This is a genomic window from Curtobacterium sp. MCLR17_059, from assembly GCF_003234665.1.
Taxonomy (GTDB): Bacteria; Actinomycetota; Actinomycetes; order Actinomycetales; family Microbacteriaceae; genus Curtobacterium; species Curtobacterium flaccumfaciens.
Genome location: NZ_QKSU01000002.1, coordinates 288,358 through 346,028 on the forward strand (window position 1 = coordinate 288,358; position 57,671 = coordinate 346,028).

Consider the following 57,671-nt stretch of genomic DNA (forward strand, 5'->3'; position numbering starts at 1 on the left):
CGGCAGCCCCGCTGCGGCCGTCCCCACCCTCCGCCGTCTGGCGGCGTCCGACCACCAGATCGTCGCGGTGCTCACGCGGCCGGCCACCCCGCAGGGCCGGAAGCGTGTCCTCACCCCGACCCCGGTGGCCGTCGTCGCCGCGGAGCTCGGACTGCCGGTCATCGAGGCCTCGCGTGTCGACGACGCCGTCACCGCCCGGATCGCGGACCTCGACGTCGACCTCGGCGTGATCGTCGCCTACGGCGCACTGCTCCGCCGCCCAGCCCTCGACGCCCCGCGGCACGGGTGGATCAACCTGCACTTCTCCGACCTGCCGGCGTACCGCGGTGCGGCTCCCGTGCAGCGTGCGGTGATGGCTGGCGACACCCGGACCGCCGCCACGGTCTTCCAGCTGGTCGAGTCGCTCGATGCCGGCCCGGTCTACGCCGCCCTGCCCTTCGAGATCGACCCCGAAGCGACCTCGGGTGAGGTCCTCGCGGCGATGGCCGAGGTCGGCGCCGACGTGGTGGCGGACGTCGTGGACGCCATCGCCGCCGGCACCGCCGTCGCGACCGAGCAGTCCGGCGAGCCCACGCTCGCCCCGAAGCTCACGATCGACGACGGCCGCACCGACTTCGCCGCGCCCGCCGCCTCCGTGCACGCGCGGCTGCGCGGGGTCACGCCCGAGCCCGGCGCGTACGCCCACCTGGGCGAGACCCGCGTGAAGCTGCTCCGCAGCACGATCGAGCCTGGAGGCACGCAGGACCCCGCCCCGTCGCTCGCGCCCGGTGCGCTCGCACTCCACGGCGGTCGGCTGCTGGTCGGGACCGCCGACACCCCGCTGGTGCTGCTCGAGGTGCAGCCGGCGGGCAAGAAGGCGATGGACGCCGCCGCCTGGGCCCGTGGCCTCGGCGAACTGGACGGGAAGGTCCTCGCATGAGCCCCCAGACGAAGCCCCAGGGTGCCCGCCGCGGCCCGCGTCCGGCGAGTGCCCGCCGCGTGGCGTTCGACGTGCTCCGCGCCGTGCAGGTCGACGACGCCTACGCGAACCTGCTGCTGCCGACGCGCATCCGCCGCGCCGGGCTCACCGCCCGCGACGCCGGGTTCGCGACCGAGCTCACCTACGGGTCGATCCGGATGCTCGGCCGCTACGACGTGATCATCGCGCTGGCATCCGGTCGCCGGGCCGAGAACATCGAGGCGGACGTCCTCGACGTGATGCGCCTCGGTGCGCACCAGCTGCTCGCCATGCGCACGCCGACGCACGCCGCCGTCGACGCCACGGTCGAGCTCGCCCGCGAGGTCGGTGCCCGCCGCGCGACCGGGTTCGTGAACGCCGTGATGCGCAAGATCGCCGCCCGCACCGACCAGGAGTGGGACGCCCTGATCACCGAGGGCCGTGCCGGGGACGCCCTGCTCGCCACCCGCTGGTCGCACCCCGTCTGGGTCGTCTCGGCGCTCCGCGACGCCCTGGCCGCCGAACGCTCGCGCGACGAGCTCGCCGCCCTGCTCGCCGCCGACAACGCCGCACCCCGGGTGCAGCTCGCGGCCCTGCCCGGACTCGCCACCGACGAGGACATCGCCACCGCGACCGCCCGCACCGCCCCGGACGACGACACCGATGCCGCGTTCGCCGACGCGACCGGTGCGGACGACGTGCCTGCGGCCCTGGTGCCCGCCGACGACGAACCGGAGGCCGACGGCGCGACCGGCACCGTGCCTCCCGTCCGGGCCGACGAGCCCGTCGTGCAGGCGGACGCCGCGCCGGTGTCGCCCGTCGGCATCCGCGGCATCAGCGGCGACCCGGCGCGCGTGCCGGGCGTCGCCGCCGGACGCCTGCGCGTGCAGGACGAGGGTTCGCAGCTCGCCGCGCTGGCGCTGAGCCGCTCGTCGGACGTGCGTGCGGGCGAGCGGTGGCTCGACATGTGCGCCGGGCCCGGCGGCAAGGCCGCGCTGCTCGCCGCCGAGGCGCAGCAGGGCGGGGCGACCCTGGTCGCCAACGAACTCGTGCCCGCCCGCGCCGGACTCGTGCGGAACGCCCTCGGCGTGTTCGGTGACCACGTGCGGGTCGTCGAGGGTGACGCCCGTCGGTACGGACGCGACGGCACCGGGATGACCTTCGACCGCATCCTGCTCGACGCCCCGTGCACCGGGCTCGGCGCGCTGCGTCGCCGACCGGAGGCTCGCTGGCGGAAGCTCCCCGAGGACGTCGAGGAGCTCGCGGCCCTGCAGACCGAACTGCTCGACGCCGCCGTCCGGGTGCTCGCACCGGGCGGGACCCTGGCGTACGTGACCTGCTCGCCGCACCTGGCCGAGACCCGCGGGCAGGTCGACGCGCTGATGGGGCGGCACGGGGACCGGCTCGAGCAGCTCGACACCGCCACGATCGTCCGGGGTGTCGCCGCACGCGACCCCGAGATCGCGGACGGTGCCACGGCGCAGCTGTGGCCGCACCGCATCGGGACGGACGCGATGTTCATCGCGCTGTTCCGTCGCGTCGACTGAGGCGGTTGCTCCGCTGGAACGCTTCTGATATGTTGGTTCCACAAGACCGGTTCCGCCTGCGAAAGCAGGTCCAGGGCCGGTCCTCTTCGTGTGGGGGTGCGTTGAGCGAGGTCAAGGCGTTCCGGTCGACAAGCCAACAGGTCGCGTTGCTCGAGGCCCGCGGGATGGACGTCGGGGACCACGACGCCGCGGTCGAGCTGCTGCGGCGGGTCAGCTACTACCGACTCAGTGGGTACTGGTACTCGTTCCGTCGACTGCGGTCCGGGCACCGGAGCGACGACTTCGCGGCGGGCACTCGTCTCGCTGACGTGGTCTCCCTCTCCGACTTCGACGCCCGCCTCCGGACCACGGTCTTCGACGCGATCGCGCCGATCGAACTCGCCGTCCGCGCCGCACTCGGCCATGAACTGGGGCGGCTCGATCCGTGCGCCCACCTGGAGCCGGCGCTGCTCGGCGTGCTCGCCCGGTCGGGTGACCAGTACGCCGACTGGCGCCGTCGCCACGACCGTGAGGTCGGGCGGTCCCGAGAGGACTTCGTGGAGCACCACCGGCTCGCCTACGGCGGGACCCTGCCCGTGTGGGCCGCCGTCGAGCTCATGGACTGGGGGAGCCTGAGCCGGCTCTTCGGGTTCGCACCGCCGCTGGTGCAGACCGAGGTCGCCGGAGCGTTCGGGCTGAGACCGCCGCAGTTCTCCTCGTGGCTCCGTGCGCTGAACGTCGTCCGCAACGCCTGTGCCCACCACGGCCGGTTGTTCAACAGGGTGTACCCGAAACGCCCCCGCCTGCCGCGCGGAGGGACGCACGACGGACTCGACCTCGCCGCCCACGCGATGAACCGGACCTACGGCCAGCTGACGCTGGTGCAGTACCTCCGCCAAGCCAGCGGCATCGGGCCGTCCCGGCTGCTCGCCGGAGCGATGGCTGCCTACCCGCCGATCGCACTGGTCCCCTTCGAGCAGACGGGGGCGCCAGTGGACTGGAACGCGACGTCGCTGTGGCGATGACCGCGGGCCTCCAGCGGCACGCCGGTAGGCTTGCCCGGTGACGATCCGCATCTCGCCGAGCATCCTGTCCGCCGACTTCGCGAACCTCGAGCGCGAACTCCAGCGCATCGAGACCGCCGACCTGGTGCACGTCGACGTGATGGACAACCACTTCGTGCCGAACCTGACGCTCGGGCTGCCGATCGTGCAGCGCCTGCAGCAGGTGTCGCCGGTGCCGCTCGACGTCCACCTGATGGTGACCGACGCCGACCGCAACGCGCCGAAGTACGCCGAGACGGGTGCGTCGAGCGTCACGTTCCACTTCGAGGCAGCCGACGACCCGGTGGCGACCGCCGCGGCGATCCGGTCGAACGGTGCCCGCGCCGCCGTCGCCGTGAAGCCCGGCACCCCGATCACGCAGGTGCTGCACCACCTCGACGCCTACGACATGATCCTGCTCATGACCGTCGAGCCCGGGTTCGGCGGCCAGTCCTTCATGCCGTCCGTGATGCCGAAGCTCGCCGACGCCCGCGCCGCCGTCGATGCCTCCGGGCTCGACGTGTGGCTCGAGGTGGACGGCGGGATCGCCGTCGACACCGTGCCCGAGGCCGTCCGGAGCGGTGCCGACACGCTGGTCGCGGGCTCCGCGGTGTACGGCGGCGAACCCGCCGCGCGCATCGCCGACCTGCGCGAGGCCGCCGCTCGGGCGCGCTCGTGACCGGGGGAGCGCCGGCCGGTACCGGTGTCACCGGGGCGACCACTGCCTCCCGTCCGGACGGTGCGTCGGCAGCGTCAGCGGAGACCGGTAGCCTGGACCTCGTGAAGACGTTCGACGACCTGTTCCAGGAGCTCACCGAGAAGGCGCGCACGCGCCCCGAGGGCTCCGGCACCGTCGCCGAACTGGACGCCGGCGTGCACCAGATCGGCAAGAAGATCGTGGAAGAAGCCGCCGAGGTCTGGATGGCGGCCGAGTACGAGGGCGACGAGCGCACCTCGGAGGAGATCTCGCAGCTGATCTACCACCTCCAGGTCCTCATGGTCGCCAAGGGGCTCACCCCGGCGGACGTCTGGCGACATCTGTAGGAAGCGCCGCCCGGCGCACCGACGACCGCCGACGACCCCACAGAAAGCAGACCCACTGATGCTCCGCATCGCCGTGCCCAACAAGGGCTCCCTGTCCGAGACCGCGTCCGACATGCTGCGGGAGGCCGGGTACGCCGGCCGCCGCGACCCGAAGGCGCTGCACCTGCTCGACGAGCGCAACGGCGTCGAGTTCTTCTTCCTCCGCCCGCGGGACATCGCCACGTACGTGGGGTCCGGCGCACTCGACGTCGGCATCACCGGCCGCGACCTGCTGCTCGACTCCGGGTCCGAGGCACACGAGGTCGACGCGCTCGGCTTCGCCGACTCCACCTTCCGGTTCGCCGGCACGCCCGGTCGGTTCGGCTCGCTGCAGGACCTCGACGGCGTCCGGGTCGCCACGAGCTACCCCGGCCTGGTCGGGGCGTTCCTCGCCGAGCACGGGGTCAGCTCCACGCTCGTGAAGCTCGACGGTGCGGTCGAGAGCGCCGTGCGCCTCGGGGTCGCCGATGCCGTGGCCGACGTCGTGTCGACGGGCAGCACGCTCCGGCAGGCGGGCCTCGAGATCTTCGGCCCGGTGATCCTCGAGTCGACCGCGGTGCTCGTCTCCACCGACGAGACCATCCCGGGTATCGACGTCCTGCGCCGACGCCTGCAGGGCGTCCTCGTCGCCCGTGGCTACGTGATGCTCGACTACGACGTCCCCACGGCCCTGCTCGAGCAGGCGACGGCGGTGGCGTCCGGCATCGAGTCGCCCACCGTGTCGCCGCTGCACGACCGTGACTGGGCCGCGGTCCGCGTGATGATCCCGCGCGACGACGCGAACCTCATCATGGACGCGCTCTACGACCTCGGCGCCCGGGCGATCCTCGTCAGCCCGATCCACGCCGCACGCCTGTGACCCCCGGTGGCGTGTCGGTCCGGGTCATCCCGTGCCTCGACGTCAAGGGCGGCCGCGTCGTCAAGGGCGTCAACTTCCTGGACCTGCAGGACGCCGGTGACCCCGTCGAGCTCGCGGCTCGGTACTACGACCAGGGTGCCGACGAGCTGACCTTCCTGGACGTCGGCGCCACGGTCGAGAACCGGGCGACGATGTACGACACCGTGACCCGGACGGCCGAGCAGGTCTTCATCCCGCTCACCGTCGGCGGCGGGGTGCGCAGTGTGGACGACGTCTCGCGGCTGCAGCAGTGCGGCGCGGACAAGATCGGCGTGAACAGCGCAGCGATCGCCCGGCACGAGCTCATCGGCGAGATCGCCGACCGGTTCGGTGCCCAGGCCGTCGTGCTGTCGCTCGACGTCAAGCGCTCCGACCGGATGCCCTCGGGCTTCGTGGTCACCACCCACGGCGGGCGGACCGAGTCCGACCTCGACGCCATCGCGTGGGCACGCGAGGCCGTCGAGCGCGGCGCGGGGGAGCTGCTCGTCAACTCCATCGACGCCGACGGCACGAAGAACGGGTTCGACCTCGAACTCGTGGCCGCGGTGCGCGCCGTCTCGTCCGTCCCGGTGATCGCCTCGGGAGGCGCGGGTCGCGTCGAGCACTTCGCCCCGGCCGTCGACGCGGGTGCGGATGCAGTCCTCGCCGCCAGCGTCTTCCACCGTGGCGAGATGACCGTGGGGGACGTCAAGGCCGCGCTCCGCGCGACCGGCCACGCCGTCCGCTGATCCGCCGCCGTAGGCTAGGAGCCTCATGACCGACAGCACCAGCACCGACACCGAGGCGGTCCTCGACCGCGCACACTTCGGTGCGGACGGCCTGCTCCCCGCCATCGTGCAGGAGGAATCGTCGAAGGACGTCCTCATGCTCGGCTACATGGACCGGGAAGCCCTCCGCCGCACCCTCACCGAAGGCCGTGTGACCTTCTGGTCGCGGTCGCGGAACGAGTACTGGCGGAAGGGCGACACGTCGGGACACGCCCAGTACGTCCGCGGTGCCGCGCTGGACTGCGACGACGACACGCTCCTCGTCACGGTGCAGCAGGTCGGGGCGGCGTGCCACACCGGTGCGCACCGGTGCTTCGACGTCGACCCGCTCGCGCCCGTGACCATGTCCGCCCCGGCGGACACGGCCGTGGAGCCGACCAGATGACCACCGCGACGATCTCCGAGACCCCGCACACGACCTCCCGACCGGAGTTCGACGGCCTGCTCGGCGACCACCGTGTCCTGCCGGTCGTCCGTGCGCTGTACGGCGACAGCGAGACGCCGGTCGGCGTCTACCGCAAGCTCGCCGACGGCCGCCCCGGGTCCTTCCTGCTCGAGTCCGCCGGCCAGGGCGGCCTGTGGTCGCGCTGGTCGTTCGTCGGCGTGCGGAGCTTCGGCGTCCTGACCCAGGAGGGCGACCGCGCGGCCTGGATCGACACCGGCATCGACGCCGAGCGTGCCGTCGGATCGCTCGACGGCGCCCCGCTCGAGGTCCTGGCGCGGTTGCACGAGCGCTGGGCGACGCCCCGCGTGCCCGGCTCGCCGCCGCTCGTCGGCGGCACCGTCGGCTTCATCGGGTGGGAGGCCGTGCGCCAGCTCGAGCACCTGCCGAACGTGCCGCCGGCCGACTTCGACGTGCCCGGACAGGCGCTGTCCTTCGTCTCCGAACTCGCCGCGCTCGACCACCGCACCGGTCTCGTGCTGCTGGTCGCGAGCGTGCTGAACGACGGCACCGACGATGCGGACACCCTCTGGGCGGACGCGCAGCAGCGACTCGACCGCATGCAGGGCGACCTGGTGCAGCCGAGCGTCGCGACCGTGGCCGAGGCCTTCGAGATCGCCGAGCCGACCCCCACCCACCGCACGAGCCCGGCCGACTACATGGCGGCCGTCGAGCGCTCGAAGGGCTTCATCCGCGACGGTGACGTGTTCCAGGTCGTCATCTCGCAGCGGTTCGACCACGAGGTCACGGCGGACCCGCTCGACGTCTACCGGGTGCTCCGGACGCTGAACCCGAGTCCGTACATGTACTTCCTCGCCCTCGCGGACACCGCCGACGAGCGGTTCTGGATCGTCGGCGCATCGCCGGAGGCGCTGGTCAAGGTGCAGGGCGACCGCGCCATCACGCACCCGATCGCCGGGTCCCGCCCGCGCGGTGCGACCCCGGAAGCGGACGTCCACCTCGGCGAGGACCTGCTCGGCGACCCGAAGGAGCGCGCCGAGCACCTGATGCTCGTCGACCTCGCGCGCAACGACCTGCAGAAGGTGTGCGAGCCGGGCACCGTCAGCGTCACCGAGTTCATGACCGTCGAGCGGTTCAGTCACATCATGCACCTGGTGTCGAGCGTCGAGGGGCGGGTGCGTCCCGACGCCTCGGCGATCGACGTGTTCCGCGCGACGTTCCCGGCAGGCACGCTCTCGGGCGCGCCGAAGCCGCGTGCGCTCGAGATCATCGACGAGCTCGAGCCGGCGAAGCGCGGTGCGTACGCCGGTGTCGTCGGGTACTTCGACTTCGCCGGTGACGCCGACCTGGCGATCGCGATCCGCACCGCCCTGATCAAGGACGGCGTCGCCCGCGTGCAGGCCGGTGCCGGACTCGTCGCGGACTCCGACCCGGAGACCGAGCACGTCGAGGCGGTCAACAAGGCCGCCGCCCCGCTGCGTGCCGTCGCCACGGCCAACCGGATGCGCGAGGTCCGCTCGTGAAGCGCTCGCGTCCGATCGTCGTCGTCGCCGGGCTGCTGGTCGCCGGCGTCATCATGCTCGCCTGGACCCAGACCTGGTTCACCGTCCGTCTGCACGCGGGTGCCGCCGTCACCTCGACGGTCTCGGCCGACGGGGCGGCGGTCGTGCCGCAGTACACCGCGCTGGCGATCGCGAGCCTCGCGCTCTTCCTGGCGATGACCATCGCGGGACGGGTGCTGCGCATCGTGCTCGCCGCCGTCGAGATCCTGCTCGGCCTCGGCGTGGTCGTCAGCGGCATCACCGCCCTCGGCGACCCCATCGCCGCCGCACGCGGTGCCGTCGGCGAGGTCGCCGGGGTCAGTGACCTCGGTGCCGTCCGCGGTGTCGTGTCGAGCGTCTCCGTGAGCCCGTGGCCCGCCGTCGGGATCGCGGGTGGCGTGCTCGCCGTGCTGCTCGGCGTGGTCGTCATCGTCGTCCAGCGCGCCTGGCCCGGCCCGAGCCGGAAGTACGGTGCCGCCACCGCCGGAGCCGCCGCAGCAGCACGTGCAGCAGCACCCGTCCAGCGCGACGCGGTCGTCGACTGGGACGACCTGAGCGCGGGCGTTGACCCGACCACCGCCGACGGCGCGGGCGCGGGGGCGCCGAGTGACGACACGGTAGGATCGACAGGGCGTCGCTCGACCGACGACGCCGGAGCAGAACGAGGAGCACCGTGAGCAACACTGAGCCCGCAGAACTCGGCGAAGGCCACTCGCCGGCCGCCTGGACCGCCGTCGTGATCATGCTGATCGGATTCGCGGCAGGCACGCTGTTCTTCTGGTTCGACCAGCCGTGGGGCGTCTGGGCCTCCGCTGGCGTCGTCCTCATCGGCCTCATCGTCGGTGGCGTGATGAAGAAGGCCGGCTACGGCGTCGACGGTCCGAAGTTCGTCCCCAAGCACCACGGCGAGTAGGGGTCTCCCGATGCCGAACGTGCTCGAGACCCTCATCGCGGGCGCGCTCGAGGACGCCGCCGCCCGTCGTGTCGACCGTCCGTACTCGGACGTCGAACGCGACCTCGACCGGGTGGCGTCGCCGCTCGACGCCCTCGCGTTCCTCAGCCCGGGCGACCGGGTGAAGATCATCGCCGAGGTCAAGCGCGCCAGCCCGTCCCGCGGGTCGATGGCCGCGATCGCCGACCCGGCCGCCCTCGCCGCCGACTACGAGCGTGGCGGGGCCTCGACGATCAGCGTCCTGACCGAGGGCCGCAAGTTCCTCGGCAGCCTCGCCGACCTCGAAGCCGTGAAAGCCCGCGTCGGGGTGCCCGTGCTCCGCAAGGACTTCATCGCCGACCCGTACCAGGTGATCGAGGCCCGGGCGTCCGGAGCCGACGTCGTGCTGCTCATCGTGGCGGCGCTCGAGCAGGCCCGTCTTGTCGAGCTGCACACCCTGGCCGAAGAACTCGGCATGCGCGTGCTGGTCGAGGCGCACTCCGGTGACGAGGTCACGCGTGGCCTCGACGCCGGTGCCCGCATCCTCGGCGTCAACGCGCGGGACCTCACCGACTTCTCGCTCGACCGCGACCTGTTCGGGTCGCTCGCCGACCGCATCCCCGACGGGGTCGTGCGTGTCGCCGAGTCCGCGGTCTCCGGTCCGGCCGACGTCGCGCACTACCGTGCGGCGGGCGCCGACGTCGTGCTGGTCGGCGAAGCGCTCGTGACGGGTGACGACCCCGCCGCGACCCTGGCGTCGTTCGTCGACGCCGCCGACCGGGCCTGACCGGCTCCGCCCACGTATCGAGGCCGCCGACCGCGGCCGCACGTTCCACCCGTCCGACGCGGCCGACCGGCCGCGTCGGACTCGTCCCGGGAGACACATCGTGACCTCACTCCGCGACCTGCACGGCCCCTACTTCGGTGACTTCGGCGGACGCTTCGTCCCCGAGTCCCTCGTCCTCGCGCTCGACGAGCTCGAGGCCGCCTTCCGCCAGGCCTGGGCGGACCCGGCGTTCCGTGCGGAGCTCGACGAGCTGCAGCGCGACTACACCGGTCGCCCCTCGATCATCACCGAGGTGCCGCGCTTCGCGAAGCACGCCGGTGGCGCCCGGGTCATCCTGAAGCGCGAGGACCTGAACCACACCGGGTCCCACAAGATCAACAACGTCCTCGGCCAGGCACTCGTCGCCCGTCGGCTCGGCAAGACCCGCCTGATCGCGGAGACCGGTGCCGGCCAGCACGGCGTCGCCACCGCGACCGCCGCAGCCCTGTTCGGCATGGAGTGCGTCGTCTACATGGGCGCCGTGGACACCGAGCGACAGGCCCTCAACGTGGCCCGGATGCGCCTGCTCGGTGCCGAGGTGATCCCGGTCGAGACCGGTTCGCGCACCCTGAAGGACGCCATCAACGACGCCCTGCGCGACTGGGTCGCCAACGTCGAGTCGACGCACTACCTGCTCGGCACGGTCGCCGGTCCGCACCCGTTCCCCGAGATGGTGCGCGAGTTCCACAAGGTCATCGGCGAGGAAGCGCGCCAGCAGGTCCTCGACCGCGTCGGTCGTCTGCCGGACGCCGTCGCAGCGTGCGTCGGCGGCGGCTCGAACGCGATGGGCATCTTCGAGGCATTCCTCGACGACGAGTCCGTCGCACTGCACGGCTTCGAGGCCGGGGGCGACGGCGTCGAGACCGGTCGGCACGCGGCGAGCATCACGCTCGGTCGCGAGGGCGTCCTGCAGGGCGCGAAGTCGTACCTGATGCAGGACGAGGACGGCCAGACGATCGAGAGCCACAGCATCTCCGCCGGACTCGACTACCCGAGCGTCGGACCGGAGCACGCGTACCTGGCGTCGATCGGCCGCGCGAAGTACCAGCCGATCACCGACACCGAGGCCATGGAGGCGTTCCGCCTGCTGAGCCAGACCGAGGGCATCATCCCGGCGATCGAGTCGTCCCACGCCCTCGCCGGTGCGATGAAGCTCGGCAAGGAGCTCGGCCCCGAGGGCGTCGTGCTCGTGAACCTGTCCGGCCGCGGTGACAAGGACGTCGCGTCCGCCAGTCGCTACTTCGGCATCCTCGACGAGAACGCGGTGCAGCTGTGACCACGAACAAGACCGTCGCCCAGACGATCGACGCCGCCAACGCCGAGCGCGCCGGAGCCGTCGTCGGCTACCTGCCCGCCGGGTACCCGAACCTGCAGACCAGCGTCGACGCCGCCGTCGCCCTCGCCGAGAACGGCGTGGACGTCATCGAGTTCGGTCTGCCGTACTCCGACCCCGTGATGGACGGCCCCGTGATCCAGCGGGCAGCCGAGGAGAGCCTGGCGAACGGCTTCCGGGTCGCACAGGTCTTCGACGCCGTGCAGCAGATCACCGAACGGGCCGACGTGCCGGTCCTCGTCATGACCTACTGGAACCCGGTGCTGCGCTACGGCGTGGACCGCTTCGCCGACGACCTCGTCGCCGCCGGTGCCGCCGGCCTCATCACGCCCGACCTCATCCCCGACGAGGCCTCCGCGTGGACCGAGGCCTCGGAGCGGACCGGGCTCGACCGGGTCTTCCTCGCCGCGCCGTCCTCGTCGGACGAGCGCATGCGCCAGGCGGTCGAGGCCAGCCGTGGGTTCGTGTACGCCGTCTCGACGATGGGTGTGACCGGTGCCCGGGTCGGCGTCGACGTCGCCGCACGCACGGTGGTGTCGCGTCTGCGCGACGCCGGGGTCGAGCGCACCTGCGTCGGTCTCGGGATCTCGACGGCCGAGCAGGTCGGTGAGGTCCTCGAGTACGCCGACGGTGCCATCGTCGGGTCCGCGTTCGTCCGTGCGCTGGCCGACCTCGGTGTGCAGGGTGTGGCCGACCGTGCCGCCGACCTCGCCACCGGCGCCCGCCGCCGCTAGTCCAGTTCCTGTCCGGCCCGCGAGCCGCGCTACAGTGAGCGAGGCCGACGCCACGTCGACCGCGCCCCGTCAGTTCCGAAAGGCGACAGCACCTCCATGCCCCTCCTGAGCATCCCGAGCCCGAGCACCGCCTGGCAGTACTTCGACCTGACCGCCTGGCTGCGCGACGCGTTCGGCTGGTCGCTGCCCCTCGACTTCCGCATCCACGCGTACGCGATCTGCATCCTGATCGGGATCGTCGCCGCGGTCGTCCTGGCGAACCGACGACTCAACGCCCGTGGTGTCGAGCGCTGGATCATCATCGACATCGCGATCTGGGCCGTGCCCGCCGGCATCATCGGCGGTCGTCTCTTCCACGTGTTCACCCACGTGTCCGACTACTTCGGCCCCGGCATCGACCCGCTGTCCTTTCTGTACATCTGGGAGGGCGGGCTCGCCATCTTCGGGGCGCTCATCCTCGGGTCGGTCGGTGCGTGGATCGGCTGCCGTCAGGTGGGCCTGCGGTTCACGTCGTTCATCGACGCGGTCGTGCCGGGCGTCCTGCTCGCACAGGCCTTCGGTCGCCTGGGCAACTACTTCAACCAGGAGCTCTTCGGCATGCCGACGAGCCTGCCCTGGGGCCTCGAGATCGACTCGAGCAACGCCGCGTTCCCGAAGGGCCTGCCCGAGGGCACGCTGTTCCACCCGACCTTCCTGTACGAGATCATCTGGAACGTCCTCGGTGTGGTCGTCATCCTCTTCCTGGCGCGCAAGTTCACGCTGCAGTGGGGCAAGGTCCTCGGCCTGTACCTGATCTGGTACGGCGCCGGGCGCTCGGTGCTCGAGTCCATCCGCGTCGACACGAGCGAGACCTTCTTCGGCGTCCGCACCAACGTGTGGGTGGCCCTCGCCGCGGTCGTGATCGGCATCCTGATCTTCGTGGTGCAGAGCCGTCGCCACACCGGCAAGGAGCCGAGCCCGTACCTGCCGGGTCGCGGGCCCCGTCCGACCTCCGTTGTAGACTCCGAGGACACCTTCTCGGAGCACGATGACGACGCAGCAGACGGCGTCACGAGCGACGAACCGGTCACGACCACTCGCTGATCCCGTGGTGGGAGCACCCGCTCCCGACGACCACCGGTCACGTGCAGCACACCAGCAGCAGCAGCAGCACCAGACGGTCCCCGCCACAAGCGGGGCCCAGCAACCTCGCCGGCCGGCAGGGCAACTCACTGACGGCGGGCACGGGCACCAGTCCCGCCCGCTCGGGCGGAACGCACCACCGGGCCACCGCTGTCCCTGTTCCACTTCCTCGTGAGGACGGTTCCCCATGGCGCTCCAGCCAACCCAGCCCTCGGCACCGACGAGCCTCGTGCCGCCGCACCGCCGCTTCTCCGCGGTCCCGGACGCGACGGGCATGTACGACCCGGCGAACGAGAAGGACGCCTGCGGTCTCGCGATGGTCGCGACCCTGCGCGGCACGCCCGGGCACGACATCGTTGACGCGGCCCTCGGTGCGCTCCGGAACCTCGAGCACCGCGGTGCCGTGGGGTCCGACGCGGGCACCGGTGACGGCGCGGGCATCCTGTGCCAGGTGCCCGACGAGTTCCTGCGCGCCGTCGTGCCGTTCGAGCTGCCGGCAGCGGGGGAGTACGCCGTCGGCACCGCCTACCTGCCCCTGGACGACGACGCCCGCCACGCGGTGAAGGGCGCCGTCGAGCGACTCGCCCGCGAAGAGGGCCTGAAGGTCCTCGGGTGGCGCGAGGTCCCGGTGCGTCCGGAGGTCCTCGGCACGCTCGCCCGTGCCGCGATGCCGGCGTTCGAGCAGCTCTTCGTCGCCTCCATCCGGCACGACGTGCACGGTGCCTCGTGGAGCGGCATCGCGCTGGACCGTCAGGCCTTCCGCCTCCGCAAGCGCGCCGAGCACGACAACGACCTGTACTTCATGTCGCTGTCGAGCCGCACCATGGTCTACAAGGGCATGGTCACGACGCTCCAGCTCGAGCCGTTCTACCCGGACCTCAGCGACGAGCGCTTCGCGTCGAAGCTCGCGATCGTGCACTCGCGCTACTCCACCAACACGTTCCCGTCGTGGCCGCTCGCGCAGCCGTTCCGGACGATCGCCCACAACGGTGAGATCAACACCGTGCGCGGCAACCGGAACTGGATGCGCGCCCGCCAGTCGCAGCTCGAGAGCGAACTGCTCGGCGACATGGCCCCGCTGCTGCCCATCGTGAGCCCGGGGGCGAGCGACTCGGCCTCGTTCGACGAGGTCCTCGAGCTGCTGACCCTGACCGGCCGGACCCTGCCGCACGCCGTGTCGATGATGGTTCCAGAGGCGTGGGAGAACCAGGTCGGGATGGACCCGGACCTCCGCGCGTTCTACGAGTACCACTCGATGCTCATGGAGCCGTGGGACGGCCCCGCCGCGATCACCTTCACCGACGGCTCGCTCGTCGGCGCCACCCTCGACCGCAACGGCCTGCGCCCCGGACGCTTCCTGGTCACCGACGACGGCCTCATCGTGATGGGCTCCGAGACCGGGGTCATCGACGTGCCGGCCGCCAAGGTCGTGCGCAAGGGCCGCCTGCGTCCGGGCCGGATGTTCCTGGTGGACACCGAGGCCGGCCGCATCATCGAGGACGACGAGGTCAAGCGCGAGCTCGCCGCCTCCGGTCCGTGGGGCGACTGGCTCGAAGCCGGACGCATCAACCTCAACGACCTGCCGGAGCGCGAGCACATCGTGCACACCCCGGCGTCGGTGACCCGTCGTCAGCGTGCGTTCGGGTACACCGAGGAAGAAGTCCGCATCCTGCTGCGCCCGATGGCGGCAGCGGGTGCCGAACCCCTCGGGGCGATGGGATCGGACACCCCGATCGCCGTGCTGTCGGAGCGTCCGCGACTGCTCTTCGACTACTTCACGCAGCAGTTCGCGCAGGTGACCAACCCGCCGCTCGACTCGATCCGCGAGCAGGTCATCACCTCGATGGGGATGGGACTCGGTCCGGAGCGCAACCTGCTCTCCGCCGGTCCCGAGCACGCGAAGCAGATCACGCTCGACTTCCCGGTGATCGACAACGACCAGCTCGCCAAGGTCCAGCACTTCGAGACCGAGTCGGGTCGCCACCTGACCGTCACGATCAAGGGCCTGTACCGCGTCGACGCCGGCAAGAAGGCGATGCAGAAGCGCATCGCCGCCGTGTGCGACGAGGTCGACGCCGCGATCGAGTCCGGCAAGCAGTTCATCGTGCTGTCCGACCGCGACGGCAACTCCGAGCAGGCACCGGTGCCGAGCCTCCTGCTCCTCGCCGCGGTCCACCACCACTTGATCCGCACCGAGCAGCGCATGAAGGTCGGGCTGATCGTCGAGGCCGGCGACGTGCGCGAGGTCCACCACGTGGCGACCCTCATCGGGTACGGCGCCTCGGCGATCAACCCGTACCTGGCGATGGAGACCTGCGAGAACCTGGTCCGCGCCGGCATGATCCCCGGGATCACCCCGGAGCAGGCCGTCAAGAACGTCATCAAGGCGCTCGGCAAGGGCGTGCTGAAGATCATGTCGAAGATGGGCATCTCCACGGTGTCCAGCTACGCCGGTGCGCAGGCGTTCGAGGCCGTCGGGCTCAGCCAGGAGTTCGTCGACAAGTACTTCACGGGCACCTCGTCGATCCTGGGCGGCGTCGACATCGACGTCATCGCCAAGGAGAACGCCGAGCGGCACGCCCAGGCGTACCCGCAGGACGGCGCGGTGCTCTCGCACGAGCGACTGCAGATCGGTGGCGAGTACCAGTGGCGCCGTCAGGGCCCGCCGCACCTGTTCAACCCGGACACGGTGTTCCGCCTGCAGCACGCCACCCGTGCCCGCCGCTACGACATCTTCCGCGAGTACTCGAGCGCCGTGGACGACCAGTCCGAACAGCTCATGACGCTCCGCGGGCTGTTCCGGTTCAAGCAGGGCGCTCGGAAGCCCATCGCGCTCGACGAGGTCGAGTCGATCGAGTCGATCGTCAAGCGGTTCAACACCGGTGCGATGTCCTACGGGTCCATCTCGAAGGAGGCCCACGAGACGCTCGCCATCGCGATGAACCGACTCGGTGGCCGGTCGAACACGGGTGAGGGCGGCGAGGACGTCGACCGCCTGCTCGACCCCGAGCGCCGCAGCGCGATCAAGCAGGTCGCCTCCGGCCGGTTCGGCGTGACGAGCATGTACCTCACGCACGCCACCGACATCCAGCTCAAGATGGCGCAGGGCGCGAAGCCCGGCGAGGGCGGTCAGCTGCCCCCGGCCAAGGTCTACCCGTGGGTGGCCCGCACCCGGCACGCCACCGCGGGCGTCGGCCTCATCTCGCCGCCGCCGCACCACGACATCTACTCCATCGAGGACCTCAAGCAGCTGATCTTCGACGTCAAGCGCGCCAACCCGGCCGCCCGCGTCCACGTGAAGCTCGTGAGCCAGTCCGGCATCGGTGCGGTCGCGGCCGGCGTGACGAAGGCCCTGGCCGACGTCGTGCTCGTGTCCGGCCACGACGGCGGCACCGGCGCGAGCCCGCTCAACTCGCTCAAGCACGCCGGCACCCCGTGGGAGATCGGCCTGGCCGAGACCCAGCAGACGCTCATGCTGAACGGCATGCGCGACCGCGTCGTCGTGCAGGTGGACGGGCAGATGAAGACCGGACGCGACGTGGTCGTGGCCGCGTTGCTCGGGGCCGAGGAGTACGGCTTCGCGACCGCCCCGCTCGTGGTCGAGGGCTGCATCCTGATGCGCGTCTGCCACCTGGACACCTGCCCGGTCGGCGTCGCCACGCAGAACCCCGAGCTCCGCAAGCGGTTCTCCGGCAAGCCCGAGTTCGTCGTGAACTTCTTCGAGTTCATCGCACAAGAGGTCCGCGAGCTCCTCGCCGAGCTCGGGTTCCGCAGCCTCGACGAGGCCATCGGGCAGACCGACTCGCTCGACGTCGACCGTGCCGTCGAGCACTGGAAGGCGTCGGGCCTCGACCTCGCGCCGGTGCTCAAGGGACCGCACTTCGACGACGCCGAACCGCGCCGCCACCACCGCGAGCAGGACCACGAGCTGGACCAGCACTTCGACGTGCAGCTCATCCAGCAGACCGCGGACGTGCTCGACCACGGCGGTTCGATCGCGCTCGACCTGCCCATCCGCAACACCGAGCGCGCCGTCGGCACCATGCTCGGCCACCAGGTGACCCTGCGGCACGGCGAGCACGGCCTGCCGAACGGCTCGATCGACGTGACGCTGCGCGGTTCCGCCGGGCAGTCGCTCGGCGCGTTCCTGCCGGCGGGCATCACGCTGCGGCTCATCGGCGACAGCAACGACTACGTCGGCAAGGGGCTCTCCGGCGGCCAGATCGTCGTCCGGCCCGACGCCGGCTCGGGCTTCGACCCGGCCGAGAACGTCATCGCCGGCAACGTCATCGGGTACGGCGCCACCCAGGGCAGCATGTTCATCCGCGGCATCGTGGGCGAGCGCTTCCTGGTGCGGAACTCCGGTGCCACGGCCGTCGTCGAGGGCGTGGGCGACCACGCGCTCGAGTACATGACGGGCGGGCTCGCGCTCATCCTCGGCGAGACCGGCCGGAACCTCGGCGCCGGCATGTCCGGTGGGACGGCGTACGTCCGAGGCCTGCGCCAGGAACACGTGAACACCGACGCCCTGGCGTCCGGCGAGCTCCGGCTCGAGGCGCTCGACAGCGCCGACGTAGAGATCGTCACCGACCTGCTCACCCGGCACGCCGACGAGACGGGTTCGACGCTCGCGTCCGACCTGCTGGCGTCCGGAGACCTGAGCGACTTCGTCAAGGTGCTGCCGCGCGACTACGCGGCGGTGCTCGAGACGCGCAGACAGGCCGTCGACGAGGGGCTCGACCCCGACGGTGACATCGTTTGGAACAGGATCATGGAGGTGACCGGTGGCTGACCCCAAGGGATTCCTGAAGGTCCAGGAACGCGAACTCCCGCCCCGGCGACCCGTGCCCGTGCGGCTCATGGACTGGAAAGAGGTCTACGAGCAGCAGGAGTCCGGTGTCCTGAAGCGCCAGGCCGGCCGCTGCATGGACTGCGGCGTGCCGTTCTGCCACCAGGGCTGCCCGCTCGGCAACCTGATCCCGGAGTGGAACGACCTGACCTGGCGCGGTGAGGGCCGCCAGGCGATCGAGCGCCTGCACGAGACGAACAACTTCCCGGAGTTCACGGGTCGGCTCTGCCCGGCACCGTGCGAGTCGTCGTGCGTGCTCGGCATCAACCAGCCCCCGGTGACGATCAAGCAGGTCGAGGTCTCGATCATCGACCAGGCGTTCCAGAACGGCTGGGTCACCCCGCACCCGCCGGAGCGCCTGACGGGCAAGACCGTCGCCGTCGTGGGCTCCGGTCCCGCCGGGCTCGCCGCCGCGCAGCAGCTCACGCGTGCCGGCCACACGGTCGCCGTCTACGAGCGGGACGACCGCATCGGCGGCCTGCTCCGCTACGGCATCCCGGACTTCAAGATGGAGAAGCGCCAGATCGACGCGCGCCTCGCCCAGATGCAGGCCGAGGGCACCCGGTTCCGTGCCGGGGTCGAGATCGGCAAGGACATCACCTGGGACGACCTGAAGTCGCGCTACGACGCGGTCGTCGTCGCCACCGGTGCCACGGTGCCGCGCGACCTGCCGATCCCGGGGCGCGACCTCGAGGGCGTGCACTTCGCCATGGACTACCTGGTCCAGCAGAACAAGGCGAACGCGGGCACGACAGTCGACAACCAGATCACGGCAGAGGGAAAGCACGTCGTCGTCATCGGCGGCGGCGACACGGGCGCGGACTGCATCGGCACCGCTCACCGCCAGGGCGCGTTGAGCGTGACGAACCTGGCCATCGGCAAGCAGCCGCCGCTCGAGCGTCCGTCCGACCAGCCGTGGCCGATGTTCCCGACCGTGTTCGAGATCACGAGCGCCCACGAAGAGGGCGGCGAGCGGCACTTCCTCGCTTCGACCGTCGAGTTCCTGTCGAACGACGCCGGCGAGGTCCGCGCACTGCGGGTCGCCGAGACCGAGTACCTCGATGGCCGGCGGGTCCCGAAGGCGGGCAGCGAGCGGGAGATCCCGGCCGACCTCGTCCTCATCGCGATGGGCTTCACCGGTCCCGAGTCGGACACGATCGAGCCGCAGCTCGGTCTGCCGACCACGGTCTCCGGGGCGCTCGACCGCCGTGCCGACTACGCGACCAACGAGGCCGGCGTGTTCGTCGCCGGCGACGCGGGTCGCGGGCAGTCGCTCATCGTGTGGGCGATCGCCGAGGGCCGTGCCGCGGCCGCGCAGGTCGACGAGTACCTCGAGGGCTCCACGATCCTGCCGGCACCGGTCAAGGCGACCGACCGGGCGATCTCCGTCTGATGTCGGACGATCACGGAATGTCGGACGGCCACCAGATGTCGGACCGCCGCCAGACGGCGGACCGTCTCCACCAGATGCTCACGCTCCCGTGAGCGTGAGGCCACCAGCACTCGGTAGGGTGCTGGTGGCCTCGCTTCGTTCCGCGCGGCCCCACAGCGCGGAAACCCAAGCTCCATCCACCACCACGAAGGAATCCATTGAGACGCGCAAAGATCGTTTCGACGCTCGGACCGGCAACGTCGGACTACGAGACCGTCAAGGAGATCATCGAAGCGGGCGTCGACGTCGCCCGCCTCAACCTCAGCCACGGTGACTACAGCGTCCACGAGGCCAACTACGTCAACGTCCGTCGTGCCGCCGAAGAACTCGGCAAGCCCGTCGCGATCCTCGTCGACCTGCAGGGTCCGAAGATCCGTCTGGCTCGGTTCGCCGACGGCCCGCACGACCTGGCGGTCGGTGACATCTTCACCATCACGACCGAGGACGTCCCCGGCTCGAAGGAGATCTGCGGCACGACGTTCAAGGGCCTGCCGCAGGACGTCAAGCCCGGCGACCCGCTGCTCATCGACGACGGCCGTGTCCGCCTCCGTGTCCTCGACACCGACGGCGTGCGGGTCCGCACCGAGGTCGTCGTCCCCGGCACGGTGTCCAACAACAAGGGCATCAACCTGCCCGGTGTCGCCGTCAACGTCCCCGCGCTGAGCGAGAAGGACGAGGCCGACCTGCGCTGGGCGATCCGCCAGGGCGCCGACCTCATCGCGCTGTCGTTCGTGCGCAACGCGAGCGACGTCGTGCGTGCCCACGAGATCATGGACGAAGAGGGCAAGCGCCTGCCGGTCATCGCCAAGGTCGAGAAGCCCCAGGCCGTCGACGCGCTCGAGGAGATCATCGACGCCTTCGACAGCATCATGGTCGCCCGCGGTGACCTCGGCGTCGAGCTCCCGCTCGAGGCCGTCCCGATCGTGCAGAAGCGCGCCGTCGAGCTGTCCCGCCGCATGGCCAAGCCGGTCATCGTCGCGACGCAGATGCTCGAGTCGATGATCTCGTCGCCGATCCCCACCCGCGCCGAGACGTCCGACGTCGCGAACGCCGTCCTCGACGGTGCCGACGCGGTCATGCTGTCCGGTGAGACGAGCGTCGGTGAGTACCCGGTGCAGACCGTCCGCACCATGGCCCGCATCGTCGAGTCCACCGAGGACCACGGTCTCGAGCGCATCGCGCCGCTCGGCACCAAGCCGCGCACCCTCGGTGGGGCGATCACCCTCGCCGCCGTCGAGATCGCCGAGTTCACCGAGGCGTCGTACCTCTGCGTCTTCACCGAGTCCGGTGACTCGGCCCGCCGCATGTCGCGCCTGCGCCACGGTCTGCCGATCATCGCCTTCACCCCGAACGAGGCCACGCGTCGCCGGATGGCCCTCACCTGGGGTGTCCGTTCGTTCCTGGTGGAGCGGAAGACCCACACCGACGAGCTCTTCTCGCAGGTGGACGACGTCCTCCTCGAGAACGGCCTGGCCGCCCCCGGCGACCGCGTCATCGTGACGGCCGGGTCCCCTCCCGGCATCGAGGGATCGACGAACGACCTGCGCGTGCACCGGGTGGGCGACGCCCACGCCGAGGCCGCCCCGGCCTACGTCCGGGACTGATCCGAGGGATCCGTCGCCACCAGGGCGCGGACTGGAGGCCCGGCGCGAGCAGCGCCGACCGCTTCCGGTCCGCGCCCTGCCGCGTCTCCACGGCCCTGGTGGTGACCGGACGTCGGCCGCAGGCGGCAGGATGGTCGCTGTGAGCCTCCGATCCGACACCCCGGCGCCGCGCGCCGACGTCCGCCGCTGGCGTCGCTACCTGGCCGACGAACGTGCCGAGGCGGCCGTGTACCGCAACCTCGCTGCCCGCCGTTCCGGCGAGGAGCGCGAGATCCTCGCCGCGCTGGCCGAGGCCGAGGGACGGCACGCCGACCACTGGCTCGACCTGCTCGGCGACGACGTCGGACGGCCCCAGCGGGGGAGCCTGCGCACCCGGGTGCTCGCCGTGCTGGCCAAGCGGTTCGGGTCGGTCTTCGTCCTCGCGCTCATGCAGCGCGCCGAGGACCGCTCGCCGTACGCCGACGACTCGGACGCGACCGCGCGGATGGCCGCCGACGAGCGGATCCACGGCGAGGTCGTGCGCGGGCTCGCGAACCGGGGCCGGATGCGGCTGTCCGGCACGTTCCGGGCGGCGGTGTTCGGCGCGAACGACGGCTTGGTGTCCAACCTGGCGCTCATCATCGGCATCAGTGCCTCGGGGGCCGACCGGCACTTCGTGCTGCTGAGCGGCATCGCCGGCCTGCTCGCCGGCGCGTTGTCGATGGGGGCGGGGGAGTACGTCTCCGTCCGGTCGCAACGCGAACTGCTCGAGGCGTCCGCGCCGCACCCCGAGGCCGGCAAGGCGGTGTCGGACCTCGACGTCGACGCGAACGAGCTCGCCCTGGTCTACCGCGCGCGCGGGATGCCCGAGGCCGAGGCGACCGAGCACGCCGCGCAGGTGCTGTCCGGCATCGGCGAGCGGCGGCCGGCGACCGGTTCGACCGCGGTCGCGGACGACCACGAGGCGGTCGGTACCGGGCTGAGCGCCGCGGTGTCGAGCTTCTGCTTCTTCGCCTCGGGCGCGATCATCCCGGTGCTCCCGTTCCTGTTCGGGATGCAGGGGTGGCCGGCGATCGCGGTGGCCGGCGGTCTGGTGGGCATCGCCCTGCTCGGCACCGGTGCCGTCGTCGGCGTGCTGAGCGGAGCGTCTCCCGGCAAGCGGGCCTTCCGGCAGCTCGCCATCGGGTTCGGTGCGGCGATCGTGACCTACGCACTCGGGCTGCTCTTCGGCACCGGGTCGGCCTAGCGGCGGACGGCGGCGCGCGGCCGGCGAGCGGCGGCTACCGACGGACGGCGGCGCGCGGCGGCAGGAGCAGCAGGGCAGCGGCCCCGACGACGATGAGCGCGATGCCGGCGAAGACCATGAAGACGGTCAGTGCGAGTCCGGGTGCGACGAGCACGACGATTCCCCCGATGATCGACAGCACGCCGCTGACGACCGTCGGGACGCGTGACGATCCCGGGTGTCCGACGAACCCGCCGACGATCGCGGCGACCCCCTCGATCAGGAACCCGACCCCGGCGAGCACGGCGTAGACGACGAGCGGGATCGCCGGGTCGAGCAGGGTCACGAGCCCCGCGACCGCGACCAGGCCGCCGACGATGCCGGACGTCCACCGCCACACCGGCCGGGTGCCGTGCCCCCGCACCGCGGCGAAGACGCGGAGCGCCCCGGCCACGACGAGGTACACGCCGAACAGCAGCGCCACGAGCACGAGCGACGGGCGGGGCCAGACGATGGCCACGATGCCCAGTGCGATGGCGACGACGGCGGTGACGACGACGAACACCCGGAACGTCCTGACGGCACGAGAATCCACGAGCGCTCCTCCCTGATCGCCAGCGCTGGTGTCCAGCACGCTACCCGTCGGAGCCCCGGACCGTGCAACGACCTGCAACCCCCGCGGTCGTACCGTGCGGAGCAGGCGCGCGACCCGTGCGCCCCGACAGCGTCGTCGAAAGGGCACCACCATGACCATCGCACCCTCGCCCACCAGCTACGCCGCACCCGGCGAGCCCGGCTCCCTGGTCGAGTACCGATCCCGGTACGACCACTTCATCGGCGGCGAGTACGTGCCGTCCGCCAGCGGGCAGTACTTCGAGAACCCCACCCCCGTCACGGGCAAGGTGTTCACCGAGGTGGCCCGCGGTGACTCCTCGGACGTCGACCGGGCCGTCGCCGCCGGATGGAAGGCGTTCCCGGCCTGGGGACGGACGAGCGCGGCTGAACGTGCCGTCATCCTCAACAAGATCGCGGACCGCATGGAGGAGCACCTCGAGATGCTCGCCGTCGCCGAGACGTGGGAGAACGGCAAACCCATCCGTGAGACCCTCGGCGCCGACATCCCGCTCGCGATCGACCACTTCCGGTACTTCGCCGCGGCGATCCGCGCACAGGAGGGCTCCGCCGGCGAGATCGACCACGACACCGTGGCCTACCACTTCCACGAGCCGCTCGGCGTGGTCGGGCAGATCATCCCCTGGAACTTCCCGATCCTGATGGCGGTGTGGAAGCTCGCACCGGCCCTCGCCGCCGGCAACTGCGTCGTGCTGAAGCCCGCCGAGCAGACCCCGGCGTCCATCCACGTGCTCGTCGAGCTCATCCGCGACCTGCTGCCCGCCGGGGTGCTCAACGTCGTCAACGGCTTCGGCATCGAGGTCGGCGCACCGCTCGCGCAGCACCCGGACATCCGGAAGATCGCCTTCACGGGGGAGACCACCACCGGGCGGCTGATCATGCAGTACGCCTCGCAGAGCCTCATCCCGGTGACGCTCGAGCTCGGCGGCAAGAGCCCGAACGTGTTCTTCCCCGACGTGGCGGCCGAGAAGGACTCCTTCTACGACAAGGCGCTCGAGGGCTTCACGTTCTTCAACCTGAACCAGGGCGAGGTCTGCACGTGTCCGTCCCGGGCACTCGTGGCGGAGGAGATCTACGACGGGTTCGTCGCCGACGGCCTGGAGCGCGTCCGTGCCGTCAAGCAGGGACACCCGCTCGACCTGTCGACGATGATCGGTGCCCAGGCGTCCAACGACCAGCTCGAGAAGATCCTGAGCTACATCGACATCGGCAAGCAGGAGGGTGCGAAGCTCCTGACCGGTGGCGAGCGCGCCGACCTGGGCGGCGAACTCTCCGGCGGCTACTACGTCACGCCGACGGTGTTCGAGGGCGACAACTCGATGCGGATCTTCCAGGAGGAGATCTTCGGGCCCGTGCTCGCGCTGACGTCCTTCAGCGGCTACGACGACGCGATCGCCACGGCCAACGACACCCTGTACGGGCTCGGCGCCGGGGTGTGGAGCCGTGACGTCACGACCCTGTACCGCGCCGGACGGGACATCCAGGCCGGGCGGGTCTGGTCGAACACGTACCACCAGTACCCGGCGGGTGCGGCCTTCGGCGGCTACAAGCAGTCCGGCATCGGGCGCGAGAACCACAAGATGATGCTCGACCACTACCAGCAGACGAAGAACCTGCTCGTCTCCTACGCCGACGGACCGATGGGCTTCTTCTGATGCCCGACACCGCACGCGTCGCGGTGACGCCGGCGGCGGGGGAGCTCCTGCACACCCTCACCGCCCGGCACGGCCCGCTGATGTTCCACCAGTCCGGCGGCTGCTGCGACGGCTCGAGTCCGATGTGCTACCCCGTCGGCATGTTCCGGACCGGTCCGGGGGACGTCCTGCTCGGCGCGTTGCAGGTGGACGGCCTCGAGCCGGTCGAGGTCTACATGTCGGTGTCGCAGTTCGAGTACTGGAAGTACACGCACCTGACGATCGACGTCGTCGACGGTCGGGGCGGCGGGTTCTCGGTCGAGGTCCCCGAGGGCAAACGGTTCCTCACCCGGTCGCGGATGTTCGACGACGCCGAGCTCGCCGATCTCGGCCTGGTCCCGCGGGTGGCCCGGACGTAGGCTGACCGCACGCGTCGCGACGGAGCGGCGGGTGGGGTCGATCGGAGGACGCATGCGCGCACCCGGTCGGCTCCGCCCGCTCGTCGCCGCATCGTGGCAGCGGTCCGCCCGGGTCGACCCCGACGCCGCGCCGGTCCTCGCCATCGGCGACGACGAACTCGATGCCGTCCGGCACGACGGCCCCCTCGCCACCCTGCTGCCGGTGGTCCGCCGGCTGCTGCTCGACGACTCCCGCTCGGCCGGGTGCGTCGTCGCCGTCGCGGACGCCGCGGGCCGTCTCGTCTGGGTCGACGGCGCCCGCTCCACGCGTCGCGCGGCCGAGGACATGGGCTTCGTCCCCGGGGCCGACTGGTCGGAGGACCGCGTGGGCACCAGCGCGCCCGGCACGGCACTGCGCCTCGACCGTCCGGTGCAGATCCGCTCCGACGAGCACTACGCGAACGCCGTCAAGCCGTTCTCGTGCACGGCCGTCCCGGTGCACGACGCGAGCGGTGCGACCGTCGGCGTGCTCGACCTGACGGGCGACGACCGCGCCGTCGAGCGGCACACGCTGTCGCTGCTCGCCGCCACGGTCGCCGCAGCCGAGGCCCAGCTCGCCCTGGCCGCGGTCCGACCACGGGCGCGGACCCCCCGCGTACCGTCGGCCGAGCTGACCGTGCTCGGGACCGACACCGCCGTGCTCCGGATCGCCGACCGCCGGGTCGAGCTGTCCGCCCGGCACTCCGAACTGCTCGTCGTGCTCGCCGCGCACCCCGCCGGCCTCGCAGCGACCGACCTCGCAGCCGCCGTCTACGGTGACCCGGGCGCGGTCGTCACCCTGCGCGCCGAGGTCGTCCGGCTGCGCCGGGTCCTCGCGCAGCACGCGCCGGACGTGACCGTGACGTCGCGGCCGTACCGGGTGACCGGGGTCCGGACCGACGTCGACGGCGTGCTGTCCGCGCTCCAACGCGGGGCGCGCCTCCAGGCCGTCGACCGGTACGCCGGACCGGTCCTGCCGGGCTCCGCCGCACCCGGCGTCGACGCGGTCCGTGACCTGGTGCGGCTGCGGTTCCGCGAGTCGGTCGTCGCCGACGGCGGCGTCGACGCCCTGCTCGCGTGGGCGCGCACCCCGGACGGTGCGACCGACGCGCTCGTGCTCCGCGCGCTGCTCGCGGTGCTGCCGCGGCGGTCGCCGCGACGGGCCGGTCTCGTGGCGGCGATCGAGGCGCTCGAGGGCTCCTGAGACGGTAGACGACGGGCCGGGAGGCGCGGGTCGGGCTGGTAGTGTTGGCCTCCTCGCGAGTGTGGTGGAATCGGCAGACACGGGGCACTCAAAATGCTCTGCCTCACGGCGTGCGGGTTCAAGTCCCGCCACTCGTACCAAGCATCGATCTGCGACTGATCGATCTGCGTGGTCTGGGATACGGCACTTCCGTCGTCTAGTAGGCTTTCGTCCGTGAGTGACACAGAAGCAACAGCACCAGCACCCCGTCGCGTCGTCGTCGCCGAGGACGAGTCGCTCATCCGCCTCGACATCGTGGAGATCCTCCGCGACAACGGGTTCGACGTGGTCGGTGAAGCCGGTGACGGTGAGACCGCCGTCCAGCTCGCGACCGACCTCCGCCCCGACCTCGTCGTGATGGACGTCAAGATGCCCCAGCTCGACGGCATCTCCGCAGCCGAGAAGCTGTCCAAGAACCACATCGCGCCCGTCGTCCTGCTGACCGCGTTCAGCCAGAAGGACCTCGTCGAGCGTGCCACCGAGGCCGGTGCGCTGGCCTACGTGGTCAAGCCCTTCACCCCGAACGACCTGCTCCCCGCGATCGAGATCGCCCTCTCGCGGTACCAGCAGATCATCACGCTCGAAGCCGAGGTCGCCGACCTCGTCGAGCGCTTCGAGACCCGCAAGCTCGTCGACCGCGCCAAGGGCCTGCTGAACGAGAAGATGGGCCTCACCGAGCCCGAGGCGTTCCGCTGGATCCAGAAGGCCTCGATGGACCGCCGCCTGACCATGCACGACGTCGCGAAGGCGATCATCGAGCAGCTCAGCGCCAAGAAGTAGTCAGCGCACCACCGTCGCTCACGGAACGCCGTCGAACCCCCTGGGGTCGGCGGCGTTCCTGCGTCCGGGGGCGGGGCGTGTGCCGCGACCACCTGGCAGGCTGGAGCCATGGACGACGTGGTGATCCGGGCCTCCCGGCCTGACGACATGCCGGCGGTGGCGGACCTGCGGTGGCGGTGGAGCGTCGACGAGGGCGGCGCGCAGCCGGCGGCGAGTGTGCAGTCGTACCGCGTTGCCATGACGGCGTTCGCCGCCGACCACACGGAGTCGCACCGGTGCGTGGTCGCCGAGCGGGACGGTGTGGTGCTCGGCATGGCGTGGCTCGGGCTCGTCGCGCGACCGCCACTGCCGGACCGGCCGGGCCGCCGACTGACCGCTGACGTGCAGACGGTCTACGTGCACCCGGAGTTGCGTGGTTCCGGCGTCGCCGGGCGGCTCGTCACGGCCCTGCTCGAGCTCGCCGACGAGCTCGGCGTGGAGCGGACGTCGGTGCACTCGAGCGTGGACGGCGAGCGGCTCTACCGGAGGCTCGGGTTCGGCGACGCCCGCCTGCTGCTGCAGCGGCCGCCGGAGGACTGAGTCGTCGGTCCGTCGCTCCGTCGGTCAGCGACGCTCGCGGATCATGTTCGTGATCCGCACGGTGGAGCAGCGACGACCCTGGTCGTCGGTCAGGACGATTTCGTGGGTGGTGAGCGTGCCGCCCAGGTGGATGGCGGTGCACGTGCCCGTGACGATGCCGCTCGTGGCGCTGCGGGAGTGCGAGGCGCTGAGCTCGATGCCGACGGCGTAGCGGCCGGGCCCGGCGTGCACGTTCGCGGCCATCGACCCGAGGCTCTCCGCGAGGACGACGTAGGCACCGCCGTGCAGCAGGCCGACCGGCTGGCGGTTGCCCTCGACGGGGATCGAACCGACCGCGCGCTCGGCCGAGAGCTCGGTGATGACCATGCCCATCTTCTCGGCCAGCTCGCCCATGCCGCGTTCGTCGATGCGGGGATCGATCGTGGTCGATGTGGTGTCGTCGGTCACGGTCTGCGTCGACCTTCCGTGTCAGCGGGCGTCGGTAGGCTGTCCGGGTGTCGGACTCCGCAAAGCCTACCCTCATGGTCATCGACGGCCACTCGCTCGCCTTCCGGGCCTTCTACGCGCTGCCGGTCGACAGCTTCGTGAACCGCGAGGGGCAGCACACCAACGCGATCCACGGCTTCATCTCGATGCTGCTGATGCTCCTGCAGCGCGAGAAGCCCACCCACCTGGCGGTGGCGTTCGACATCTCCCGGTTCTCGTTCCGAACGCGTGAGTACGCCGAGTACAAGGGCACCCGCTCCGAGACCCCGGCCGAGTTCAAGGGCCAGATCCCGCTCCTGCAACAGGCGCTCGAGGCGATGGGCATCACCACCGTCACGAAAGAGGACTACGAGGCCGACGACATCCTCGCGACCCTCTCCAAGCAGGGTGCCGACCAGGGCTTCAAGGTCTACGTGGTCTCCGGTGACCGCGACTCGATCCAGCTCGTCAACGACGACGTCACGCTGCTCTACCCGTCCGTCCGCGGTGTCTCCGAACTCACCCGCTACGACCGCGACAAGGTCTACGAGCGCTACGGCATCGAGCCCCACCAGTACCCGGACATCGCCGCACTCGTCGGCGAGACCAGCGACAACCTGATCGGCATCGACAAGGTCGGCGAGAAGACCGCGGTCAAGTGGGTGACCCAGTACGGGTCGCTCGACGGCGTCCTCGAGCACGCCGACGAGATCAAGGGCGTCGTCGGCAACAACCTGCGCGAGCAGCAGGACCGGGCGATCCGGAACCGCCGGCTCAACCGCCTGGTCACCGACGTCGAGCTGCCCGTCGGTCCCGCCGACGTCGCGCTCCGCCCGGTCGACGAGACCGCGGTGCGCGAGCTCTTCGCCAAGCTGCAGTTCCGCACGCTGCTCGACCGCGTCTTCAAGGTGGCCGGGTCGGGCGACCCCGCCGAGCCCGCGGCCGAGGGTGCCGTCGCCGACGGCGCGCCGACCCCGCCGCCCGTCAAGACGCTGATCGACGAAGAGCTCGGCTACTGGCTCGAGCGCCGCAACGCGACCGAGGCGGCGAACGGCTACGGCGTCGCGGTCGAGGTCATCGACGGACGCCTCAGCGCCATCGGCATCGCGACCCACGACGACGCCGTGCTGGTGCCGGGCGGCAGCGGCGCGAAGGACTACGAGCAGCTCTCGGCCTGGTTCGCCTCCGACGCCCCGAAGCACTTCCACGACGCCAAGGCCGCGATCAAGGCGCTCGGCACCGCCGGCTTCGTCGTGAACGGCACCGCCGGCGACGCACGGATCATGGGGTGGCTCGCGCAGCCCGGCAAGCAGGGACAGCCGCTGTCCGACCTCGTCTACCAGGAGCTCGGCGAAGAACTGCCGACGGCCGACCCGAACCAGCTGGTCCCCGAGACCGACCCGGTCAACGTCGGGGTGCACGCGTGGTTCGTGCTCCGCGTCACCACGGCCCTGCGCGCCCGGATCGACGCGTCCTCGCTGCAGGTCCTCGACGACATCGAGCTGCCGCTCGTGTCGGTGCTGGCCGGCATGGAGACCATCGGCGTCGGCATCGACCGCCCGGTGCTCACCGGCCTGTCGAAGGAACTCGGGGAGCGCGCCGCCGAACTCGCGCAGCAGGCCTTCGCCGAGATCGGGCACGAGGTCAACCTCGGATCGCCGAAGCAGCTGCAGGAAGTCCTGTTCACCGAGCTCGCGATGCCGAAGACCCGCAAGACCAAGACCGGGTTCTCGACCGACGCGGCGAGCCTGGCCGACCTGCAGGAACAGCACCCGCATCCGTTCCTCGGGCTCCTGCTGCAGCACCGCGACGCCACGAAGCTCCGGCAGATCGTCGACACGCTCGACGCCGCCGTGGTCGACGGGCGCATCCACACCCGCTACGAGCAGACCGGTACGAGCACCGGCCGGGTCTCGTCGACCGACCCGAACCTGCAGAACATCCCCGTCAAGACGGCCGTCGGTCGCCGGATCCGGTCGGCGTTCGCGGTGGCCGAGCCGTACACGACGCTCGTCACCGCCGACTACTCGCAGATCGAGATGCGGATCATGGCGCACCTCTCCGGCGACCCGGGGCTCATCCAGGCCTTCAACGAGGGCGAGGACCTGCACCGCTTCGTCGGCGCGCGGGTGTTCGGCGTCGACCCGTCCGAGGTCTCCAACGAGATGCGCACCAAGGTCAAGGCGATGTCCTACGGCCTGGCCTACGGGTTGAGCGCCTTCGGTCTGTCGAAGCAGCTGCGCATCGAGCAGTCCGAGGCCCGCACCCTGATGACCGAGTACTTCGCCCGCTTCGGTGCGGTGCGCGACTACCTGCGCAACGTCGTCGAGCAGGCGCGCGAGGACGGCTACACCGAGACGATCTTCGGTCGCCGTCGCCCGTTCCCCGACCTGAAGAGCCCGAACCGGGTCCTGCGTGAGAACGCCGAACGCGCCGCGCTGAACGCCCCGATCCAGGGTTCGGCCGCCGACATCATCAAGATCGCGATGCTCGGGGTCGCCGACGACCTGCGCGACGGCGAGCTGCAGTCGCACCTGCTGCTCCAGGTGCACGACGAGCTCATCCTCGAGGTCGCGCCCGGTGAGCAGGAGCGTGTCGAGGAGATCCTCCGCACCCGGATGGGCAGCGCCGCCGAGCTGAGCGTCCCGCTCGACGTCTCGGTCGGCGTGGGGCCGAACTGGGAGAGCGCCGCCCACTGACCCGGGCGGCTCGGGATTCCTGCCGACCCGCGGGTCGGTAGGGTCGGGGCATGAGCGAAGAGCGTCCTGTCCGCCAGCCGTCCGACGTCGACCGCGTCGCCGAGGACTGGGTCACCACCCTCGTCGACCTCGACCCGACGACCGCCACGTACATCGGCGTCCCGGGGCGCACGGGGGAGTACGGCGACACCTCGCCCGCCGGCGCCGCCGCGATGGCCGAGGCCGCGCGCGGTGCGAAGCGTGCGCTCGACGCCGCTCCCGCCGTCGACTCGGTGGACCAGGTGACGAAGGCCGACCTCGGCGCCGAGCTGGACCTGGTGCAGGAGTCGTACGAGCGCAAGCTGCACCTCCGCGACCTCAACGTCATCGCGAGCCCGGCGCAGTCGGTCCGGGAGATCATCGACCTGATGCCGACCGCGACCGGGGGCGACTGGCAGGACATCGCGAGTCGGCTGCAGGCGCTGCCGGATGCGCTCGAGGGCATCCTCGAGACCCTGCTCGAGGGCACGCGTGAAGGCGTCACCCCGGCGAAGCGCCAGGTCGCGCTCATCGCCGAGCAGGCGGCGCGCACCGGCGCCGACGGCGGGATGTTCCGTCAGCTGGCCGACTCCGCCGCGTTCGAGGGCGACGTTCCCGTGCCGGAGGCGCTCCGAGCCGACCTGCACCGCGGTGCCGAGGTCGCCGCGGCGGCCTACCGCTCGTTCGGACAGTTCCTGGAGCACGAGCTGCTGCCGCTGGCCACCCCCGTCGACGCAGTCGGTCGCGAAGCCTACGAGCTGCACTCGCGCCGGTTCCTCGGCGCGGTCGTCGACCTCGACGAGACGTACGAGTGGGGCCTCGAGGAACTCGCGCGCATGCGGGACGAGCAGGAGCGCATCGCCGACCGCATCGAGTCCGGTGCGAGCGTCGCCCGGGCGATCGAGGTGCTCGACACCGACCCGTCCCGGATCCTGCACGGCACCGACGCGCTGCAGCGGTGGATGCAGGAGACGAGCGACGCGTCGATCGCCGCGATGGCCGGGACCTACTTCGACATCCCGGACCCGATCCGTCGCCTCGAGTGCCGGATCGCCCCCACGCAGGAGGGCGGCATCTACTACAGCGGCCCCTCCGACGACTTCTCCCGTGCCGGCCGCATGTGGTGGTCCGTCCCCGAGGGCGTCACCGAGTTCGGCACCTGGCGCGAGAAGACGACGGTCTACCACGAGGGTGTCCCCGGACACCACCTGCAGATCAGCCAGGGCGTCTACAACCGCGGCGAACTGAACACGTGGCGCCGGCAGCTGTCCGGGTCCTCCGGGCACGTCGAGGGCTGGGCGCTGTACGCCGAACGGCTGATGGAGCAGCTCGGGTTCCTCGACGACGACGGCGACCGGCTCGGCATGCTCGACGGGCAGCGGATGCGGGCGGCGCGCGTCGTGCTCGACATCGGCGTGCACCTGCAGAAGACGAACCCCGACGGCGGCGGCTGGACGTGGGAGTACGCGCTCGACTTCATGGGGCAGAACGTGAACATGGACCCGGCGTTCGTCCGGTTCGAGGTCGCCCGGTACTTCGGGTGGCCGGGCCAGGCCCCCTCGTACAAGGTGGGTCAGCGCGTCTGGGAGTCCATCCGCGACGAGGTCGCTGCCCGCGAGGGAGCCGACTTCGACCTGAAGGCGTTCCACCACCGTGCGCTCTCCCTCGGCAGCATCGGCCTCGACACCCTGCGGACCGCCCTGGTCGGGTGACGCGCCGTCGACACGCCCGGTTGTGGGGCCTCCGCCGGTGCGGTTAGAATTGTGCGGCGCAATCCGCGCCACTCAATCAATCGCCACGGCGGTGCACCACGGGGGCCGAGTCCCCGCACGCCATGGCCCGACTCATGTCCGTTCGGAGCAATCTCTACATGACAACCACTACGACCAAGGCTCCTAAGCAGGTCGCCATCAACGACATCGGTTCGGCTGATGACTTCCTGGCCGAGGTCGAGAAGACCCTGAAGTTCTTCAACGACGGTGATCTCATCTCCGGCACCGTCGTGAAGATCGACCGCGACGAGGTCCTCCTCGACGTCGGTTACAAGACCGAGGGCGTCATCCCCTCGCGCGAGCTCTCGATCAAGCACGACGTCGACCCCAACGAGGTCGTCGAGGTCGGCGACGAGGTCGAGGCCCTGGTTCTCCAGAAGGAGGACAAGGAAGGCCGCCTCATCCTGTCGAAGAAGCGCGCGCAGTACGAGCGTGCGTGGGGCGACGTCGAGAAGATCAAGGAGTCCGACGGCGTCGTGACCGGGACGGTCATCGAGGTCGTCAAGGGCGGTCTCATCGTCGACATCGGCCTCCGTGGCTTCCTCCCCGCCTCGCTCATCGAGCTCCGTCGTGTCCGCGACCTGACGCCGTACCTCGGCCAGGAGATCGAGGCCAAGATCCTCGAGCTCGACAAGAACCGCAACAACGTGGTCCTGTCGCGCCGTGCACTCCTCGAGCAGACGCAGTCCGAGTCCCGGACGACGTTCCTCAACAACCTCCACAAGGGCCAGGTCCGCAAGGGCATCGTGTCCTCGATCGTCAACTTCGGTGCGTTCGTGGACCTCGGTGGCGTCGACGGTCTCGTCCACGTCTCCGAGCTCAGCTGGAAGCACATCGAGCACGCCAGCGAGGTCGTCGAGGTCGGTCAGGAAGTCACCGTCGAGATCCTCGAGGTCGACCTGGACCGCGAGCGCGTGTCGCTCTCGCTCAAGGCGACGCAGGAGGACCCGTGGCAGGTCTTCGCCCGCACCCACGCGATCGGTCAGATCGCACCGGGCAAGGTCACGAAGCTCGTCCCGTTCGGTGCCTTCGTCCGCGTTGCCGACGGCATCGAGGGCCTCGTGCACATCTCGGAGCTCTCGAACAAGCACGTCGAGCTCGCCGAGCAGGTCGTCTCGGTCAACGACGAGGTCTTCGTCAAGATCATCGACATCGACCTCGACCGTCGCCGCATCTCGCTCAGCCTCAAGCAGGCGAACGAGGGCGTCGACCCGGAGAGCGACGAGTTCGACCCGGCGCTCTACGGCATGCCGACCGAGTACGACGACAAGGGTGACTACAAGTACCCCGAGGGCTTCGACCCGGAGACCAACGAGTGGCTCGAGGGCTACGACACGCAGCGCACCGAGTGGGAGGGCCAGTACGCGGCCGCCCAGGGTCGTTGGGAAGCCCACAAGGCGCAGGTCGCGAAGACCATCGCCGACGAGGCGCAGGGTGGCTTCGACCTCCCGGCCACGGCTTCCTCGTCGTCGTCGACCTCGTCGTTCGCCGGCGAGACGGGTGGCGCGAGCCCCCTGGCCGACGACGCGTCGCTCGCTGCACTCCGCGAGAAGCTCAGCTCGACCAACAACTGATCGAGCGGTTCGTCCCGACCGGAAGCCCGGCACCCCTGACAGGGTGCCGGGCTTCCGGCGTTTCCGGGCATCGGGGTCGTTACCCTGTTGCCGTGCACATCATCGGACTCACGGGCGGCATCGCCGCGGGCAAGTCGACCGTCTCCCGGCGCTGGGCCGAGCACGGGGCCGTCGTCGTCGACGCTGACCGACTGGCTCGGGACGCCGTGGCACCGGGCAGCCCGGGCCTGGCGCAGGTCGCCGAGCGGTTCGGTCCGTCGGTGATCGCCGCCGACCGTTCGCTCGACCGGCCGGCGCTCGGGTCGATCGTGTTCGCGGACCCCGCGGCGCGGAAGGACCTCGAAGCGATCACGCACCCCGAGGTCTGGCGGCTCGCGCAGCAGGCGTTCGACGCCGCTGAGGCCGCCGACCCCGACGCCGTGGTGGTTTACGACGTGCCGTTGCTCGCCGAGGCCCGCGGGTCGCGTCCGCTCCGGTTCGACGCGGTCGTGGTGGTCGACGCCCCCGCGGCGCAGCGCATCGAACGGCTCGTCGAGCACCGCGGGATGCCCCGTGACGAGGCCGAGCGCCGCGTCGCCGCCCAGGCGAGCGATGCCGATCGCCTCGCTCTCGCCGACCACGTCGTCGACGCCACCGGGACGCTCGAGCAGACGATCCACTCCGCTGACGAGGTGTGGGCGCGGATCACTCCATGAACCACCGCCTGGTGCTGATCCTCGCCGCGATCGTCCTCGTGGCGATCGGGGCCGCCTCGCTCGTCGCCGCGAACGTCCTCGGTGCCCAGCGTGTGGCGGACAACGGCCGGGTCGCGGTGCACGAGCGGCCGTCGGGTGACGAACACGGGCCCGAGGGGGAGTTCCACCGGTTCCGGCTCGGAACCGTGAACGGTGAGCGGCTCACCCCGAACCGCGACGACTTCGCCGCGCGCACCTCGGCCGACGGTCCGCTCCTGCTGTTCCTGCCGGCGACCCGGTCCCGTCCGGCGGAGTACCAGCGGTTCCTCGGAGCCGCCCTGGCCGACGGGTACCACGTGCTCGGCCTCGACTACTGGAACCTGGGCCGTACCCTGTCCGGCACGTGTGAGGCGAACGCACGCTGCTACGGCATGGTGCAGCGGAACCGCTTCGACGGCACGCGGCCCTCGGCGTTCAGCGCGGTCAGTCCGGCCGGGTCGATCGTCTCGCGCTTCCGGGACGCCGTCGCGTACCTCGACGACCACGACCCCGACGGCGGCTGGGGGCGGTTCGTCCAGGGCGACGACCGCATCGTCTGGAACGACATCGTCGTGGCCGGGCACTCGCAGGGCGGCGGAGAGGCGGCGTACATCGCCCACATCCGCAGTGTCCACGGCGCGCTGATGTTCTCGTCGCCCGTGGAGTCCCGCGGGCCGGCGCACGCAGCGTGGATGGACCGCCCGGGCCGGACACCGGTCGACCGGATGTACGCCATCGACGACGTCCGAGACACGTTCGGTCCCCGCATCACCGGTTCGTGGGACGTCCTGGGGTTGAGCGGTGTGTCCGGGCCGTTCGAGACGGACACCGCACCGCCACTCGCCGGAGCGGACCCGCACGCGATCCTCACCGACCTCGGCGGCGAGGGCAAGGCGCACTCCCTGATCATCAAGGACTCGACGCCGCTCACCCGTGACGGCGTCCCCCGGATGCTCCCGCTGTGGCAGTGGATGCTGCACCGGTTCTCCACAGATCCCGCTGTTCCCTCTGACCGCTCATAGCGTCGCGCAATAGCCTTCCTGCGTGCAGCCCGTTCGTGATGAACCCGACCTGCGCTCGCTCATCCGGGCCCGTGCGGCCGACGGGGGCGTGCGCCACTTCCTCGAGGACGCCCGCTCCGAGCGCGTCCTCACGTACCGTGCGCTCGACGCCGCGGTGACCGCCTGGTCGCGGACCTTCGACGCGATCGGCATCGCCCCGTCGGGTGCCGTCCTGGTCGACGTGGGTGACCCGCTCGCGTTCGCGGTCGTGCACCTGAGCGCCGTCGCCGCCGGTCGCCGCGCGATCCCCGTCGACAGCGGCCAGCCGGCCACTGAGCCCGGCCGTCTCGCCGACCTCATCGGCGGAGCGTCCATCGTCGTGTCGGACCGCGCGGTGGACGCGACCGTCCCCGGGGCACCGGCGAGCGGGATCGACCCGGCCACGTTCCTCCCGACCGCCGTCCGTGACGGCGACCTGCCCGCCGACAGCCCGCACGCGCCGGGCCAGGGGTCCGTCGTGCTGTTCACCTCCGGTTCGACCGGCACGCCGAAGGGCGTCGAGCTGCCCGAGACGCAGCTGCTGTTCGTCGCCCGGGCCGTCGCGCAGCACAACCGGCTGGCGCCGGACGACCGCGGGTTCAACTCCTTGCCGCTGTTCCACGTCAACGCCGAGGTGGTCGGACTGCTTGCGACGCTCGTCGCCGGCGCGACCCTCGTGCTCGACCGGCGCTTCCGTCGTACCGGGTTCTGGGACCTGCTCGCGGAACGACGGATCACCTGGCTGAACGCCGTCCCGGCCGTCCTGGCCGTACTGGCGAAGACCGGGCCGCTCGAGTTCCCGCCGGGCCTGCGGTTCGTGCGCAGCGCGTCGGCGCCGTTGCCCGACCCGGTGCGCGCCGCCCTCGGTGACGTGCCGCTCGTCGTGAGCTGGGGCATGACCGAAGGCGCCTCGCAGATCACGGCGACGCCGCTCGACGAACCGGCCCGGCCCGGTACCGTCGGGGTCCCGGTCGGGTCCGAGGTGCAGGTCCGCGGCGAGGACGGCTCGGTGCTGCCCGCCGGCGAGATCGGTGCGCTGTGGGTTCGGGGCGAGGGGATCGTCCGGGGCTACCTGGGTGGCCGCGCGTCCGAGCGGTTCGACGCCGATGGCTGGCTCCACACCGGTGACGTCGGGTCCGTCAGCACCGACGGCTGGGTGTCCCTGGCCGGACGCTCCGACGACGTCATCAACCGCGGTGGCGAGAAGGTCTACCCGTCCGAGGTCGAGGACGTCCTGCTCGGCGACCCCCGCGTGCTCGAGGCGGTCGTCGTCGCCCGCCCCGACGACGTGCTCGGTGCCGTCCCGATCGCCTACGTGATCCCGCAGCCCGACGAACCCGTCGACCACGCAGCCCTCGTGGCCGACCTCGTGGCCCGGGCCGAGGCACACCTGACCCGGTTCCGCCGACCGGTCGAGGTCATCGTCGTGCCCGACCTGCCGCGTGCACCCACCGGCAAGGTGCAGCGCGCGAAGGTCCGGACCATGGCCCGACCCTCGTGAACGGGGCGTCACGCGTGTCCCCGGCATCGACCGGCGACGAGCCGGGGGTGCAGACGCCGACACGCACGGCCGAGGGCAAGCCCCGGCACCTGTACGAGGTCGACGTGCTCCGCATCCTCACGTTCGCGTGCGTGATCGGGGTGCACACCACGAGCCACACCGCCGCCACCGACGACGTCGGGCTGAACGCGCTGCTCGCCCTGCTGCACTTCACCCGGCTGGTCTTCTTCTCGCTGACCGCGTTCGTGCTCGTGTACAGCTACACCTTGCGCCCGAGGCCGATGGCGCAGTTCTGGCCGAAGCGGTTCCTGCTCGTGGGCGTGCCGTACCTGGCGTGGTCGTTCGTCTACGTCGCGGCGGCGTGGCTGCTGAGTCCCACCCGCCGTGGCGACGTCCCCGACCTGGTGCGCACCGCGGCCGAGGGCATCGTCACCGGCACCTCGTGGTACCACCTGTACTTCCTGCTCGTGACGATGCAGGTGTACCTGCTCCTGCCGGTGATCGTCTGGCTGGTGCGCCGGACCCGTGGGCACCACGTGACCGTGCTGGTCGTGGCGTTCCTGGTCCAGCTGGTGGTGTTCGCCGGGTACAAGTACTTCCCGGCGAGCGACGCGTGGATGCAGGGGTACCAGAAGCAGTTCTTCTTCTCGTACGTCTTCTTCATCGTCTCGGGGGCGATCGCCGCCGACCACGCGGATGCGTTCCTGCGGTTCATCCGGGTCCACCGCCGTTCGGTCCTGTGGGCGTTCGCCGGCGTCGGTGGGCTCACCCTCGGTGTGTGGGCGCTGCAGGTGGGCCTCGGGCAGTCCCTCTACGCCGCAGGGACACCGTTGCAGCCGGTCCAGGTGGTCTGGAGCACCGCGGTGTTCGTCGGGTTCCTGGCGATCGGCGCCGCCTGGGCGGACCGACGGCGCCCCGGGAGCCGGACCGCCCGGTTCGTCGACTACGCCTCCGATCGCTCGTTCGGCATCTTCCTGAGCCACCCGTTCGTCATCTGGATCCTGCTCTACGGCGACAGCTGGCTCGAGGCCGTCGTGCCACGGCCGTGGCTCACCCTCGTCACCTACGTGCTCGTGCTGGTGCTGTCCGTCGCGGTGACCGAGCTGTTCCGGTGGACGCCCCTCAGTGTGCCGTTGACCGGGCGGCCGTCGTTGTCCTCTCGGGCGTCGCGAGCGGCGCGGGCGCGTCGTGCCGCAGGCGCGGCGGTGCCGCAGCGGTCGCCGGAACCGGTGGAGCCGGAAGACGCCCTCGTCGGCGAGACCGACGACGTCGGGCGGCGCGCCGTGCGCTGAGCGCTCGCCCGCACGGCGCAGCTCTCGTGCGAGGTTCCGTCCGTGGTGCGACGGTGACGCCGTCCCACGGGGTCCGGAACCTCGTACCAGCCGTTCGGGGCAGTGGACACGTGGCGCGGCGGCCGGGAGGCACGTGGCGGGCCCGACCCGCGCCTCCCGGCCGTCGCGTGCGGACCACCAGGGCCGTCGCACGTTCCGCGCACCGGCTGCCGGCCGTCAGGCCGAGCGCTGCTCGGCCTTCGGGGTGCCGATCTCGAGCACGCCGTCGGTGGACGTCAGTCGCTGGGGCTTCATGAACCACGCGACGACGGCCGCGGCTCCGAGCAGGACGCAGGAGAGCGCGAAGGGCACCTGCCACCCCGAGGCGTCGATGAGCAGACCGAACACGATGGGCGAGACGACACCGGCGATGCCGAACCCGGTGTTCATGAAGCCCGAGGCCGTGCCGGACCACTGCGGCGCCACGTCCATCGGGATCGCCCACAGGTTGGCGTTGCAGAGCTCGAGGAAGAAGAACGACAGGGCCAGCGAGATCGTCGCGACGAGCAGCCCCTGCCCGATCACGAGCGGGATGAGGCAGAGGAGCGAGCCGCCGAGCCCGATCACCAGGATGGTCCGGCGGGCGTTCCGGGTGTTCCCGCCGCGGTGGATGATGCGGTCGCTGAGCATCCCGCCGACGGTGTCCCCGACGACACCGGCCAGCAGGATGAGGGTGGTGAACAGGGCGAAGTCGCCGATCTCCAGGCCGTAGGTGGAGCTGAGGAACGTCGGGAGCCACGTGAGGAACACCCAGAGGGTCCAGCCGTACCCGAAGTCGACGAAGGTGACCGGCAGGATCTGCTTCGCCAGCTGCCGCCACGGCACCGGGGGACGGGTCGCGCGGGTCTCGACCGGCGGGAGCTCGGCGAGCTCGACCTGCGTGATGCCCTTCGCGGACTCGGGCTTGTCGCGGAACCAGACGAACCAGACGACGGCCCACGCCAGGGACAGCACCGCGGTGGCGAAGAACGCCCAGCGCCAGCTGCCCGTCGCGCCGATCACCCACGCGACGATGAGCGGGGCCAGAGCGTTCCCGAGCCGTGCCGCGGAGTGCACCACCCCCTGGGCGAAGCCGTTCCGGTCGCGGGGGATCCAGCGGCTCATCGCCTGCGTGGCCGTCGGGAACGCGGCGGCCTCGCTCAGCCCGAGCAGGGCCCGTGCGGCGAAGAGGGTCCAGAAGCCGACCGCGAACCCGGTCCAGAGCGTCGCGACGCCCCAGATCACCGTGATGACGAAGAGCGCGCGGCGCGGGCCGAACTTCTCGCTGATCGTGCCGCCGAACACCTGCAGCAGGGCGTACGGCAACGAGAACGCGGAGACGATGAGACCGGCGGTCGCCTCGTTGAACCCGAACTCCTCGGTGATGTGCGGCAGCGCCGTCGAGATGTTCGTCCGGTCGATGTACGAGATCGCGTACATGCAGCAGAGCAGGACGAGCACGCGTCCGCGGATGCGTCCGCGGAACGGGGTGCCCTTGATCGGTGCGGCCGGGTTCGCCGTGGTCATGAGGCCTCTTCGGGGGAGTGGGAAGGAGTCGGGTGACTGAACGGATCGGAGGGTATGCCCGATGACCATCAGTCGACTTGGAGCCTGCTTGCAGCGGACAGTACGCCGAGGGCGAGCAGGGGCCCTCGGTGTCAGGGGTGCCGACTACCGTTGTCCCCATGGGTGTTGCGATCGAACCGACCCGAGCGGTGCGTCCGTTCGAGGTCATCAGCGAGTACTCGCCGAGTGGCGACCAGCCCGCGGCCATCGCGGAACTCGCCGGGCGGATCAACGCCGGTGAGACCGACGTCGTGCTGCTGGGCGCGACCGGTACCGGCAAGTCGGCGACGACCGCGTGGCTCATCGAGCAGGTGCAGCGGCCGACACTCGTGCTCGCGCACAACAAGACCCTCGCGGCGCAGCTCGCCAACGAGTTCCGCAGCCTGATGCCGAACAACGCGGTCGAGTACTTCGTCTCGTACTACGACTACTACCAGCCCGAGGCGTACGTCCCCCAGACGGACACCTTCATCGAGAAGGACTCCTCCGTCAACGCCGAGGTCGAACGACTCCGGCACTCCACGACGAACTCGCTGCTCAGCCGTCGCGACACCGTGGTGGTGTCCACCGTCTCCTGCATCTACGGTCTCGGCACCCCCGAGCAGTACATGAACGCATCGGTCGCGCTCCACGTGGGCCAGACGATCTCCCGCGACCAGCTCGTCCGCAAGTTCGTCGCCATGCAGTACCAGCGCAACGACGTCGACTTCGCCCGGGGCACGTTCCGGGTGCGCGGCGACACCATCGAGATCATCCCGATGTACGAAGAGCACGCGATCCGCATCGAGATGTTCGGTGACGAGATCGAAGCGCTCTCCTCGCTGCACCCGCTCACCGGCAACGTCATCGACGACCTGCCCGCGGTGTCGATCTTCCCGGCCTCGCACTACGTCGCGGACACCGACGTGATGCACCGCGCGATCGCCTCCATCAAGGAAGAACTCGCGGAACGGCTCGCCGAGCTCGAGGGCCAGGGCAAGCTGCTCGAGGCCCAGCGCCTCCGGATGCGCACCACGTTCGACATCGAGATGATGGAGCAGATCGGGTTCTGCTCGGGCATCGAGAACTACTCGCGGCACATGGACGGCCGTGGTCCGGGCGAGGCTCCGCACTGCCTCATCGACTACTTCCCCGACGACTTCCTGATTGTCATCGACGAGTCGCACGTCACCGTGCCGCAGATCGGCGCGATGTACGAAGGCGACGCCTCGCGCAAGCGCACCCTCGTCGAGCACGGGTTCCGCCTGCCGAGCGCGATGGACAACCGCCCGCTGAAGTGGGAGGAGTTCCTCGAGCGCGTCGGGCAGAAGGTCTACCTGTCGGCCACCCCGGGGCGCTACGAGCTCGGGGTCACCGACAGCGTGGTCGAGCAGATCATCCGCCCGACCGGCCTGATCGACCCCGAGATCGTGGTCAAGCCGAGCGACGGCCAGATCGACGACCTGCTCGAGGAGATCAAGCAGCGGGTCGAGAAGGACGAACGCGTCCTCGTCACCACGCTGACCAAGCGCATGGCGGAAGAACTGACCGACTTCCTCGGGAACGCCGGCGTGCGCGTCCGGTACCTGCACTCCGACGTCGACACCCTGAAGCGCGTCGAGCTGCTGACCGAGCTGCGGCAGGGCGTCTACGACGTGCTCGTCGGCATCAACCTGCTGCGCGAGGGCCTCGACCTGCCCGAGGTGTCGCTCGTCGCGATCCTCGACGCCGACAAGGAAGGCTTCCTCCGCTCGTCGACGTCGCTCATCCAGACGATCGGTCGTGCTGCCCGCAACGTGTCGGGCCAGGTGCTCATGTACGCCGACAAGATGACCGACTCGATGAAGACCGCGATCGAGGAGACCGATCGCCGTCGTGAGAAGCAGGTCGCCTACAACCTGGAGCGCGGCATCGACCCCCAGCCGCTGCGCAAGAAGATCGCGGACATCACCGAGGTCCTGCAGCGCGAGAACGACGACACGAAGGCGCTCCTGCAGGGTCGCCCCGGCACCGACGGCCGTCGGTCGCCCACGCCGAACCTCAAGCGCGGCGGCATCGCGGGCGAGGGTGCGACGCAGCTCGGTGCCACCATCGCCGACCTGAACGACCAGATGCTGCAGGCTGCGGCGGAGCTGAAGTTCGAGCTCGCGGCGCGACTGCGCGACGAGGTGCAGGACCTGAAGAAGGCCCTGCGCCAGATGGAGTCGGCCGGACATGTCAGCTGACGGCGCCCGCACGGTCGTCGTCACCGGTGCGAGCGCCGGGCTCGGGTACCACGCCGCCGAGCAGCTCGCCGCGGCGGGGCACCGTGTGGTGCTGGCGACGCGCGACCGCGGCCGGGCGGACGCCGCCGAGCGCAGCATCCGTCGGCACGTCGGCGGGGCCTCGCTCGCCCACGTCCACCTCGACCTCGCCGACCTCGACTCGGTCAGTGCCGCTGCCGACGAACTCGCCGCGCTGGAACCCGACGGCGTCGACGCGGTCGTGAACAACGCCGGGGTCGTCGGGGCGTCGACGCGGGGGAGCACGGCACAGGGCACCGAACTGCAGATCGGTACGAACCACCTCGGGCACTTCGCGTGGACCGCCCGGGTCCTGCCCCTGCTCGAACGACGAGCCGGTCGGGTCGTGCACCTCGGGTCGATCGCCCACCGGTTCGCCCAGCTCGACGCGACCGATCCGCTCGGCGTCGGTCGGTACTCGAGCCACCGCCAGTACGCCAGGAGCAAGCTCGCCGTGATGCTGTTCGGCTTCGATCTCGCCCAACGACTGGCCGACTCGGGGTCGTCCGTGTCGAGCGTCGTCGCGCACCCCGGCCTGTCGCTCGACCGCCTGTCACCGGCACGCCCGGACGTCAGCCCGGCACGGCCCGAACCCGAGTGGATCCGCCCGGCGCAGCGCATCGTCGCCCAGGGCAAGGACGTCGGCGCCCAGCCGCTCGTGCACGCGGCCGTCGGTGCGGACGTGCGCTCGGGGGAGTACTGGGGCCCTGCGGGCTGGATGCAGCTCCGGGGCCCGGCCACGGTGGTCGCGGCCGAACCTCGGGCGCACGACCGCACCGTCGCAGCGCAGCTCTGGGCCGCGAGCGAGCGTGCATCCGGCGTCGCGTTCGCTCTCGACGCACTCGTCTGACCCTCCATCCCGGCCGAATGTCGGTGCCGCTTCGTAGAATCGACGACGATGACCATCACCTCTGACCCCGGTACCTCGACGTCGGGCCGGAACGCCTTCGGCGAGCCCGCTGACCTCCACCTCCCCGGCGGGACCGCTCCGCACAGCACCTCCACGCTCAGCGTGCGCGGCGCGCGCGTGCACAACCTCCGTGACGTCGACCTCGAGATCCCGCGCGACTCGCTCGTCGTGTTCACCGGCCTGTCCGGCTCTGGCAAGTCCTCGCTGGCGTTCGACACGATCTTCGCCGAGGGGCAGCGCCGCTACGTCGAGTCGCTGTCCGCCTACGCCCGCCAGTTCCTCGGCCAGGTCGACCGCCCCGACGTCGACTTCATCGAGGGGCTCTCGCCGGCGGTGTCGATCGACCAGAAGTCCACCAACCGCAACCCGCGGTCGACGGTCGGCACGATCACCGAGGTCTACGACTACATGCGTCTGCTCTGGGCGCGCATCGGGGTCCCGCACTGCCCGACGTGTGGCGAGGTGATCAGCAAGCAGACCGTGCAGCAGATCGCCGACCAGCTCATGCAGTTCGAGACCGGCACCCGCTTCCAGGTCCTCGCACCCGTGATCTCGAAGAAGAAGGGCGAGTTCGTCGACCTCTTCCAGGAGCTCGCGGCGTCCGGCTACGCCCGCGCGATCGTGGACGGGGAGCGCATCCAGCTCAGCGACCCGCCCAAGCTCAAGAAGCAGGTCAAGCACGACATCTCGGTCATCGTCGACCGCCTGGTGGCGAGCGACGACATCCTCGGGCGTCTCACCGACTCGCTCGAGACCGCCCTGCGCCTGACCGACGGCACCGTCGGCATCGACCTGGTGGACCACGAGGGTCCCGGAGCGGTCCGGAACTACTCCGAGAACCTCTCGTGCCCGAACAACCACCCGCTCGCGCTCACCGAGATCGAGCCGCGCACGTTCTCGTTCAACGCGCCGTTCGGTGCCTGCCCCGAGTGCTCCGGACTCGGCACCCGCATGTCGGTCGACCCCGACCTGGTGCTCGGCGACCCCGAGGCCTCGTTGCGGGACGGCGTCCTGCTGCCCTGGACCGGGACGAGCGGGCTGTACTCCTACTTCGAGAAGCTGCTCGGCGGCCTCGGCAAGGAGCTCGGCTTCTCGCTCGACACCCCGTGGAACCAGCTCGACCCCGCGGTGCAGGCGTCGATCCTGACCGGCAAGGACTTCCAGGTGTCGGTCTCCTGGCGCAACCGCTTCGGCCGCGAGATGCGGTACACGAGCGGGTTCGAAGGCGTCATGCCCTACATCGAGCGAAAGTTCGCCGAGGCCGAGTCGGACTCGCAGCGGCAGCGCTTCCAGGGATACCTGCGCGAGGTCCCGTGCCCCGTTTGCGAGGGAACCCGCCTCAAGCCCGAGGTGCTCGCGGTGACGGTCAACGACCGCAGCATCGCGGACGTCACCGACATGTCGCTCGACAACGCGTACTCGTTCATGGACGAGCTGACGCTGACCGACCGTGAAGCGCACATCGCCGCCGCGGTCCTCCGCGAGATCCGCGCACGCCTCGAGTTCCTGCTCGAGGTCGGCCTGAACTACCTCACGCTGGCACGTGGTGCCGGCGGCCTCTCCGGCGGCGAGGCGCAGCGCATCCGCCTGGCGACGCAGATCGGCTCCGGGCTGACGGGCGTGCTCTACGTGCTCGACGAGCCGAGCATCGGCCTGCACCAGCGCGACAACCGTCGACTCATCGACACCCTGGTCAAGCTCAAGGACCTCGGCAACACGCTCATCGTCGTCGAGCACGACGAGGACACGATCCGCACGGCCGACTGGGTCGTCGACATCGGCCCCGGAGCGGGCGTGAACGGTGGCAACGTCGTGCACTCCGGTTCGTACGAGGGCATCATCGAGAACCGCGAGTCGATCACCGGTGACTACCTCGCCGGCCGACGCGCGATCGAGGTGCCGGCCGAGCGTCGCAAGGTCAACCTGAAGCGCGCCATCACCGTGCAGGGCGCCCGGGCGAACAACCTCAAGTCGATCGACGCGGACTTCCCCCTCGGTGTGTTCACCGCGGTGACGGGCGTCAGCGGGTCCGGCAAGTCGACGCTGGTGAACGACATCCTGTACAAGGTGCTCGCCAACCAGCTCAACGGCGCCCGGCACATCGCGGGCAAGCACACCCGGGTGAAGGGCCTCGACCAGCTCGACAAGGTCGTGCACGTCGACCAGGCACCGATCGGTCGCACCCCGCGCTCGAACCCGGCGACCTACACGGGCGTGTTCGACCGCATCCGCCAGCTGTTCGCCGAGACGCAAGAGGCGAAGACCCGCGGCTACCAGCCGGGCCGCTTCAGCTTCAACGTCAAGGGCGGCCGCTGCGAGAACTGCGCGGGCGACGGCACGATCAAGATCGAGATGAACTTCCTGCCCGACGTCTACGTCGCGTGCGAGGTCTGCGGTGGTGCGCGCTACAACCGCGAGACGCTCCAGGTGCACTACAAGGGCAAGAACATCTCCGAGGTCCTCGACATGCCGATCAGCGAGGCGGCCGAGTTCTTCGAGCCGATCTCGGCGATCCACCGCTACATGGCGACCCTGGTCGACGTGGGCCTCGGCTACGTGCGTCTCGGCCAGAGCGCGACCACGCTCTCCGGCGGCGAGGCGCAGCGCGTCAAGCTCGCCACCGAGCTGCAGCGCCGCTCGAACGGCCGCACGGTCTACGTGCTCGACGAGCCGACGACCGGTCTGCACTTCGAGGACGTCCGCAAGCTGCTCCTCGTGCTGCAGAGCCTGGTCGACAAGGGCAACACCGTCGTCACGATCGAGCACAACCTCGACGTCATCAAGTCCGCCGACTGGCTGATCGACATGGGACCCGAGGGCGGTTCCGGTGGTGGCACGGTCCTGGCGACGGGTACCCCGGAGCACGTGGCGACCGTGCCGGAGAGCCACACCGGTGTCTTCCTGCGCGAGATCTTCGACGCCCAGGACGCCCGGGTCGGCAAGCAGCAGGCGGTCGGCGCACGCCAGGCCACCCAGAAGCAGCAGGGCGGCAAGCAGCAGGGCGCGACCAAGCAGGCGAGCAAGCAGAAGGCGGGTGCTCGGTAGGTGGCGGACACCGTCCCGTGGCGTCCGAAGGCGGGGGAGATCCCGACCGACCCGGGCGTCTACCGATGGCGTGACGAAGCCGGTCGGGTGCTCTACGTCGGCAAGGCGAAGAACCTCCGCGCCCGGCTGAGCAACTACTTCGCGCCGCTGCCGACGCTGCACGAGCGCACGCGGCGCATGGTCCTCACGGCACGCAGTGTCGAGTGGACGACGGTCGGCTCCGAGATCGAGGCGCTCCAGCTGGAGTACACCTGGATCAAGGAGTTCGACCCGCCGTTCAACGTCAAGTTCCGCGACGACAAGTCGTACCCGTACATGGCGGTCACCCTGGGTGACGAAGCGCCGCGGGTGATGGTGACACGCAACCGCAAGATCAAGGGCGCGAAGTACTTCGGTCCGTACCCGAAGATCTGGGCGGTGCACGACACCATCGACCTGATGATCAAGGTCTTCCCGATCCGCACGTGCTCGGACTCGTCGTACAAGAAGGCGATGCAGACGGGCCGTCCGTGCTTCCCGGGGCAGATCGGCAAGTGCGGTGGCCCGTGCTCGCAGAAGGTCACGATCGAGGAGCACCGCGCGCTCGTCGAGGAGTTCGTGCGCTTCATGAACTCCTACGACCGCCGGGTCATCACCGAGCTCCGGCAGCGCATGGGGGCCTCGGCCGACGCGATGCAGTACGAGCAGGCCGCGAAGTACCGCGACCAGGTCGAGGCGCTCGAGGCCGTGCTCGAGAAGTCCGCCGTGGTGCTCCGCGACTCGGTCGACCTCGACCTGTTCGGCATCGCGGAAGACGAGCTCGCCGCAGCCGTGCAGCTGTTCTCCGTCCGTGGCGGCCGCATCCGCGGTGTCCGCGGCTGGGTCGTCGACAAGGAGCTCGACATCGGCACCGGCGACCTCGTCGAGCAGATCGTGCAGGGCGTCTACGTCACCGACGAGCCCCCGCGCGAGGTCGTCGTCCCCGAGCTGCCGGAGGACGCCGACGCACTGCAGGAGTGGCTCAGCAAGCGTCGGAACGGGCGCGGCACGAAGCTCAGCACGGCACAGCGCGGCGATCGCGCCGGGCTCGCCCGGACGGCCGCGCAGAACGCCGGGCAGGCGCTCATGCTCTACAAGACCAAGCGTTCGGCCGACTACACCACCCGGGCCGCAGCACTGGCCGACATCCAGGACGCCCTCGGCATGACCGAGGCGCCGCTCCGCATGGAGTGCTACGACATCTCGCACCTGCAGGGCACGAACGTCGTCGCGTCGATGGTGGTGTTCGAGGACGGTCTGCCGCGCAAGGACCAGTACCGCCGGTACTCGATCGCCGAGACCACCGACGACACCGACAGCATGTACCAGGTGCTCTCGAGGCGCCTGGCGCGGCTGGACGAGGACGCCGAGCTGCCGGACGTCCCGGACGTCACGACCGACGAGGTCGTCGAGGGGTCGAAGCCGACGAAACGGTTCGCGTACCGCCCGCAGCTGCTCATCGTCGACGGCGGCCAGCCCCAGGTGCAGGCCGCGAAGCGCGCGATGGACGAAGCCGGCGTGCACGACATCGCCCTGGTCGGCATCGCCAAGCGGCTCGAGGAGCTCTGGCTCCCCGACGACGACTTCCCGGTCATCCTGCCCCGCAACTCCGAGGCGCTCTTCCTCATCCAGCGCATCCGCGACGAGGCGCACCGGTTCGCGATCACCCACCAGCGCAGCAAGCGGAAGCGCGACGTCCGGTCGCGGCTGTCCGAGATCCCCGGTCTCGGCCCGAGTCGCGTCAACGCCCTGCTGAAGCACTTCGGCTCGGTCGCCCGGCTGCGTGAAGCCACGGCAGAGGAGATCGGCGAGGTGAACGGGATCGGCCCGGCGACCGCTGCTGCGGTGGTCTCGAAGCTGGCCCAGACGCCGACGAGCGCGCCGGCGACGAGCGCGTCCAGCGCCCCCGAACCGGACGCCGACGCGATCGCGGACACCGTGACCGAGAACGCAGCCACCCAGCAGACCGCCACCCAGCAGACCGCCACCCACCCCGGAGGCCCGGTGCGGGTCCCCGAGGTGACCGACGACGGTCCGCAGCGACCGTCGTGACGAACCCCGCGCCTCCCGGCCGCCACCGGGCGGTAGCCTGGTCCGGCAGCCGAGACCTCCCCGGGCGACGCGCCCGGGCCGCCACGACGGAGCCCACTCCCAGATGACCGACAGCGCCACCGCGACCACCCACGCGTCGCAGCACGACATCCTCATCGTCACCGGCATGTCCGGGGCCGGGCGGTCCACCGTCGGCAAGGCCCTCGAAGACCTGGGCTGGTACGTCGTCGACAACCTGCCCACGCAGATGCTGGCCCCGCTGACCGAACTGGCCGACCGCGCGGGGGAGAAGATCCCGAAGATCGCCACGGTGGTCGACGTCCGCGGCGGGCGGTTCTTCACCGACCCCGAGCACGCGGTCGAGCAGGTCCGCTCGAGCACCTCCGCGCGGGTCCGGGTGCTGTTCCTCGAAGCCACCGACGCCGTGCTGGTCCGGCGCTTCGAGCAGGTCCGCCGACCCCACCCGCTCCAGGGCGAGGACACCCTGCTCGACGGCATCGCCCGCGAACGGGCGCGTCTCGCCGGCCTGCGCGAGGCGTCCGACGTGGTGATCGACACCTCCGACCTCAACATCCACCAGCTCGCCAACACCGTGATCGAGCACTTCGCCGACGAGCACTTCGTGGGTGTACAGGTCACGCTGATGAGCTTCGGGTTCAAGTACGGTCTGCCCGCCGACGCCGACATGGTGGCCGACGTGCGGTTCCTCCCGAACCCTTACTGGGTGCCGGAACTGCGGCCCCACACCGGGCTGGACCAGCCGGTCTCGGACTACGTGCTGGCCCAGGCCGGAGCCCGTCCGTTCGTCGATCGCTACGCCTCCGTCCTCGAGCCGGTGTTCGAGGGGTACCAGCGCGAGAACAAAAGACACGCTACGATCGCCATCGGCTGTACCGGCGGGAAGCACCGCTCGGTCGCCATCGTCGCCGAGTTGGCGAACCTCCTCCGCGGGATGCCTGGCGTCGCCGTGCGTGTGAAGAACCGAGATCTCGGCCGGGAGTGACCGTCCCTCCGGCCGCTCCCACGCCCGTGCCGCCGGATCTGCGGGAACCACTGAACGAACGTTAGGAATGATGCTGTGCCGTTGACTGCCGAGGTCAAGGACGAACTGGCCAGGGTCGCCGTGAACCGCAACACGGTCCGCGCCGCCGAACTGGCCACGATCCTCCGGTTCGCTGGTGGTCTGCACGTCATCTCGGGCCGCATCGCGGTCGAGGTCGAGCTCGACACCCGGATCATCGTGCACCGGGTCCGCAAGGACCTCGCCGAGCTCTACGGCGTGCGCAGCGAGGCGTCGGTGGGCTCGTCCGCGTCCGCCCGCCGCGGGACCCGCTACCTGGTCCGCGTGCTCGAGGCGGGGGAGACCCTCGCCCGCCAGACCGGCCTGATGGACGCCCGTCGTCGTCCCGTCCGCGGGCTGCCGAACCGCCTCACCACGGGCAACCGTGAGGACCTCGCTGCCATCTGGCGCGGCGCCTTCCTCGCCTCCGGCACCCTGACCGACCCGGGTCGGGCCGCAGCGCTCGAGGTCACCTGCCCCGGCAACGAGGCCGCGATGGCCCTCGTCGGTGCCGCCTCGCGTCTCGGGGTCGCCGCGAAGGGCCGCGAGGTCCGTGGGGTGCACCGCGTCGTCATCCGCGACGGCGAGGCCATCGGTCAGATGCTGACCGTCATGGGCGCAGCGCGCACCACCGCCGACTGGGAGGAGATGCGCCAGCGCCGCGAGGTCCGTGCGACCGCGAACCGCCTGGTCAACTTCGACGACGCGAACCTCCGCCGTTCCGCGCAGGCCGCCGTGGCCGCCTGCGCCCGGGTCGAGCGTGCGCTCGAGATCCTCGGCGACGAGGTCCCCGACCACCTGCAGTACGCCGGCACGCTGCGCCTGCAGCACCGCGACGCGTCGCTCGACGAGCTCGGCCAGCACGCGGACCCGCCCATGACCAAGGACGCCATCGCCGGCCGCATCCGGCGCCTGCTGGCGATGGCCGACAAGCGGGCCTCCGACCTCGGCATCCCGGGCACCGAAGCGAGCGTTCCCGAGGAGCTCGAAGGGGCCTGAGAGCGGTCTGTCGACCCCACGGACGGGAGGCGCGGTGCCAGCTGGCACCGCGCCTCCCGTCCGTTCTCCGGCCCGTTCTCGGACCCGTTCCCGGCCCGGTCGGCGACCGTCCGGACGGACCGTCATCCCGCTCGGGCACGCAGTGTCCGACTGCTAGGGTCGTTACGGCGACGTTACGGGGCGTATCGTCCACCACACGCGGGCCCGCCAGGGTGCGCGACTCCCGAAAGCAGCGCCCCCTGGGCGCTCCACACTCACCAGGAGATCCATTGACCGTCAAGATCGGTATCAACGGCTTCGGCCGCATCGGCCGTAACTTCTTCCGGGCCGCCCTCGCGAAGGGCTCCGACCTCGAGATCGTGGCGGTGAACGACCTCACCGACAACGCGTCGCTCGCCAACCTGCTGAAGTTCGACTCCATCACGGGCCGTCTCGGCGTCTCCGTCGAGCTCGACGGCGACAACATCGTCGTCGACGGCAAGGCCATCAAGGTCCTCGCCGAGCGCGACCCCGCCAACCTGCCCTGGGGCGAGCTGGGTGTCGACATCGTCATCGAGTCGACCGGGTTCTTCACCAAGGCCGCCGATGCGCAGAAGCACATCGACGCCGGCGCCAAGAAGGTCATCATCTCCGCCCCGGCCTCGGGTGACGACGTCACCATCGTGCTCGGCGTGAACGAGGACCAGTACGACGCGGCGAACCACCACATCATCTCGAACGCGTCCTGCACCACGAACAGCCTCGCGCCGCTCGCCAAGGTGTTCCACGACAAGTTCGGCATCGAGCGTGGCCTGATGACGACGGTGCACGCCTACACCGCCGACCAGAACCTGCAGGACGGCCCGCACAAGGACCCCCGTCGTGCCCGTGCCGCCGCGCTGAACATCGTCCCGACCTCGACCGGTGCCGCCAAGGCCATCGGTCAGGTCATGCCGGAGCTCGCCGGCAAGCTCGACGGCTTCGCGCTGCGCGTCCCGGTCCCCACCGGCTCGATCACCGACCTCACCCTCGAGACCAAGTCCGAGGTCACCGTCGACGAGATCAACGCCGCCTACAAGGAGGCCGCAGAAGGTCCCCTCAAGGGCATCCTGCTCTACAGCGAGGACCCGCTGGTGTCGACCGACATCACCACGGACCCGCACTCCTCGATCTACGACTCCGGCCTGACCAAGGTCATCGGCGGCCTCGTGAAGATCACCTCGTGGTACGACAACGAGTGGGGCTACTCGAACCGCCTCGTCGACCTCACCGAGTACGTCGGCGAGCGTCTGTAACACATGGCCCTCCGCACCCTCGAGGACCTCGGCGACCTCGCCGGCAAGCGCGTCGTCGTCCGCTGTGACCTGAACGTCCCGCTCAAGGACGGCACGATCACGGACGACGGCCGCGTCCGCGCGTCGCTGACCACGCTGAACACCCTCGTCAACGCCGGCGCACGCGTCATCGTGATCTCGCACCTGGGCCGCCCCGACGGGGAGCCCAAGCCCGAGTTCTCGCTCGCGCCGGTGGCCCAGCGGCTCTCCGAGCTGCTCGGCAAAGAGGTCACGTTCGTCGGCGAGACCGTCGGCGAGACCGTCGGCGACGAAGCGACCGCCGCGGCCGAGGCCCTCGAGGACGGCGACGTCCTGCTGCTCGAGAACCTCCGCTTCAACCCGGAGGAGACCTCGAAGGACGCCGCCGAGCGCGGTGCCTTCGCGGACCGCCTCGCCGCCCTCGGTGATGCCTTCGTCTCCGACGGCTTCGGTGTCGTGCACCGCAAGCAGGCCTCGGTCTACGAGCTCGCGTCCGCACTGCCCAGTGCGGCCGGTTCGTTGATCGAGACCGAGCTGCGCGTGCTCGAGCGCCTGACCACCTCGCCGGAGCGGCCGTACACGGTCGTGCTCGGCGGGTCGAAGGTCAGCGACAAGCTCGGTGTCATCGACCACATCCTGCCGAAGGTCGACACCCTCTGCATCGGTGGCGGCATGCTCTTCACGTTCCTCGCGGCCCAGGGCCACGGGGTCGCGAAGTCGCTGCTCGAGGCGGACCAGCTCGACGTCGTCCGCGAGTACCTCTCGCGGGCGAAGGAGCTCGGTGTCACCATCGACCTGCCGACCGACGTCGTGGTGGCCTCCGCCTTCGCGGCCGACGCCGACCACGAGACCGTGGCGGCCGACGCCATCGAGTCCTCGTCGTTCGGCACGGACGGCATCGGCCTCGACATCGGCCCGGAGACCGCTGCGCGGTTCGCCTCGGCCGTCTCGGGTTCGAAGACCGTGTTCTGGAACGGCCCGATGGGCGTGTTCGAGTTCCCGGCCTTCGCCGCTGGCACGAAGACCGTCGCGCAGGCGCTCACCGAGGTCGACGGCCTCGGCGTCGTCGGTGGTGGCGACTCCGCTGCCGCCGTGCGGTCGCTCGGATTCTCGGACGACCAGTTCGGCCACATCTCGACCGGTGGCGGTGCGAGCCTCGAGTTCCTCGAGGGCAAGTCGCTGCCCGGTCTCGAAGCACTGGGGTGGACCGCATGAGCCGCACGCCGTTGATCGCGGGCAACTGGAAGATGAACCTGGACCACCTCCAGGCGATCGCCACCGTGCAGAAGCTCGCGTGGACGCTCAAGGACGCCCGGCACGACTTCGACGACGTCGAGGTCGCGGTGTTCCCGCCGTTCACCGACCTGCGGAGCGTGCAGACGCTCATCTCGGCCGACAAGCTGCCGATCCACTTCGGTGCGCAGGACCTGTCGCAGTTCGACTCCGGTGCCTACACCGGTGACGTCTCCGGCGCGTTCCTCGCCGCGCTCGACGCCCAGTACGTCATCGTCGGCCACTCCGAGCGGCGCACGCTGCACGGTGAGACCGACGAGGTCGTCGCGGCGAAGACCGCAGCGGCCGTCAAGCACGGCCTCGTCCCCGTGGTGTGCGTCGGCGAGACCGGCGAGCAGCGCGAGGAGCGCGGCGCCGGTGTCGTGCCGGTCGAGCAGCTCCGCGTCGTGCTCGACGCGGTCAAGCCCGCCGACCTCGTCGTGGCGTACGAGCCCGTCTGGGCCATCGGCTCCGGCCAGGCCGCCACGGCTGAGCAGGCGCAGGACGAGTGCGCGGCCATCCGTCGTGGCATCGCCGCAGCCTGGGGCGACCAGGCTGCTGCCGACACCCGAGTGCTCTACGGCGGCTCGGTCAAGTCGGGCAACATCGCGGGGTTCCTCCGCGAGCCCGACATCGACGGCGCGCTCGTCGGTGGCGCTTCGCTCGACGTGCAGGAGTTCGCGGCCATCGCCCGGTTCCGTCAGCACGTCGGGCTGTAGTCCACAGGCGTCGTCGCGGGCAGTCGTCCGCACCACTCCCGTCCAGGTACCGGCCGTGCTCCGCGCGGCCGGTACACTGGTACGGCTGACTGACACGAAAGGTACGTCGTGGCGATACTCTCCGTCGTGCTGCAGGTCCTGCTCGCAATCACGAGCCTCCTGCTCACGCTCCTCATCCTGCTGCACAAGGGCCGCGGTGGTGGCCTCTCCGACATGTTCGGCGGTGGGGTCACGAGCAACCTCGGTGCGTCCGGCGTGGCCGAGCGCAACCTCAACCGCATCACGGTGATCCTCGGTCTGGTCTGGATCGTCTCCATCATCGTGCTCGGTCTCATCAACAAGTTCACGGCGGGGGTCTGATCCATGGCAAGCGGAGGCAGTGCAATCCGAGGGTCTCGCGTCGGCGCGGGACCGATGGGCGAACAGGACCGCGGGGTCCAGGCAGAGCGCGTGGCGATCTCGTACTGGGACGCCCTCGGCAACGAGGTCGTGCGGTACTTCGCCGCGAACCTGCCCGATGAAGAGATCCCCGAGACGGTGGACTCGCCGTCGAGTGGTCTGCCGGCTGGGCGCGACAAGGAGAACCCTCCCGTGGTCTCCAAGACGGAGCCCTACAAGACCCACCTCGCGTACGTGAAGGAACGCCGCACCGAGGAAGAGGCAGCGCAGCTCCTCGAGGACGCGCTCCAGCAGCTCCGAGAGCGTCGCGGCACCGCGGCGAAGAAGAGCTAGCGCACACACGCTGACGAAGGCCCCTGCACCGATGGTGCGGGGGCCTTCGTGCGTGCGGTGCACGGGTCGCTCGGTCGCCGAGTGGTCACGACACGCCGCGTGCGGTGCGCGGTGGTGGCGCGAACTGTCGGTTGCAGGCGCCGCAACCGACAGTTCGTGACCACTCGGCGTCGCCCGGCGGGCAGTCGTGACCGCTCGGCGCCGAAGAGCCGCGTCCGGGTGCCGCGCGGAGTGCCGGGCGCCCGAGGGGTCACGACACGCCGCGTGCGGAGCGCGGTGGTGGCACGAACTGTCGCCTGCGGCGCCCGCGGCCGACAGTTCCTGACCACTCGGCGTCGTTCCGGCGGGGTGTCACGACCACTCGGCGTCGCTCGGCGCCGAGGCGCCGCGCGGAGCGGCGGTTCGCCGAGTGGTCACGACACGCCGCGTCCGGTGCGTCGTGGTGGCACGTTCTGTTGCCTGCGGCGCCCGCGGCCGACAGTTCGTGCCCCCTCGACGCAGGCGCTCGGGCGCGGCGCGCAGTGGGCGCGACCACAGACGGACGGGAGGCCCGGTGCCAGCTGGCACCGGGCCTCCCGTCCGTCAGGAGCGCGCGTCTAGTACGTCGACGCGATCAGGTTCTCGGGGACGTCGCGTGCGGCGTCCTGGTCCACGAAGAAGACGGTGCGCTTGCGACCCTGCACGCCACCGACGGGGACGTCCTCGATCGACGCACCCGCGAGGGCCAACCCGAGGACCGAAGCCTTCTCGGCACCGGAGAGGATCACCCAGACGCGCTGCGAGGCGTTGATCACCGGGAAGGTGACGGTCAGACGCTGCGGCGGCGGCTTGGGGGAGTCGTCGACCGACACGACGGCGCGGTCGGTCACGGTGAGCTGCGGGAACTCCGGGAAGAGCGAGGCGGTGTGCCCGTCAGGGCCGACACCGAGCAGCGTGATGTCGAAGCGCGGAGCGACGGCACCTTCGGGCGCGGCGTCCTGCAGCTCGCGCTCGTACTGGGTCGCGGCGGCCTCGATGTCGAGCCCGCCGTCCGACGCCGGCATCGGGTGGATGTTCGACGCGGGGATGTCGACGTGGTCGAAGAAGTCGGTCTGCGTGCCGATCGTGTTGCGGTCGGCGTCGTCCGACGGGACCCAGCGCTCGTCGACCCACCAGACGTGCACCTTCGACCAGTCGACGCTCTCGCGCGCCGGCGACTGGCCGATCGCGGCGAGGACGAGGGAGGACACCGAGCCACCGCTGATCGCGATGTCGGCGCGCTCCTGCTCGTCGAGCACGTCGATGATCTTGGTGATGAAGCGTGCGGCGACCGAAGCGCCGAGGGCCTGCTTGTCCGGGTGCACGAGCACCCGCCGTTCGTTGGTCACGTGACTCCCGTGTTCGTGGCGGCCGACCGGTCGTCCGACCGCCTTCGGTCCGGTCGGGCCGCCTGCACCAGACAGGCGGCCCGACCGTGTGGGGTGTTGATCAGCGGGCGATGGTCTCGCGCAGCTGGGGCACCCCGTGCTTGACGACGTCTCCGAAGAGGACGTCCGGGTCGAGTCTACGGAGTTCCTCGGCCAGGCAGTCGCGCAGGTTGCGGCGTGGCAGCGACAGGTCGTGCGTCGGCTGCCCGGGCATCGAGAGCGTGGCGACGTCCACCAGGGAACGCTCGAGCTCGATGGTGCCGGACTCGCGCACGAGCTTCACGCCGTGGATGCCGCTCGACCCCGTCGCGCGCGGCGACGTGACGACGGACACCGGCACCTGGAGCTGCAGCTGCAGCCAGGCGGCGAGGAGGATCGTCGACGGGCTGTCGGACGCTCCGGAGACCTCGACCGCGGTGATCGGCTCGTACGGCGGCTGGTCGAGCGCCGCGGCGAGCTGGTTCCGCCACAGGGTCAGACGGGTCCACGCGAAGTCGGTGTCACCCGGTACGTAGGACGCACCGAGCGCCTCGATCGCGCCGTTCGGGTCCTTCTGTGCGGCCGCGTCGGTGATCCGGCGCTGCGCGATGCGGCCGAGGGCGGACGCCGCGGGCTGCTCGGGAGCGGTCTGCGGCCACCAGGCCACGACGGGTGCGTCCGGCAGCAGGAGGCCGGTGACCAGGCTCTCCTCGTCGGTCGCGGTCTCGCCGTACGCACGGAGGACGATGACCTCGCTCGCACCCGCGTCACTGCCGACGCGGATCTGTGCGTCGAGGCGACCGGGGGACTTCGTGTCACCGCTGTTCTTCGAGACGATGATCACTCGCATCGGGTGCTCGCGGGACGCCTCGTTGGCCGCCTCGATCGCCTCTTCCTCGTGGCCGAGGGCCGTCGAGATGATGAGGGTCAGCACGCGGCCGAGGGCGACGGCGCCGCCCTCTTCACGGATGCGGACGAGCTTCTTCTGGATCTTCGACACCGTGGTGTCGGGCATGTCGATCTTCACGGACGCCTCCAGGTCCGACCGTCGCGGGCGAGCAGGGCGTCGGCGGATGCCGGGCCCCACGTGCCGGGACGGTACTGCTCGGGCTGGCCCTGCGTGGCCCAGAACTCCTCGATGGGGTCGAGGATCTTCCAGGACAGCTCGACCTCCTGGTGCCGCGGGAACAGCGGCGGATCACCGAGGAGCACGTCGAGGATGAGTCGCTCGTACGCCTCGGGGGATGCTTCGGTGAACGCGTGGCCGTAGCCGAAGTCCATCGTCACGTCGCGCACCTGGGTGCCGACGCCGGGGACCTTCGAGCCGAAGCGGAGCGTGACGCCCTCGTCCGGCTGGACGCGGATCACCAGGGCGTTCTGGCCGAGCGGGGACTGCGTGTTGCCGTAGACGTCCTCGGGGACGCGCTTGAACACGATCGCGATCTCGGTCACACGACGGCCCAGACGCTTGCCGGCGCGCAGGTAGAACGGGACGCCCTGCCAGCGACGCGTGGCGATGTCGAGCTTGATCGCCGCGTAGGTCTCGGTACCGGACTCGGGGTTCATCCCGGCCTCTTCGAGGAAGCCGAGCACCTTCTCGCCGCCCTGCCAGCCGCCGTCGTACTGCCCGCGGGCAGTGGCGGTCGACAGGTCCTCCGGCAGACGGACGGCGGAGAGCACCTTCTCCTTCTCGGCACGCAGGTCTGCGGCCTTGAACGAGACGGGTTCC

The 57,671-nt window shown here is 70.7% G+C and carries 48 protein-coding genes and 1 tRNA gene (2 of these 49 only partly in view); 43 read left to right on the forward strand and 6 right to left on the reverse strand.

Going from position 1 to position 57,671, the window contains the following annotated elements:
- The 19 genes from fmt to DEJ12_RS05220 all read left to right on the forward strand — a co-directional run.
- A protein-coding gene (gene fmt, locus DEJ12_RS05130; RefSeq protein ID WP_111029260.1) for a methionyl-tRNA formyltransferase crosses the window boundary here: on the forward strand, window positions 1-919 show its 3' portion. Its footprint begins 17 nt before the window's first position; only the last 919 of its 936 coding nucleotides appear in the window; its start codon lies off the left edge, out of view; its stop codon occupies window positions 917-919.
- On the forward strand, window positions 916-2,484 hold the full coding sequence (locus tag DEJ12_RS05135; RefSeq protein WP_232750155.1) for an RsmB/NOP family class I SAM-dependent RNA methyltransferase: 1,569 nt from the start codon (window positions 916-918) through the stop codon (window positions 2,482-2,484). The genes fmt and DEJ12_RS05135 overlap by 4 nt, the downstream gene beginning before the upstream one ends.
- Before the next feature lie 101 nt (window positions 2,485-2,585).
- On the forward strand, window positions 2,586-3,488 hold the full coding sequence (locus DEJ12_RS05140) for an Abi family protein (protein WP_258370537.1): 903 nt from the start codon (window positions 2,586-2,588) through the stop codon (window positions 3,486-3,488).
- A gap of 37 nt (window positions 3,489-3,525) precedes the next feature.
- On the forward strand, window positions 3,526-4,185 hold the full coding sequence (gene rpe, locus DEJ12_RS05145; protein ID WP_111029262.1) for a ribulose-phosphate 3-epimerase: 660 nt from the start codon (window positions 3,526-3,528) through the stop codon (window positions 4,183-4,185).
- A 101-nt stretch (window positions 4,186-4,286) separates the two neighbouring features.
- Window positions 4,287-4,550, forward strand: a complete 264-nt coding sequence (locus DEJ12_RS05150) for a phosphoribosyl-ATP diphosphatase (RefSeq protein WP_027465728.1) — start codon at window positions 4,287-4,289, stop codon at window positions 4,548-4,550.
- Window positions 4,551-4,608: 58 nt separating this feature from the next.
- Window positions 4,609-5,448 carry an ATP phosphoribosyltransferase gene (hisG, locus tag DEJ12_RS05155; RefSeq protein WP_071403725.1) on the forward strand — a complete coding sequence of 280 codons (840 nt, stop codon included), beginning with the start codon at window positions 4,609-4,611 and terminating at the stop codon, window positions 5,446-5,448.
- 11 nt (window positions 5,449-5,459) lie between these two features.
- Window positions 5,460-6,215 (forward strand): imidazole glycerol phosphate synthase subunit HisF, encoded by a 756-nt coding sequence (gene hisF / locus DEJ12_RS05160; RefSeq protein ID WP_258370538.1) that lies wholly within the window; start codon window positions 5,460-5,462, stop codon window positions 6,213-6,215.
- Window positions 6,216-6,240: 25 nt separating this feature from the next.
- A complete protein-coding gene (hisI, locus tag DEJ12_RS05165) occupies window positions 6,241-6,639 on the forward strand; it encodes a phosphoribosyl-AMP cyclohydrolase (protein WP_110864563.1) in 399 nt (132 codons plus the stop codon).
- A complete protein-coding gene (locus DEJ12_RS05170; RefSeq protein ID WP_111029264.1) occupies window positions 6,636-8,180 on the forward strand; it encodes an anthranilate synthase component I in 1,545 nt (514 codons plus the stop codon). The genes hisI and DEJ12_RS05170 overlap by 4 nt, the downstream gene beginning before the upstream one ends.
- Entirely contained in the window at window positions 8,177-8,875 is a 699-nt protein-coding gene (locus tag DEJ12_RS05175; RefSeq protein WP_110858960.1) for a Trp biosynthesis-associated membrane protein, read from the forward strand. The genes DEJ12_RS05170 and DEJ12_RS05175 overlap by 4 nt, the downstream gene beginning before the upstream one ends.
- Entirely contained in the window at window positions 8,872-9,111 is a 240-nt protein-coding gene (locus DEJ12_RS05180) for an HGxxPAAW family protein (RefSeq protein ID WP_017887200.1), read from the forward strand. The genes DEJ12_RS05175 and DEJ12_RS05180 overlap by 4 nt, the downstream gene beginning before the upstream one ends.
- A 19-nt stretch (window positions 9,112-9,130) precedes the next feature.
- On the forward strand, window positions 9,131-9,916 hold the full coding sequence (gene trpC / locus DEJ12_RS05185) for an indole-3-glycerol phosphate synthase TrpC (protein WP_111029303.1): 786 nt from the start codon (window positions 9,131-9,133) through the stop codon (window positions 9,914-9,916).
- 100 nt (window positions 9,917-10,016) lie between these two features.
- A complete protein-coding gene (gene trpB, locus DEJ12_RS05190) occupies window positions 10,017-11,231 on the forward strand; it encodes a tryptophan synthase subunit beta (protein ID WP_071244754.1) in 1,215 nt (404 codons plus the stop codon).
- Entirely contained in the window at window positions 11,228-12,022 is a 795-nt protein-coding gene (trpA, locus tag DEJ12_RS05195; protein WP_071403730.1) for a tryptophan synthase subunit alpha, read from the forward strand. The genes trpB and trpA overlap by 4 nt, the downstream gene beginning before the upstream one ends.
- A 96-nt stretch (window positions 12,023-12,118) precedes the next feature.
- Window positions 12,119-13,105 (forward strand): prolipoprotein diacylglyceryl transferase, encoded by a 987-nt coding sequence (gene lgt / locus DEJ12_RS05200; protein ID WP_071244753.1) that lies wholly within the window; start codon window positions 12,119-12,121, stop codon window positions 13,103-13,105.
- 226 nt (window positions 13,106-13,331) lie between these two features.
- Window positions 13,332-17,936: a glutamate synthase large subunit gene (gene gltB, locus DEJ12_RS05205; protein WP_375334583.1), complete on the forward strand. Its 4,605-nt coding sequence runs from the start codon at window positions 13,332-13,334 to the stop codon at window positions 17,934-17,936.
- Window positions 17,929-19,386, forward strand: coding sequence for a glutamate synthase subunit beta (locus DEJ12_RS05210; protein ID WP_111023053.1), 1,458 nt, complete (start codon window positions 17,929-17,931; stop codon window positions 19,384-19,386). The genes gltB and DEJ12_RS05210 overlap by 8 nt, the downstream gene beginning before the upstream one ends.
- Window positions 19,387-19,583: 197 nt before the next feature.
- The gene (pyk, locus tag DEJ12_RS05215; protein ID WP_017887208.1) at window positions 19,584-21,029 is read left to right on the forward strand and encodes a pyruvate kinase; all 1,446 of its coding nucleotides are present in this window, start codon (window positions 19,584-19,586) and stop codon (window positions 21,027-21,029) included.
- A gap of 130 nt (window positions 21,030-21,159) precedes the next feature.
- Window positions 21,160-22,254 (forward strand): VIT1/CCC1 transporter family protein, encoded by a 1,095-nt coding sequence (locus DEJ12_RS05220; RefSeq protein ID WP_111029265.1) that lies wholly within the window; start codon window positions 21,160-21,162, stop codon window positions 22,252-22,254.
- 34 nt (window positions 22,255-22,288) lie between these two features.
- Here DEJ12_RS05220 and DEJ12_RS05225 read toward each other — a convergent pair whose 3' ends face one another.
- Window positions 22,289-22,828 carry an HdeD family acid-resistance protein gene (locus DEJ12_RS05225; protein WP_173033968.1) on the reverse strand — a complete coding sequence of 180 codons (540 nt, stop codon included), beginning with the start codon at window positions 22,826-22,828 and terminating at the stop codon, window positions 22,289-22,291.
- Window positions 22,829-22,979: 151 nt separating this feature from the next.
- Between DEJ12_RS05225 and DEJ12_RS05230 the strand changes: the two genes are divergently transcribed.
- The 6 genes from DEJ12_RS05230 (at window position 22,980) to DEJ12_RS05255 (ending at window position 27,539) form a co-directional block, all read left to right on the forward strand.
- A complete protein-coding gene (locus tag DEJ12_RS05230) occupies window positions 22,980-24,521 on the forward strand; it encodes an aldehyde dehydrogenase family protein (RefSeq protein ID WP_111029266.1) in 1,542 nt (513 codons plus the stop codon).
- Window positions 24,521-24,919 (forward strand): DUF779 domain-containing protein, encoded by a 399-nt coding sequence (locus DEJ12_RS05235; protein WP_111029267.1) that lies wholly within the window; start codon window positions 24,521-24,523, stop codon window positions 24,917-24,919. Before DEJ12_RS05230 ends, DEJ12_RS05235 begins: the two co-directional genes overlap by 1 nt.
- Window positions 24,920-24,971: 52 nt before the next feature.
- A complete protein-coding gene (locus tag DEJ12_RS05240; RefSeq protein WP_146245560.1) occupies window positions 24,972-26,141 on the forward strand; it encodes a helix-turn-helix domain-containing protein in 1,170 nt (389 codons plus the stop codon).
- 55 nt (window positions 26,142-26,196) lie between these two features.
- A tRNA-Leu gene (locus DEJ12_RS05245) sits at window positions 26,197-26,281 on the forward strand.
- A gap of 73 nt (window positions 26,282-26,354) precedes the next feature.
- Window positions 26,355-26,960: an ANTAR domain-containing response regulator gene (locus DEJ12_RS05250; protein WP_017887240.1), complete on the forward strand. Its 606-nt coding sequence runs from the start codon at window positions 26,355-26,357 to the stop codon at window positions 26,958-26,960.
- Between the two features lie 108 nt (window positions 26,961-27,068).
- Window positions 27,069-27,539 carry a GNAT family N-acetyltransferase gene (locus DEJ12_RS05255; protein WP_111029269.1) on the forward strand — a complete coding sequence of 157 codons (471 nt, stop codon included), beginning with the start codon at window positions 27,069-27,071 and terminating at the stop codon, window positions 27,537-27,539.
- Between the two features lie 24 nt (window positions 27,540-27,563).
- Here the strand turns inward: DEJ12_RS05255 and DEJ12_RS05260 are convergent, their stop codons facing one another.
- A complete protein-coding gene (locus tag DEJ12_RS05260) occupies window positions 27,564-27,932 on the reverse strand; it encodes a PaaI family thioesterase (protein ID WP_051596794.1) in 369 nt (122 codons plus the stop codon).
- Window positions 27,933-28,060: 128 nt separating this feature from the next.
- On the opposite strand from DEJ12_RS05260, the gene polA reads away from it, so the two are divergent.
- The 7 genes from polA (at window position 28,061) to DEJ12_RS05295 (ending at window position 38,613) form a co-directional block, all read left to right on the forward strand.
- Window positions 28,061-30,703 (forward strand): DNA polymerase I, encoded by a 2,643-nt coding sequence (gene polA, locus DEJ12_RS05265; protein WP_258370539.1) that lies wholly within the window; start codon window positions 28,061-28,063, stop codon window positions 30,701-30,703.
- 50 nt (window positions 30,704-30,753) lie between these two features.
- On the forward strand, window positions 30,754-32,433 hold the full coding sequence (locus DEJ12_RS05270; RefSeq protein ID WP_111029271.1) for a DUF885 domain-containing protein: 1,680 nt from the start codon (window positions 30,754-30,756) through the stop codon (window positions 32,431-32,433).
- 158 nt (window positions 32,434-32,591) lie between these two features.
- A complete protein-coding gene (gene rpsA, locus DEJ12_RS05275) occupies window positions 32,592-34,067 on the forward strand; it encodes a 30S ribosomal protein S1 (RefSeq protein WP_071403741.1) in 1,476 nt (491 codons plus the stop codon).
- Window positions 34,068-34,159: 92 nt separating this feature from the next.
- Window positions 34,160-34,762: a dephospho-CoA kinase gene (gene coaE / locus DEJ12_RS05280; RefSeq protein ID WP_111029272.1), complete on the forward strand. Its 603-nt coding sequence runs from the start codon at window positions 34,160-34,162 to the stop codon at window positions 34,760-34,762.
- Window positions 34,759-35,802, forward strand: coding sequence for a hypothetical protein (locus DEJ12_RS05285; RefSeq protein ID WP_111029273.1), 1,044 nt, complete (start codon window positions 34,759-34,761; stop codon window positions 35,800-35,802). Before coaE ends, DEJ12_RS05285 begins: the two co-directional genes overlap by 4 nt.
- 22 nt (window positions 35,803-35,824) lie before the next feature.
- Window positions 35,825-37,321, forward strand: a complete 1,497-nt coding sequence (locus DEJ12_RS05290; protein WP_111029274.1) for an AMP-binding protein — start codon at window positions 35,825-35,827, stop codon at window positions 37,319-37,321.
- A 47-nt stretch (window positions 37,322-37,368) separates the two neighbouring features.
- Window positions 37,369-38,613, forward strand: a complete 1,245-nt coding sequence (locus DEJ12_RS05295; RefSeq protein WP_181433069.1) for an acyltransferase — start codon at window positions 37,369-37,371, stop codon at window positions 38,611-38,613.
- A gap of 216 nt (window positions 38,614-38,829) precedes the next feature.
- Here DEJ12_RS05295 and DEJ12_RS05300 read toward each other — a convergent pair whose 3' ends face one another.
- Window positions 38,830-40,158 carry an MFS transporter gene (locus DEJ12_RS05300; RefSeq protein ID WP_111029276.1) on the reverse strand — a complete coding sequence of 443 codons (1,329 nt, stop codon included), beginning with the start codon at window positions 40,156-40,158 and terminating at the stop codon, window positions 38,830-38,832.
- 170 nt (window positions 40,159-40,328) lie between these two features.
- On the opposite strand from DEJ12_RS05300, the gene uvrB reads away from it, so the two are divergent.
- From uvrB to DEJ12_RS05355, 11 genes are all read left to right on the forward strand, one after another.
- Window positions 40,329-42,401 (forward strand): excinuclease ABC subunit UvrB, encoded by a 2,073-nt coding sequence (gene uvrB / locus DEJ12_RS05305; RefSeq protein WP_071403981.1) that lies wholly within the window; start codon window positions 40,329-40,331, stop codon window positions 42,399-42,401.
- On the forward strand, window positions 42,391-43,308 hold the full coding sequence (locus tag DEJ12_RS05310; RefSeq protein WP_111029277.1) for an SDR family NAD(P)-dependent oxidoreductase: 918 nt from the start codon (window positions 42,391-42,393) through the stop codon (window positions 43,306-43,308). The genes uvrB and DEJ12_RS05310 overlap by 11 nt, the downstream gene beginning before the upstream one ends.
- Before the next feature lie 48 nt (window positions 43,309-43,356).
- A complete protein-coding gene (uvrA, locus tag DEJ12_RS05315) occupies window positions 43,357-46,413 on the forward strand; it encodes an excinuclease ABC subunit UvrA (protein WP_258370540.1) in 3,057 nt (1,018 codons plus the stop codon).
- Entirely contained in the window at window positions 46,414-48,483 is a 2,070-nt protein-coding gene (uvrC, locus tag DEJ12_RS05320) for an excinuclease ABC subunit UvrC (protein WP_111029278.1), read from the forward strand. It abuts the gene before it with no gap.
- 103 nt (window positions 48,484-48,586) lie between these two features.
- Window positions 48,587-49,486 carry an RNase adapter RapZ gene (gene rapZ, locus DEJ12_RS05325; protein WP_027465691.1) on the forward strand — a complete coding sequence of 300 codons (900 nt, stop codon included), beginning with the start codon at window positions 48,587-48,589 and terminating at the stop codon, window positions 49,484-49,486.
- 75 nt (window positions 49,487-49,561) lie between these two features.
- Entirely contained in the window at window positions 49,562-50,542 is a 981-nt protein-coding gene (whiA, locus tag DEJ12_RS05330; protein ID WP_027465690.1) for a DNA-binding protein WhiA, read from the forward strand.
- A gap of 269 nt (window positions 50,543-50,811) precedes the next feature.
- Window positions 50,812-51,816 carry a type I glyceraldehyde-3-phosphate dehydrogenase gene (gene gap / locus DEJ12_RS05335; protein ID WP_017887253.1) on the forward strand — a complete coding sequence of 335 codons (1,005 nt, stop codon included), beginning with the start codon at window positions 50,812-50,814 and terminating at the stop codon, window positions 51,814-51,816.
- A gap of 3 nt (window positions 51,817-51,819) precedes the next feature.
- A complete protein-coding gene (locus DEJ12_RS05340; protein WP_111029279.1) occupies window positions 51,820-53,049 on the forward strand; it encodes a phosphoglycerate kinase in 1,230 nt (409 codons plus the stop codon).
- Window positions 53,046-53,825: a triose-phosphate isomerase gene (gene tpiA / locus DEJ12_RS05345; protein ID WP_111029306.1), complete on the forward strand. Its 780-nt coding sequence runs from the start codon at window positions 53,046-53,048 to the stop codon at window positions 53,823-53,825. Before DEJ12_RS05340 ends, tpiA begins: the two co-directional genes overlap by 4 nt.
- A gap of 108 nt (window positions 53,826-53,933) precedes the next feature.
- On the forward strand, window positions 53,934-54,185 hold the full coding sequence (secG, locus tag DEJ12_RS05350) for a preprotein translocase subunit SecG (protein WP_017887256.1): 252 nt from the start codon (window positions 53,934-53,936) through the stop codon (window positions 54,183-54,185).
- A 3-nt stretch (window positions 54,186-54,188) separates the two neighbouring features.
- A complete protein-coding gene (locus DEJ12_RS05355; protein WP_110862753.1) occupies window positions 54,189-54,557 on the forward strand; it encodes an RNA polymerase-binding protein RbpA in 369 nt (122 codons plus the stop codon).
- 596 nt (window positions 54,558-55,153) lie between these two features.
- Here the strand turns inward: DEJ12_RS05355 and pgl are convergent.
- The 3 genes from pgl to zwf all read right to left on the reverse strand — a co-directional run.
- Complete coding sequence (gene pgl / locus DEJ12_RS05360; protein ID WP_110864544.1) at window positions 55,154-55,924, reverse strand: 6-phosphogluconolactonase; 771 nt, start codon at window positions 55,922-55,924, stop codon at window positions 55,154-55,156.
- Window positions 55,925-56,024: 100 nt separating this feature from the next.
- On the reverse strand, window positions 56,025-56,969 hold the full coding sequence (locus DEJ12_RS05365) for a glucose-6-phosphate dehydrogenase assembly protein OpcA (RefSeq protein ID WP_027465684.1): 945 nt from the start codon (window positions 56,967-56,969) through the stop codon (window positions 56,025-56,027).
- On the reverse strand, window positions 56,966-57,671 hold the 3' portion of the coding sequence (zwf, locus tag DEJ12_RS05370) for a glucose-6-phosphate dehydrogenase (protein WP_111029280.1). Its footprint extends 833 nt past the window's final position; 706 of the gene's 1,539 nt are visible here — the last part of the coding sequence; the start codon falls outside the window, past its right edge; the stop codon is at window positions 56,966-56,968. The genes DEJ12_RS05365 and zwf overlap by 4 nt, the downstream gene beginning before the upstream one ends.

Bases quoted from the DNA above. Each gene is read 5' to 3' on its own strand.
- lgt (WP_071244753.1), top strand. From the start codon at position 12,119: ATGCCCCTCCTGAGCATCCCGAGCCCGAGCACCGCCTGGCAGTACTTC.
- DEJ12_RS05240 (WP_146245560.1), top strand. From the start codon at position 24,972: ATGCGCGCACCCGGTCGGCTCCGCCCGCTCGTCGCCGCATCGTGGCAG.
- uvrA (WP_258370540.1), top strand. From the start codon at position 43,357: ATGACCATCACCTCTGACCCCGGTACCTCGACGTCGGGCCGGAACGCC.
- DEJ12_RS05270 (WP_111029271.1), top strand. From the start codon at position 30,754: ATGAGCGAAGAGCGTCCTGTCCGCCAGCCGTCCGACGTCGACCGCGTC.
- polA (WP_258370539.1), top strand. From the start codon at position 28,061: ATGGTCATCGACGGCCACTCGCTCGCCTTCCGGGCCTTCTACGCGCTG.
- DEJ12_RS05355 (WP_110862753.1), top strand. From the start codon at position 54,189: ATGGCAAGCGGAGGCAGTGCAATCCGAGGGTCTCGCGTCGGCGCGGGA.
- hisG (WP_071403725.1), top strand. From the start codon at position 4,609: ATGCTCCGCATCGCCGTGCCCAACAAGGGCTCCCTGTCCGAGACCGCG.
- hisI (WP_110864563.1), top strand. From the start codon at position 6,241: ATGACCGACAGCACCAGCACCGACACCGAGGCGGTCCTCGACCGCGCA.
- DEJ12_RS05340 (WP_111029279.1), top strand. From the start codon at position 51,820: ATGGCCCTCCGCACCCTCGAGGACCTCGGCGACCTCGCCGGCAAGCGC.
- rapZ (WP_027465691.1), top strand. From the start codon at position 48,587: ATGACCGACAGCGCCACCGCGACCACCCACGCGTCGCAGCACGACATC.
- DEJ12_RS05310 (WP_111029277.1), top strand. From the start codon at position 42,391: ATGTCAGCTGACGGCGCCCGCACGGTCGTCGTCACCGGTGCGAGCGCC.
- DEJ12_RS05135 (WP_232750155.1), top strand. From the start codon at position 916: ATGAGCCCCCAGACGAAGCCCCAGGGTGCCCGCCGCGGCCCGCGTCCG.
- DEJ12_RS05260 (WP_051596794.1), bottom strand. From the start codon at position 27,932: ATGGGCGAGCTGGCCGAGAAGATGGGCATGGTCATCACCGAGCTCTCG.
- DEJ12_RS05285 (WP_111029273.1), top strand. From the start codon at position 34,759: ATGAACCACCGCCTGGTGCTGATCCTCGCCGCGATCGTCCTCGTGGCG.
- rpsA (WP_071403741.1), top strand. From the start codon at position 32,592: ATGACAACCACTACGACCAAGGCTCCTAAGCAGGTCGCCATCAACGAC.
- DEJ12_RS05220 (WP_111029265.1), top strand. From the start codon at position 21,160: ATGGTCGCTGTGAGCCTCCGATCCGACACCCCGGCGCCGCGCGCCGAC.
- tpiA (WP_111029306.1), top strand. From the start codon at position 53,046: ATGAGCCGCACGCCGTTGATCGCGGGCAACTGGAAGATGAACCTGGAC.
- DEJ12_RS05235 (WP_111029267.1), top strand. From the start codon at position 24,521: ATGCCCGACACCGCACGCGTCGCGGTGACGCCGGCGGCGGGGGAGCTC.
- DEJ12_RS05300 (WP_111029276.1), bottom strand. From the start codon at position 40,158: ATGACCACGGCGAACCCGGCCGCACCGATCAAGGGCACCCCGTTCCGC.
- DEJ12_RS05255 (WP_111029269.1), top strand. From the start codon at position 27,069: ATGGACGACGTGGTGATCCGGGCCTCCCGGCCTGACGACATGCCGGCG.
- gltB (WP_375334583.1), top strand. From the start codon at position 13,332: ATGGCGCTCCAGCCAACCCAGCCCTCGGCACCGACGAGCCTCGTGCCG.
- DEJ12_RS05230 (WP_111029266.1), top strand. From the start codon at position 22,980: ATGACCATCGCACCCTCGCCCACCAGCTACGCCGCACCCGGCGAGCCC.
- DEJ12_RS05170 (WP_111029264.1), top strand. From the start codon at position 6,636: ATGACCACCGCGACGATCTCCGAGACCCCGCACACGACCTCCCGACCG.